Here is a 56,952-nt window from a genome sequence, read left to right as displayed (position 1 = left end):
TGATCTTCGACACGCCCGGCGGTGGCGGGTTTGGCGATCCGGCAGATCGGGACCCGGATGCGCTGGCGCTGGATCTGAGGCGCGGGTTGGTAACGCCCGAAGGGGCCAAGTCCTATGGGGGCAAACCATGATCCGGGCGGTCGATCACATCCGTTCCATGGCCGCCTATGCGCTGGCCGATCTTGGGGATGCGGGCACCGTTTCGCTGGCTCAGAACGAAAGTGCCTTTCCAGCCAGCCCAAAGACCATTGCGGCGGGGCAGGCGGTGATGGGTCAGATGCCGCTTTATCCTGACCCCGATTGGCCCGAGTTGCGCGCGGCGATTGCCGAGGTCCACAAGCTTGACCCCAACACGGTCCTGTGCGGGGCAGGGTCGATGGAACTGATCGGCTGTCTGATCCGCACCTTTGCAGGGCCAGGGGACCGGGTGCTGGGTACGGATTACGGCTATGCCTATGTGGCGTCGGCCACAGCGCAGGTGCAGGCGGATTACGTGCAGGCGCGTGAGGTCGATCTGACCGTTTCGGTCGATGATATTCTGGCCGCCGTCACGCCCCAAACGAGGATCGTCTTTGTCTGCAATCCGGGAAATCCGACGGGGACGCTGATCCCTAATGCCGAGATCATCCGTCTTCGTGACGACTTGCCCAAGGATGTGCTGCTGGTTGTCGATCAGGCCTATGCGGAATTTGCGGATGAGGACCAGAACCCGGCCGAGGTTTTTGATTTGATCGAACGTGGAGATACGGTTGTGATGCGCACCTTCTCCAAGGCCTACGGGCTGGCGGGTGCGCGCGTGGGGTGGGGTGTGTTCCCGCCCGCGATTGCGGCTGAGATGCGGAAAGTGCTGAACCCGAACAACGTGTCGATCCCCTCGCAAGCCATGGCAACGGCGGCGATGCGGGATCAGGCGCATATGCGGGAAACGGTGAACCAAACGGCTGCGATCCGGGATCGCTTTGCCGAAGGGTGCCGGGCGCTGGGTCTGTCGGCTCCGCCCAGCCATACCAACTTTGTGCTGATCCGGTTTGCGAATGTTGAAACCGCCCAAAAAGCCGATCAGGCCCTGCGGGCCGAGGGCTTGCTGATGCGCGGTATGGGCGGCTATGGGCTGGCCGATTGCCTACGGGCCACGATCTGCCGGGAAGCGATCATGGATCGCTGTCTGGCCGTGCTGAGAAAGGTGACGTCATGACCCATGAAACCCGAACACGGGCAAAAATCGGCGTTTTGGTCCCCTTCACCAACACCAACCTCGAAGCCGACATGATGCTGATGCGCTGTCCGGATACGACAGTGCATTTCCAGCGCATGGGTGGCTATGACGTGGATGAGATTCCGGGCTCGGACCAGATGGCCGGGCTGGGGGCCTCGGATATCAGCCACGATCTGCGGATGATCGCGGGCGTCCGGCCCGATGTGGTTCTGTACGGTTGCACCTCGGCCACGCTGACCCATGGCCCCGGCTTTGACGCGCAATTGGCGCAGGATATCAAGGCCGCCTCGGGTGCCATCACCTTCACCGCCGCTGGAGCACTGGTGCAGGCGATCAAAGCGCTAGATGTGTCGAGTGTCGGCTTTTCGTCACCCTATCTCGGGGAAATCAACACGCAGGCCATGGGTTTTCTGGCCCATAACGGGATCGAGACGGTGCTCTGCGCAGATATAGGGCGCGAACTGGGCAATTACGGTCAGGGAGAGCTGACGCCAGAGGAGGTTTTTGACCTTGCCTGCCGGGCCGACGATCCCAAGGCCGAAGCAATTGTCCTGAGTTGCACCGATATGCGCGCGGTCGAGGCGGTTGAGCGGATCGAGGATGCGCTTGGCAAACCGGTCGTGACCTCGAACCAGGCGATGATGTTTGCGTTGGTCCAGCAGCTTGGGCTACCACCACATGCCGGGCTTCCGGGTCGGCTGTTCGACCGATTGTAAGGAAGGTTCTGATTTGTCGACATTCGGATGCCAGCTAAACCCTTTGTGCAGAAGGATTGCCGTGAGATGACCCTATGGATCAACCCCTTGCCGCCATCGCTGACATTGACGATGGTTTCCTTTGAGATACGGATCCCACACGGGCGCAGGCCATCGCGGCCCCGACACTTGGACGCAGTGACAGGAAGTACAACATGATCAAAGACAACCCCGGTCTGATCGCGGCGATCCGCGATCGTTTTGCCCATGTGGATAGCTGCCCGTTTCAGGGCGAGCGTGTTTTCTTTGAAAACGCAGGCGGCGCGCTGACGCTGAAGAAGGTGGCCGAGACCTCGGCTTTCTATGCCGCGATTCCGGACAATCCGGGGCGGATCAATCCGGCGGGGCAGGGCACCCAAAATGTGATCAACAAGGCCAAGGCCGATCTGGGCGTGTTCATGAACGCCTCATCGGGCCAGTTCTTTGCCGGGGAAAGCGGGACTGAGTTGCTGTTCCGGCTGATCCGCACGGCCTGTCTGGTTGCGCCGAAAGGGGCGAAGGTGATCGGGTCCTCAATCGAACACCCGGCGACCCGCAGTGCTGCGCGTCGCTGGGCTGGGATTGCCGGGCTGGACTACGTGAACGTACAGCATGACGACGAAACCGGGCTGGTCACGGCTGAGGATTATACCGCGCGGATGACTCCGGACGTGGCGGTGGCGACAATCCTGCATGCCTCACCCGTGACGGGGATGGGTATGGATGTGGCCGCGATCTCAGCCGCGATCCGGGCCGTTTCGCCCGACTGTCTGATCATCGTTGACGGTATTCAGCACGCAGCACACGGGCAGTTGGATCTGGATGCCTACAACGTCGATGGCTATGCGATCTCACCTTACAAAGTGTTCTCGCGCCATGGCTATGGCATCGCATGGATTTCCGACAAGCTGAGCGCGCTGCCCCATGACATGCTGATCGACGCGCCTGCAACAGGGTGGGAGTTCGGAACCCGCGACACCGGGTCCTACGCCACCATGTCGGACGTGATCGACTATTTCATCTGGCTGGGCGGCGAGGTGTCCGACGAAACCGAGCCGCGTAATCGGATCGAGGCTGCGGGTCGCGCCATTCACGGCTACGAGACGCACCTGACGAATGCGATGATCAACGGGGTCGGCAACCTGCCGGGGCTGCGGGATATGGACCACATCCGCATTCTGGCCGGGGCGGACAACGCCGCGCGTGAGGGGTTGGTGTCGATAGTGGTCGAGGGCATCCCGTCGGAACAGGTGGTCGAAACGCTTAATCAGCAGGGTATCCGCACCCATACTCGCAAGGCAGATCATTACTCGGGCAATGTGCTGACGCCGCTGGGGCTGTCGGATTGCATCCGCATTTCGCTGTGCCACTACAATACCGAGCAGGAGGTGGCGCAGTTGCTGACTGCCGTGAAGGACATGACCGCCTGAACAAAAAAGCCCGGCCAGAAGGCCGGGCTTTTGGTTTGATCGGATCGCGGCTTTAGAAGTGAGCCGATTTCGTTCCGGCGGGCGCTTGTACCGGCGGGGCGAATTTGGTCAGGTCGATGCCTTCGACAGCCGCCTTGTATTCGTCCAGCGTCGGGGTCCGGCCAAGGATGGCGGACAGAACAACGACCGGGGTCGAGCCCAACAGCGACTCTCCCTTCTTGTCGGGCGCATCCGCCACGACGCGGCCCTGGAACAGGCGGGTCGAGGTGGCCAGAACCGTGTCACCCTTGGCCGCTTTCTCCTGGTTGCCCATGCAGAGGTTACAGCCGGGGCGTTCGAGGTACAGGATATTCTCGTACTCGGTGCGCGCCTGCGTTTTGGGGAACAGATCGTCGAATTCAAACCCGGAATAGCGCTGCAGGATTTCCCAATCGCCTTCCTCTTTCAACTCGTCGATGATGTTGTAGGTCGGTGCGGCCACAACCAGCGGCGCGTTGAATTCAACTTTCCCCGAGACTTTTTCGAGGTTGCGCAGCATCTGCGCCACGATCTTCATGTCGCCCTTGTGCACCATGCACGAGCCGACAAAACCCAGATCCACATGCTTTTCAGCATTGTAATACGAGATTGGGCGGATCGTGTCGTGGGTGTAGCGCTTGGAAACATCAGCGTTGTTGACATCCGGGTCGGCGATCATCGGCTCGACGATCTGATCCAGATCGACGACAACTTCGGCGAAGTATTTCGCATTGTCATCGGGGCGCAGGGCAGGCTTTTCACCCGACCTGATCTGAGCAATGCGCGCATCGGCGATGTTGACCAGCTTTTGCAGCATGCCGTTTTCATGCTCCATGCCTTTTTCGATCATGATCTGAATGCGCGATTTAGCCAGTTCCAGCGAGCCGATCAGCGTCTCATCATCCGAGATACAGACCGAGGCTTTGGCCTTCATCTCGGCGGTCCAGTCGGTGAAGGTAAAGGCCTGATCCGCCAGCAGCGTGCCGATATGCACTTCGATCACACGGCCTTGGAAGACGTTGTCGCCATGCTGTTCCAGCATCTGCGCTTGGGTTGCGTGAACCACGTCGCGGAAATCCATGTGCTCGGCCATTTGGCCCTTGAAGGTCACTTTGACCGATTCCGGGATCGGCATTGAGGCTTCACCGGTGGCCAGCGCCAGCGCCACTGTGCCCGAGTCCGCGCCGAAGGCGACGCCTTTGGACATACGGGTGTGGCTGTCGCCGCCGATAATGACCGACCAGTCATCCACGGTGATGTCGTTCAGCACCTTGTGGATCACGTCGGTCATCGAATGATAGACGCCTTTCGGGTCACGCCCGGTGACGAGGCCGAAATCATTCATGAACTTCATCAGACGTGGCGTGTTGGCCTGTGCCTTGGCGTCCCAGACCGATGCGGTGTGACAGCCCGACTGATAGGCACCATCGACGCTGGGGGCCACGACGGTTGCGGCCATCGCCTCAAGTTCCTGCATGGTCATCAGACCGGTGGTGTCCTGAGAACCCACGATGTTGACCTTGACCCGCACATCCGATCCGGCATGCAGGGTCTTGCCCGGCGTGGCGCCCACGGCGTTTTTGTTGAAGATCTTCTCAACCGCGGTCAGGCCCTGACCCTCGTGGCTGATTTCCTTGGACAGGGCGAAGACCAAGGGTGCTTCGACGCCCAGTGTCTCGGCTGCAAATGTCTGCAGTTTCTTGCCGAAGACAATGGCGTATGAACCGCCCGCCTTCATGAATTCCATCTTTTGTGGTGTGAAGGACGACGAGACGTCGACCAGTTCGTCACCATCCTCACTCAGCAGCTTGTGGCTTTTGGTGTCGATTTTCAGAACCGTACCGGTCGCAACCGAATATTTCTGTTCCAGAACCGGGTTGCCGTCGTTGTTGAGGATGGCGTTGCCGTCCTCGTCCACCTTCTTGACCCAGTTTTTCAGGTCGATCCCGATGCCGCCGGTGACGCCAACGGTGGTCAAAAAGATCGGCGAGATGCCATTGGTGCCCGCCACGATCGGGGCGAAGTTGACGAAGGGCACGTAGGGGCTGGCCTGCTTGCCAGTCCACAGCGCCACGTTGTTGACGCCAGACATGCGGGACGAGCCCACGCCCATGGTGCCTTTCTCGGCAATCAGCATCACGCGCGCGTCGGGGTGCTGGAGTTTCAGCGCCTCGATCTCTTGCTGCGCCTTCTCGGAAATCAGGCATTTGCCGTGCAATTCCCGGTCAGCTCGCGAATGCGCCTGATTGCCCGGCGACAGCAGGTCGGTCGAGATATCGCCTTCGGCAGCGACATAGGTGACGACCTTGATCTCTTCGTCGATGTCGGGAAGCTTGGTGAAGAACTCGGCCTTGGCATAGCTTTCCAGGATGTCCTTCGCGACCGGGTTGCCAGCCTCGAACGCGGCTTTCAGACGGTCGGTGTCGGCATCATACAGGAAGACTTGTGTTTTCAGCACCTCAGCCGCTTTGCCAGCGATCGAGGCGTCCTGACCCAGGGCCAGATCCAGCAGAACCTTGACCGAGGGGCCGCCTTTCATGTGCGACAACAGCTCGAACGCAAAATCCTGCGAAATCTCCTCGACGGCGGCTTCGCCCAAAATGATCTCTTTCAGAAAGCCTGCCTTTTCACCGGCGGCGCTGGTTGTGCCCGGCAGGGTATTGTAGATGAAATAGTGCAGCGAATCCGCGCGATATTCGTTCTGCGGATCGCGGATCTGATCAATGATTTCTTTCGTCAAAGCCCCATCATCGATGGGTTTGGGGCTGAGGCCCTGTTCTTTGCGGGTTTCGATTTCGGCAAGATAATCTGTATAAAGGCTCATGGCGTGTTCCGACGGTTTGGGCGAGAGCGCGAGGTGCGTTTGGCACCTGGCCATTTAGTTTGTATGCCGCGGTATACGAAATGCCAGCCGGTTGCAAGCACAACTCCTGTGGCGCGTTGTCTCTGCCCTGAAATCAGCGGATGATCGAAATCCAGACATCGCCAACGCGGAACCGGCTGTTCATGCCCAGACGCGTCGGTTTTTCCGGCCTGATCTGCCGTCCACCGATGAATGTTCCGTTCGACGAGCCCAGATCGCGCAGGTAGAGCTGATTGCCCTTGGCGATCTGGATCACGCAATGCTGCCCGGACGCCTTCTTGCTACGCTCCAGCGAAAGATCGGCCCAACCGGAATCGCGCCCGATCTTGATCTGATGGGTGGATGCGATTCCCGGCACATCGCGGAAGACGATGGATTTGCCCTGATCCGGGCCGGACGAAACCGCCAGACGCCACATCTTGATCGGGCGCGGCGCCATCGGGCTGAACCAGCGCACCTCGGCGGCCCGGTCATAGCGCGCGGCCGAGTTCGGGTTCAGGCCGGTCAGGCCAAGGGTCATGATCTTTTTCATCGCCCGCGACGACCGGCGCATTGCCGAAACCGGCTTGCCGCTTTTGTCACGCATGTTCAGGCGCATGACAAACCGACCGATGGTTGCGCCGCTCAGGATGCCTTCGCAGATCAGCCAGTAGATCAGCACCAGCACCAGAAACAGGCCAATCGGCAGGGCAAGGCCCGCCTGATGCAATCGAAGCTCTTGCCGCAGTACGGGTTCAAGCGTGGCAACGACAAAGCCCAGAAACATGAAATCCAGCAGGGCCGCCGCGCTAAGCAGGCGCGCGGCGTTCTTGTCGTCCAAAGGTCCGCCGATCATCATTATCGTGTCCCCAGCAATGTCAGAACCAGAAACAGGGCCGCGCCGATTGAAAACAACAGCAGCGCGTCACAACGCAACCTCAGCGTATGTCTGCCCCCGGCGTTGGAACTGCGAAAATGGAAACCCGCCACCCAAAGCGCCAGACCCATGCCCGCGACGGTGAACAGCAGGGTTTCGGACAGGATCTGCTGTCTGAGCGATACCGCCAGCCACTCGGCCGCGCCGACGATCATTCCGCCCCACAGAATGGCCACGACATAGGCCGCGAAGCTGAGGGATTCATTGTTGGACCGGCTTAGCCACGCGACCAGAGCGCCCAGCCCCCAGCCCAGTGCCGCCGCAATCAGAATCAGCAGCGTCATGCGAACTGGCAACGAGAGGCTGGCGACTTCAACATTAAAGACCACACTGGTGGTATTGTTCGCGAAATTCGAGCTAATGCCCAAAAGCGCAAACAGCGCGCCAATTCCTGCGGCAATGTGTCCGGCAAATGCAAAAATCTCGTTTGCCAGATTCATCTTGTCCCGAATACCAAGGGGTATTTTCATCTTTAAACTCTACCTATGAACGAATCTTCGAAAGTGTTTGGTCGAAAGTGTCCCGAATCAGTATCCTGTAATCACAAGACATTCGCGAATCGTTGATTGAAAATAAAAAACATGTGAGTTCATAATCAACTACGAAGAAAAATTTGTATTACGGAGTAACGAGATGCGTACAGCCGCAGTGTCCCTTTTTGCTGCTATTTCCCTTTTCATTTCAGCCTGTACCGAAGAGACGATCCAATCCGCGTCATCATCGTCGGTGGCTGGCAAGACCCAGCAGGAAAAGCAACTTGAAAAGCAAGTTCGCAGCCTGGATCAGGTCTCGAAGGACATCATCGTGAACAACACGGTTCAGGGTGCCGTTGCGGGTGCTATTGTCGGCTGCGGACTTGGACTGCTGCTGGGTGGTGACGCCGGTGATTGCGCTGCGGGTGCCGCTGCCGGTGGCCTGATCGGCGGTGTTGGCGGCAATCAGGTCGGCAAGCAGGCCGCAGCCAAAAACGTCGAGATTGTAAACAGTAAGGCGGTTCTGGCCAATCTGTCGAATGTCAGCAAACAGCTGAACTCGGTCGAAGCGAACTTGCGTTCGGTTCTGGCCTCGCAGAACGCAGAACTGAAGTCGCTGCGTCGTCAGCTGGATGGCGGGCAATTGTCGCAATCCGCGTATAACCAGCGGGTCAAGGCGATCAAATCCAACCGTCAGGTGGTCTCGACCGAGCTCAAGCGCAGCGAACAGAATATGGACAACACCATTTCCGAACTTCGGACGGCCTCAAGCAAAGGTCAGCCCGGTTTGGGCGGTGCGACCAATGCGGCGGTCAGCAATAAAAACCGTCTGGCCCGGACCCGCGCATCCATTAATCTGCTTTAATTTCCTTTGACCCGCGTCTGTCTTTCAGGCGCGGGTTTTCCAATAGTAAGTGTGGTAAAATGACGTGTGATCTTTTCCGTTTCTCAAAACCAGTAGCTTTTGTTTCCTTGATTGCGATTGCCGGTTGTACCGGATCGACCGATCCGACAACGGCCACATTGTTCGACAATATCGCAAACCTGAATTCGGGCGAATATGACCGCCAGATCGCCAATAACAAGGCGCAGGCGGATGCCATTATTGCGCAAAACCGGGCAGCCGAGCAGCGCAACGCGCAATTGGCCGCACAACGGGATGCCAACAGTTCCGAAATCGCGTCGCTGCGCCAGCAGATTGCCGAAGTGAAAGCGCAAGGTGCGCAGGCGCGCGCGGCCTCGGCCTCGGACCCGGTGAAGCTGCAGCAGGTGCAGGCGCTGGATAACCAGCTGAGCGCGGTCGAGCGTGACGTGAACAGTGGCGCAAGTGCGTCGGTCGTGTCGTCCGAACTGAACCGGATCAAAGCAGCCTATCGCGCGTTGTCGATTTAATACCAATCACGTCAGGTCGGCGCTTGTCGACGCATGCGACGACCGGGACGTCTTGCCTGAGGGGGGTCTTGGGATCGTGACCTACGGATTTTCACGCAGATTTCTGGCGCTTGCCGCCGCTTTGGTCATTTCGGGCGCTGCCCACGCGCAAGAGGGGAAGACCCGCGCACCAGCCACCGGGCTGGCCATTTTGGATTGCGCCCCGGAAGCCCCCGCGCCCGAGGACAGTTGTCTTGTGCGCGTCCCGTCCGGCAATGAACGCGGCGGGATGAGCTTTCGGTCACTGGGCGATGCACAGGCCGATTTCGAGTTCGTCAAATCTGTGGACGATCTGCCCGGCAATTTGACCCTTTCGGCCACGATGGTTCTGATCGACCTGTCGGTGGGCGACGGCAGTGGCCGCCTGCGCAGCTGGAACCGCGAACGCGAGTTGATCTCGCGCGTTGTCAGCAACCTGCCGACGGATGAGAAAGTGGCGATCTATGGGTTTGGCAACGACATTGTCGAACTGTCGCCTTTTTCGACCAGCCGCGCCCGCGCCGAGGATGTGATCGAAGACCTTGAGATTAAGGAGCAGAACACCCGCCTTGTCGCCAACGCCACCCGCGCCATCGAATTGCTGAGCCAGCAGGACGATGTGCTGCTGAAAAACCTGATCCTGATCACCGACGGCGATGAGGAAGGTCTGGCCACGGTCGAAGAGATTTCGGAAGCGGCTGAGCGCGAGGGTGTTTCGGTCTCGGCCCTTGGCATGTTCTGGCGGGCGCAGGGCAACGCGCGCACAACGCGTGGCATCGATGTTCTGAAACGCCTGACCGACCCGCAAAACGGGTTGATGGAGGAGGTATTCCTGCAGAACCAATCCGATGCGACCTCGGTCGTGGCGGATTTCATCCGATCTTATGGGAACGCGGTCAAAGGCTCGGGCCTGATCGTTCCGGTCGGCGATCCCGCGCCTGCGCGGATCACCATCGACATGATCCAACCGGTCGTGGGCCAGCCTGGACAGACCGAAACCAAAAGCTATTCGGCCGAATTCCAGCCCGTGGTCGATCCCACGCCGACGCCGGAGCCAGAGGTGGAGCCGGTTGAAGAAGATCTGATTTTCGGCCTGCCAGCGCTGTATGTCTATATCGGGGCCGGGGTTCTGTTGCTGCTGCTGATCCTGTTGATCGTGCTGCTGACCCGGCGCGGATCGGGCGATGACGGCGATGATCTGGAAGCGGGAGAGTTCGACGATGGCGACATCACCGGCATGCGCCCGCCGCAGGATGACGCGCGTACCGTCGCCACTGCTCCGCCGCCGATTGCCTATCTGGTGCGGGTCGATAACGGGCATCGGTTTCCGGTGCCGTCTGGCCGCTCGACCCTGGGGCGCAGCAGTACGAACGGCGTGGTGATCCCGGATGGCGGTATCTCGCGGGTACATGCAGAGCTTAGCGGCTCGCCCGACGGGCGGTTCACGCTCAGCGATCTGGACAGCCTGAACGGGACGCTGGTCAACGAGCGCAAGATCAAGGGCGCACAAAGAGTGAATGTGGGTGACACGTTGGGCCTTGGGTCCGTTCGCCTGAAACTGGTCCGGGCATAACCCAGCGGCCAAACACACAGGAAAGGTGAAGAACATGGGCAACGACAACAAGACAAGCTGGCTGTTCGACAAGGACGAAGAAGACCTGAACGACGATATGGACTTCGGTTCGGATGACGGGTTTACCGAAAGCATTTCTCCGTCGGATGACGAGGCGACGCATGCGATGCCAAGCGGGTCGTCCTTCAGCGAAGCGCCGACGGAATATGTCGAGGATGACAAGACGCAGATCTATCACGGTGGCATGTCCAAGAATTTCTCGGACAAGGCCGAGTTCGACCCGATGGTGGATCCGATCACCGGCTGGCTGGTCGTGGTCAAGGGGCCGGGGCTGGGGCAATCGGTCAATCTGGGCTCGGGCATGAACACGCTGGGCCGCGACGGTGCTGAGCGTGTGTCGTTGGATTTCGGCGACAAGATGATTTCCGGCAATGATCACCTTCGGATCATTTTCGACGATGCCAACCGGGTGTTCTTTGCCGCCCCCGGCACGGGCCGCAATATCAGCCGGATCAATGGTCAGATCGTGGCGACGACCATGCCACTGGAAAACTACGCGTTGATCGAACTGTCCAAGCAGACGCATGTGCGGTTCGTCGCCTTCTGTAACGAGGATTTTGACTGGTCGGAACTGGCCGAAAGCTCTGACGACTGATCCAGATGACAATCATCAGCGGCAAACAGAGCCTGGGCCAGCGCGACAATCAGGAGGATGCGTTCGATCTTGTCTATCAGAACGAGCGTGATCCCAAGTCCGACATCCTGATGCTGGTCGCCGATGGGATGGGCGGCCATGCCGGGGGTGAGGTTGCATCCAACCTGGCCCTGTCGGCGTTCAAAAAGCACTTTGTCGGGGGCTCGGACGCGCCGCGCCCGCGCGACCGGCTGCAAGAGTCGCTGACGGCGGCAAACGAGGCCCTGCGCCAGCGCATCGCCACGCAGCCTGACCTTAAGGGGATGGGCTGTACCTTGGTGGCGGCGCTCAAGCTGGGGGACCGGCTGATCTGGGTGTCGGTGGGCGACAGCAGCCTGTTTCTGCTGCGGGACGGGCGGCTGAAAAAGCTGAATGCGGATCATTCGCTTTATGGTGAATTGCTGCAGATGGTGGCGGCCGGAAAACTGTCTCAGGAAGAGGCCGACAGCCATCCGCGCCGCAACGCGCTGCGCTCGGCCCTGATGGGCGACCGGATTTCGCTGACGGATGTCAACGCGATCAGCCTGAAACCGGGGGATGTGGTTCTGTCCTGCTCGGACGGGCTGGATACCCTGTCACAGGCCGAGATTCGCGAAATCCTTCAGAATGGCAAAAGCCGCGATATGCGCGGTGTTGCATCCGATCTGCTGAACGCGGTCGAGGCGAAGGGAAAGCCGAAGCAGGACAACACCACGGTTGTCGTCTACGCCCATGTTCAGGACGGCATGAGCAGCCTTTTGCGAGGTAGCCAATGGGCGTTCCACAATTCGGACAGGAATAACAGATCCCTGAAATACGCGGCGATTGGACTGGGGGCGCTGGCCGTTGTCGCAACGGCAGGGGCGTTGATTTTCAGCCAGGGCGGCGAACCCGAGGTCACGCAGGAGGAAGAGCCCGCGCCAACCCCGCCCGTGCAGCAGGAAGAACGGCGAATCGGTGACAGTTCGGTCGACGAAGATCCGGCAGTGTCAGACCCGGACGGCGATGGTCAGCCGCTGACGGAACCCGAGCCGGAGGGTCAGGAGGACCCGGATACAGGGCCCGCGACACGCTCGCCGGATGAAGCCGAGCCCGAAGCACCGGCCCCGGAAGCGCCGCAAGAGTCGGAAACCCCGCAAGTGGAAGAGGAACCAGCATCCGAACCCGTCCCGAACGAGGACGCGGCAGAGGATGGTGAACCCCTTGGTGAAGGAAGGTAGACCCAACAGTGTCCGTGCATCTGCCAAAGGGAGAAACCTTTGCCGGTTACGTTCTTGGCGACGTGCTGGGGCAGGGGGGGTTTGGCATCACCTACCGCTCGCGCAATCGCGAAACCGGCGAGCGGTTCGCGATCAAAGAGTACTTTCCGGCGGATTATGCGGATCGCGGCCCCAACAATGCGGTGTCGCCCACATCCGAGGGGCGGCAGCTGTTTCACATGGGGCTGGAAGCCTTCCTGCAAGAGGCCAACCTGCTGCGCGATCTGCCCCAGCAGCAGGGCCTGATGCGGGTACGCGCGGCGTTTCGCAAGCACGGCACGGCCTATTGCGTGATGGAATATATCCACGGCGATCCGCTGGACCGAATGATGGCGCGCATGATCGACGCGCGGGGGTCGGTGCCGCAGGACCTGGTGATGACCTTCCTGAGATCGATGCTGGGCGCGTTGGACGCGGTGCATGAGGTTGGCGTGGTGCACCGGGATATGAAGCCCGCGAATGTCATGATCCGCAAAGACGGTCAGCCGATCCTGATCGACTTTGGCGCGGCGCGGTTGATGGGGAAATCCAGCGGGCTGGCCTCGATGTTCACCCGGAAATATGCGGCGATTGAGCAATTCCCCGCGGAAAAGACCGGTCTGGCCGGAGGCGTTCATGAAGGCCCGTGGAGCGACCTGTTCGCCTTGTCCGTGATCCTGTACGAGATGGTCTCGCAAAGCCTGCCGCCCAATGCCGAAGAGCGTTGGAAAGAAATGCGGGCCAGCGGGCGGGACCCTTATGTCCCGGTGCGTCAGAACCTGAAACGCAACCGCGTTCAGGCGCAATATGACGACGCGCTGCTGAATGCCATCGACATGGGCTGTAAGCTGCTGCCACGGGATCGCATCCGCACAGCCCGCGACTATGCGCGCGTTGTTGGTATCGACCTGCACGCGCCCCAAGCAGCCCCGCGCAATTCCGCGCCCGAACCGCGCAAAAAAGGGACCAACCGCCCAACGCCGAAACCCCGAAAACGGGGTGGATCGCGGGCGGCGTCGGTACTGGTCTTGCTGTTGATCCTGGTCGTGGCTGCGGCCGTCATTGCATATGGAATCCTGATGTGAGTGTCGTGAAAGTTATCCGTTCCCTTGGCTTCGCCGCCGCCTGTTTGATCGCCATGGCTTGCGCGGCCCCGGCCCAGATCGTGCCGGAAATTGTCGCCGAGGCAGATAAGGCGATGGGGCGGACCCTGGTGGATCGGGGCGGTGGCCGGGGTGGTACCGGATCGGGCTTTGTTCTGTCGGAACTGCCCGAAGGCAATGGGTATTACTATATCACCAACCATCACGTCATTGATGGCGGCCAGTATATTCAGGTCGGGTTCAAACAGGGTGATCGGGTATTCTTTTACGATGCGCAGGTGCTGCACGCCTCGCGCGAGTTGGATTTGGCGGTTCTGCGGATCGTCCCGCAGGAAAACGGCGGGCATCGGCCCGGCATCCTGTCGCTGCGCGAAGGCAAGGCGCTGAAGGGCGAACAGGTTGCCGCCATCGGCTATCCGGGATCGTCGGATCAGATCAACGCGGGTGGCGATATGCTGCCTTTTCTGGAACCCACGCTGACTCAGGGCGCGATCAGCAAGGTGGCACCGGGGTCGTTTAACGAGACCGGTCGAACGCTGGAGATTGTGCAGCACACCGCATCGGTCAATCCGGGCAATTCGGGCGGGCCGCTGATCGACTATTGCGGCTCGGTTCTTGGGATCAATACGGTGATCTCGGTCTGGAGCTCGGATGGCGTTACACCCACAAACAACACGTTCTGGGCCTCGTCCGCAAATCCCATTGCCGGGTTTTTGCGGGATACGGGAATCCCGTTCACGTCCCATCAACAGGAATGCGATCCGGAAAACCCGGAAATGGTGAACCCCGCCGGGGGCGACAACAGCCTGCTGATCATTCTGGCGGTTCTTTGCGGGGCCGGGGCGTTGGTGATCGGCGGGATCTACTATGTTGCGTCGCAAAACAAGGGCGATGACGGGTCAAAATCCCTGCGTGGCGGGGGCGTGAAATCCTCGGGCCGTGCGATTCTGGCTGTCAGCATGGATGGCCAATCGGCCAAATTCAGCGCGTCGCAGTTGCAATCCGGCGTCACCATCGGGCGGGCCAGTGAAAACACGCTGACCATCACCGATCGCAACCTTAGCCGACGTCATGCCAGCCTGTCCTTGCAGGGCCGCAAGATGATGCTGACCGATCTGGGCTCGTCCAACGGAACCAAGGTCGATGGCCGGCGTCTGAAGCCGAATGACCCGGTGCAGATCAACACGAAATCCAAGGTTGAACTCGGGGGGGTGGCGCTTGTCCTCAGACGTCCCTGATACGGTTCTGTCGATCCGCAACCTTGGGATCGAACGCGCCCCCGGTTTCTTCGTGGTGATCGAAGAGTTGGAGCTGAACGCGGGCGAAACCATCGTTCTGGATGCGGTTAGCGGTGCAGGCAAAAGCACCGCGCTTGGGCTGATTGCCGGGGCGTTGCCTCTGACCGACCTGCCGGACAGGCGGCATGTGATTGACGGGGTTCAGGTCACGCCCGACACCCCAAGGGCCGCGTTTGCCGGGCCGGACAAGCTGGGTTTTGTGCTGCAAACCAACACGCTGGTGCCCTATCTGAGCTTGCAGGAGAACATCGAACTGCCGGTGCGTGTTGCCGGGCAGGTGCCGGATGCCGAATGGCAGGATCACCTGATCCGCGCCATGGGGCTGCGGGATCTGACGGCCCGCAAACCGGGTCAGTTGTCCGTGGGCCAACGCCAGCGTGCCTCGGTCGCGCGGGCGTTGCTGGGGCAACCTGCGCTGCTGTTGCTGGACGAGCCTGTCTCGGCCCTTGATCCCGCCAATGTGGCCGAGGTCGAAGGGTTGATTGTGCATCTGGCGGCCGAGGCCGGATCGGCGGTGGTTCTGGCCAGCCATCAGGCGCAAACAGGTGAGTTTGCGGACACCCCGCGCGCCGATCACCGCATATTGGATCATCAGGGGCAGTCCTACTCGATCTTCTCAACCGCAGGCCGCGCGGCGGCGAGGGTGGCGTGATGGTGCGGATACCGACCCTATTGGCCTTGCGAGAATTGCGCCATGACTGGCAATCGGCTTTGTGTTTCGTGGCCGCTTTGGCAGGTGTTTTAGGTCCGCTGCTGATCATTCTGGCGCTGAAAAACGGGATCATCGGCACCATGGTGGGCCGGTTGATCGAGGACCCGTCGAACCGCGAGATTTTGGCCATCGGGGCTGAACAGCATGACGCGGCGTTCTTCGCAGCCTTGGGCGCGCGGCAGGATGTGGGGTTCATCGTGCCTGCCACCCGCTCGATCAACACATCAGCCAATGCGGTGCGGCACGAGGCACAGCGCAAGTTGGAGCGCGCGGTGCCGCTGATACCCTCAGCCGCTGGCGATCCGCTGATCGACGGCGAAGCGGTTGCGCCGGGTCGTGTATGGATCTCCGACAAGCTGGCGCAGGATCTGTCGGTATCGGCGGGCGATACGCTGGACATGATCATCGGGCGCGAGGTGGACGGCCAGCGCGAAAACGCGCGCCGCGATCTGCAGGTCATCGGCGTGCTGCCGCCCGAGATCTGGCCCCGCCCGGCCATCTTTCTGTCGCTGCCCGATCTTCTGGTGGTCGAGCGGTTCCGGGACGATCTGACCTCGACCCCCGGGAACTGGACCGATCCGGTGGCCGAGCCCGAGACCTATGCCAGTTTCCGCCTTTACGCGCGCTCGCTTGAGGATATCGGAACCCTGTCCGCGCATCTGTCCGAGATGGGGCTGCAATCGCGCCCTCGGGCCGAAAACGCGGCCCTGTTGCTGTCCTTCCGGCGCAACCTGAACATTTTGTTCACCGCGATTGCGGCGCTGGCGATGTTTGGCTTCTGGGCGGCGATGTCGGCCAACCTGCGCGGCATGGTCGAGCGGCAGCGGGTGATCTTCAGCCTGTTTTCCATGCTGACCATGCCCGACCGGCAACGCTGTGTGATCCCGGTGGTGCAAAGCCTGACGCTGGTGCTGGGCGGTGTGATTGCCACGCTGATCATCATCCTGCCCTTCCTGCTGGCCATCAACGCAACGTTTGAAACCGCCCCCGGTGAATCCGTGGCGCGCCTTTATGTGGGAAACATTCTGGCGACGCTGGTCCTGGGGGCCGTGACAGCGGTGACCGCAGCGGTCTGGGCGGTGTTTGCCGTGCGCAATGTCGAACCTCAGGAGGTGTTGACCCATGCCTAAACTGACCCGCCTTGCCCTGGCCCCGCTGATCAGTCTGCTGACCTTGTCCGCAACCGCGCAGGCGCAGGACATCACATGGCGCGAGAAATACTATAACCCGCAGCCTGCGGATGGAGACTTGTCCCTGCCCATGCCCTGCGGCGGGGCCATGACCTTTCGAAAGGTGGCGACGCCCAATACCGATGGTGTGATCGGCGATGTTTCGGTCGTGCTGGGACAGGAAGGCAGCGATCAGCCCTATCTGAACGGTCTGCGCCGGGCCTTCGTTTCGGGCGCGTTTGCAGACCCGGAGGGCGCGGCCAAGGGCTATTTCTACATGGCCAAGTATGAGTTGGCGCAGGCCCAATGGGATGTGGTCATGAAAGGCTGCCCCGACAAGGAACCCCGCCGCCGAGGCTTTGTTCCGGCGGTTGGGCAGACCAAGCTGGACTATCAGCGCTTTGCCGAAGCCTACACCCTGTGGCTGATGGAGAACGCGCCGGACTCGCTGCCCAGAGTGGGTGATACCCGCGCCTATCTGCGTCTGCCGACCGAAGAGGAATGGGAATATTCCGCCCGTGGCGGTCTGGAAGTCGATCAGGCCCTGTTTCGGGCCCCTTTGCCACCTGTGCCCGAAGGCACGCCGCAGGATGAATACATTGCCCATGGCGGCACAGCTTCAGCCGGGGGGAAATTGCAGGTCGTGGGATCTCTGCGCCCCAATCCGCTGGGTCTGCACGACATGTTGGGCAACGCGTCCGAGATTGTGGGCGATCCCTTTGCGCTGGTGCGTCACGGGCGTTTGCATGGTCAGGCGGGCGGCTTCGTGAAGCGCGGTGGCGACGCGCGGACGCCTTTGGCTGACATCACATCCTCGACCCGGTTCGAGGTGCCGCCCTTTGACATCCTGTCCAACACAGCCTCGGCGGACCGGTTCACCGGCACGCGGCTGGTGTTGCAGGGTCTGGCGATTACCTCAGCCGATCAGGATCAGGCGCTGAAGGACGGGCTGGACCAGTTGGCGCGCCCCGATCAAGGGCTGGCGGTGGCAGCCAGCGAGCAAGAGGCGATGGACCTCTTGGACGAAATCTCGGCAGAGACCCTGTCGGATCGCACCAAAACGCAGCTTGCGGTGATCAAGGACACGCTGAACCGGGGCCGGGTCGAACGAAACGCGCAGCGGGACCAGTCGATCCGCCTGATCCTGACCTCGGGCGTGCTGGTCTGTGGTCAGGGCATCCGGCGCTACTTGAACGCGCTGATCTCATCCCTGACCATCGCGCCGGAACTGGACGCGCTTGAGGCGGAGGCGCGGCAAAGCGGGGATCAGGCTTTCCTTGATGAAGTGCTGGCCGCCAAGGAAGACGCCGCCGCCAAACTGGCCGAGCTGGAGGCCAAGGCCAAGGCGGATATCGTCGAATACGCCAACCTGATCGAGGGTCTTGTCGATCAGTACTCGCCCGTCCTGCTCCGCAAACAGATCGATTTCATCTACCCCACCGAGGCCGAGCGTGGCCGCGAACGGGCGACCTGTCTGGCGATGGTGCAGGATCACATCGGTGCCCGCACTGTGGCGGGTTATTCGGATTTGGATCAGATCGCAGATGACTTTCAGGCCGTTGCTCTGGGCTTTGTCGAAGAATGAATTGGAAAGGTTGAAGAATGCGGGATGTATTGAACAAATCGCTTGAAGTGCTGGTCTGGATCACCACCGGCATATCCATCGTTTTTTTCTGTTTTATCGCGGTGAACATGCTGCGCCTGTCGCCTTTGGGACCGGATACAACGACCATTATCGCGGCGTTTCTGACGGTGGTGTTCGGGATCACATCCTCGCTGGTGTTTGCGGGCATCTGCTTTCAGATCATGGATATCCGCACCTTTAGCAAACACAGCGCCATCAGCCTGAAAAACCGGAGGTAAGGACGACCATGGAACATACGGTACTTGGCCTGAAACCCGGCAGCGTTCTGCAGGACACCTACGAGATCAAGTCCCTGCTGGGCGAAGGCGGCATGGGGGCCACCTTTCGCGGGTTGAACAGGGCCAGCGGGCATGAGGTGGCGATCAAGGTCATGACGCCCAGCTTTGCCAAAAACAAAAAAGCGGTCGACCTGTTCCGGCGTGAGGCGAACCTGCTGCGCACCGTGCGCAGCGATGCGGTTGTGCGGTTCGAAACCTCGATGCTGGACAAGGATGGCCGTCTGTTTCTGGTGATGGAGTTTGTGCCGGGTCACCCCCTTGCACACTACCTGAAGAAGGGCGCGCGGCTGTCCTCGGACGATGTTCTGAAACTGGGTTTGCGCCTGTCGCAGGGGCTTGAGGCCATTCACAAGCTGGGCATCGTGCATCGTGACGTGGCCCCGGACAACGTCATGATCTCGCACGAGGATATCAATCAGGCCAAGTTCATCGATTTCGGTCTCGCCTCGGACAGTGTGGGTACGGACAAGTCGATTATCGGCGACAGTTTTGCCGGCAAGCTGCGCTATTGCGCGCCCGAGCAATTGGGCCTGTTTGGCAATGAGGTCTCAGCCGCCACCGACGCCTATGCGCTGGGGCTGGTCCTGATGCGGACATCGGGGCTGAAACTGCCGGGTGAAGGTAAGGGGTTTGCCGCCGTCGAAGATCGCAAGACGGACGTAAAGATCACCGATCCCAAGGTCGAGCCGGGCCTGAAATGGGCGTTGGAGCAGTTGTTGAAAGCCAACCCCAAGGACCGCTCCACCGATTTGCCCGGCCTGTTCCGCAAGGCGCTGAGTGGCGGGGCCAAGAAATCCGCCTCGGCTGGTGCGGCACCTGAAAAACAACCCGCCGCGACCCCCGAGGCGTCGGGTAGCAGCAAACTGCCCCTTGTTGCGGCTGCTGTTGTTGGATTGGCCGTGATTGTAGGCGGCGCGTGGTATGTTCTGAACGGCGCAGGTGGCCCCTCGGCTGAAGTCAACGAATCTGTGGGCATCGCTCAGGATGCAGTCGCTGCCGACAACCCTCTGACTGCGGCTCGTGACCTATTGGCCGCGGGCGGGTCACAGAATCTGGATGCCGCGCTTGGGGCGTTGATCGCGATCAGCAATGATCAGGAACTGCCGCAGCAGGACAGGGCTGACGCCAATATCCTGATCGCCGAGATGTACGATCCCAAGACCCATAGCACAGTAACTTCACCCTTCCCGCGCCCCGACCCTTCTGCGGCGCGGCGCTATTATCAGCGTGCGGCTGATCTGGGCTCGGACCCTGCACGCGACGCCCTGAACCGCTTGGGCGAGTGAGGAGACGGATATGATGTTGAAACGGATAGCCCTTCTTGCAACTGCCTTGATGCTGACCGGGCCGGTGCTGGCGCAATCGAAATCGCCGCTGCCGATCGAGGGCAAAACCAGCCTGTTCCAACGGGTGCTGATCCGCGAACGCATCGACGCGCGGGTTGAGCCCGATAGTGAAGAAACCGCCACCGCCCTGTCGCCTTTGCAGGTGTTCTTTGTTTACGAACGGGACGGCGATTGGATGCAGATTGGCGCGACCGATCAGGGTGACGATCTGATGTGGGTGCCGCAGACGGCGACAGTTGACTGGAACCAGAACATCGTCGCGACGCTGGAAGGCAGCGACAATGTGGGGCGGGTTCTGTTCTTCAACGACATCGATCCGATCTACGACATCATCGAAAGCGAAAATCCAGCCGGGTTGGCCAAGGATGCCCGGGATGAGGCACTGGCGGCGGAACAGGGCGGCACGCCGTCGGAAACCGTGATCGCCCTTGGCCCGCGTGAGACGATTGACCAGCGGCAGAACCTCTATGTCATGCCGATCTTGTCCACCGAAGAGGCGGTGTTCGATATCGGCCCCTTCGTCAATCTGTTGCAGGTTGCCGTGGCCAGCGCCAACGCGCCGAACCTGCCGGACGTGACCAGCCCCGACGCGACGGGTGATCTGAAAACAGCGGTGGTGTTTGTCGTCGATACAACAATTTCGATGGAGCCCTATATCCGCGCCACACGGGATGCGCTGCAAGTGGTGTATCGTCAGGCGGCATCCTCGGACGCGGCTAATGCGCTTAGCTTTGGGCTTGTGGGCTATCGCGACAGCCTGCAGGCGGCTCCGGGGCTGGGGTATGACGTCAAAACCTTTGTCGATCTGGAACAGGGCCTGAATGTCGAGAATTTTCTGGCCGGTATCGACCAGATGCAGGAGGCCGAATCCAGCAGCAAGAACTTCCGCGAAGACAGCTATCGTGGCATCGAACATGCGTTGCAGGATATGGACTGGGGTGAGTTCGGCAGCCGGTTTATCGTGCTGGTCACCGATGCCGGGCCTCGTGAGTTCGATGACGAATACTCGTCCACCGGCCTCAGCGCGGAAAGCCTGAACCGGCTGATCCGTGAACGCATTGGCGGGGCCATGGCGGTCATGCACTTGCGGACCGAGCGCGGGGCAAAAGATCACCCCTCGGCCGAGGCAGCCTATAAGCAACTGACCGCTTTCCCGAACTCCGCGCCGTTGTATTTCCCGATCGAAAACGGCGATCCGGCCATCTACAAGGACACCGCCCGTCAGCTGGGACAGTTCGTGGCGCAGCAGGCGTCATCCTATCGGCGCAGCGGTGGCGATGAGTTGCTGAACGAGGACGCGATCATCGACGAAAGTGAAGGCGGGCTGTTCAGCGGTCTGAACACCGCCAGCCGCACCATGCAACTGGCTTATCTGGGCCGGACCGAGGGCGCGAAAGCGCCCGATCTGTTCGAGGCTTACGTGGCCGACCGTGATTTTGACCGCACGGGCCTGAAACCGCTGTCGATCCGGCTGCTGATCTCCAAGGCCGATCTGAGCAATCTGGAAGAGGCCCTGCGTATCATCGTGGATCAGGCCGAGCGCAACGTGGTGAACCCCGATCAGTTCTTTACGCAGGTTTTGGGTGTGGCCGCGGATATGAGCCGCCGACCCGATCAGGTGTCGCGCCAGTCCGATCCCAGCCTGGCCGAGGCGGTGGCGCTAGACGAATATCTGGCGGATCTGCCCTACAAATCGCAGATCATGGCGATTACCGAAGATGACTGGGTGCGCCTGCCGATCTCGGAACAGCAGACCATCGTTAACGGTCTATACGACAAGATCGAACGCTATCGCCGCTACAATGAGTCGACGGATCAATGGGTCGATTATCTGGGGGCCGGACCACAGGCGGGCAATCTGCTTTATCCGATGTTGCTGGACGATCTGCCCTAGGGTCCTGCGACCAGCGTTAGTGTTCCGGGCCTCGGGAACAGACCGAGGCCGGGATACTCACCCGGCAATCGCTGCTTTTTCGTTGCCCTTCTTGAACTGCTGGTCAAACAGCTTGCGGAAGCTGCCATCGCGGGCCATCAGCTCGTCCAGATTGCCCTGTTCGATAACCGAGCCATCCTGAACCACCATGATCTTGTCAGCCTCCAGAACCGTCGACAGACGGTGCGCAATGACGATCACGGTCATGTCTTTGGTCAGGGAATCCAACGCTTCGCGCACAAGGTTTTCGGATTCGGCATCAAGTGCGCTGGTCGCCTCGTCCAGAAGCAGAATTTCCGCCTTGCGCAGGATGGCGCGGGCAATTGCCAATCGCTGTTTCTGACCGCCAGACAGGAATGCACCGTTCTCACCCACCATCGTGTCGTAGCCATCCGGCAGTTCTGTGATGAAGTCATGCGCATAGGCGGCGCGGGCGGCGTCATAGATCTCCTCATCTGTCGCATCCGGCGCGGCGAAGCGCAGGTTTTGCATGACGGTGGTCGAGAACAGGAACGTGTCCTGGCCCACATAGGAGATCTTCTTGCGCAGAGAGTCGAAGCTTGCGAGGCGCACATCTTGGCCGTCGATCTCCACGGTACCCTCCTGCGGGTCGTAGAAGCGCATGATAAGACCGAAAATCGTGGATTTCCCGCCGCCGGACTGACCGACCAGAGCCGTGGTTTTACGGGCTTCGAAGGTCACATTCATGTCGTCGATCACCGAGATCGAGCCCTGGTAGCCAAACTTCACGTTCTTTAGCGCGATCTCACCCGGCCCTTCAGGCAGATCCTCGGCGTCGGGGCTTTCGATCATGGTATCCTTCTGGTCAAGCAGGCCGAACAGGAGGCCTACGCCGACCATGGCTGCCTCGATCTGGACGCGCATTTTCGACAGTCGCTTTGCGGGTTCATAGGCCATCAGCAAGGCGGTGATGAAGGACATCAACTGACCGGCCGTGGGCTGCTCGGTTCCGGCAATGCCAAGGGTGCTGACAATCAGGATGCCTGCAATCGCCAAGCCCGCGAGGAATTCCATCAGCGGGCTTGCAATGGCCTGCAGACGGGCAATGTCATTGGCGCGTTTTTCAACTTTCCGAACGGCGGTATCCATCCGCTCGGTCATACGATCTTCCAGTGAAAGCACCTTGATGACCCGGATCCCGGCAGAGGTTTCCTGCAGTACGCGGATGATTTCGGCCATCGATTTGAATTCGGCCTTCATAATCGTCCGGACACTTTTCAAAAGGTACCGGACACCCAGCAAGGCCACGGGGCCCACGATCAGGAACATGACGGACAACAGCGGTTGCTGATAGACCATTACGATAACCAGCCCCAACAACGTAAGGGCATCGCGAATGAAGCCGGTCACCAGAACGTCGATCAGTTTACGGGCGGCCTGCGCGCCATTTGTCGTTCGCATCAAAAGTCCGGAGGATTCATTCTTGCCAAAGAAACCAACGCCATGCCGGATCAATTTCCGGTACACTTTTTGCTGTTGCGACGCGACAATCCGGTTCCCCGCCCGCGCAAGGTAAACCGCCTGCACGAACGAAGCCACCGCCTTGGCCAGGAACAACCCGATGACGCCGAACGCAATCAATGGGGCCCATTCGCGCATCTCGGGGCTGGTCATGGCATCTACGATGTATTCCATCATATAGGCCGACCCGGCAGTGGTGGCTGCCACGATGATCATCGCAACAATTGCGACAGCGTACATCCAGCCCTGAGCACGTAAACTTTCGCCCATCAGGCGGCCCATATAGCCGGATCGCCATTCATTCCAGGCGCGCTTAATCATTGCATTCTCCAGATCATGAAACCATGCGCTCGCTCAGATAACCTATAATCATTTCTGCCTAAAGGGCAGATTGTATCACGTGACAGAGTGACCGTTTTCGATGGACGAGCGTATGACGGCAATATTCGCCGCGTAGGGATGCTCAGCTAGGAATGATCGAGCAGAGTTGCAAGAGGTCGGCACATTGCCGTTTACCCCGTATGCGCAGCATATGAATGCGCAAAGGATCAGTTGGTCATCCGGTATTATGTGTCATATCGGTCACGCCGATCACCCAATATTACAAGGGAAAGCCGTTGCCGGACGCTATGTGGGGCGGTTTGATTAAGCCTCCGTTCAGCGAAAGTATTTTTGCATCTCACCAAGCGTAATTCGAAATTTGAATAAGCAGTTTCAGTGTGATAGCCTGACATTGGCCTATCGTGGTACATCTTTGGGGGACGGGCTTCTGAATATTTACGCCGGGCTTGTTGTTCAGCGGAAAACCGCCATTGGGCTCAGCGCACCCAACGGCGCATGCAGGTGCCGTTTTAACGCTTGTGAATGTCATGTATGGCCCTTAGAACCCCGGCAAATTTGATTAGGTGAAAGCAAGTGTCGATCAAAGCCGTAATTCTTAGTCTGCCAAAAGACGTAGACCGGCGACGCTCCTGCGAAGACGAACTTGCGCGCCTGGGTTTGCAGTATGAATTTTCGGACGCCCTTGCCGGTGATCAGCTGAACGAAACCGACCTGGGTCGTTACTATGACGCGGACATGAACCGAAGCAAGTTCAAACGTCCCCTCAGCGCAAACGAAGTGGCCTGTGCGCTTGGGCATCGGCAAATCTGGCAAGCTGTAGCCGAGTCCGAGGATCACGTTGTTCTGGTGCTGGAGGACGATGCGACTTTTGTGCAGGACCCGACGGCCTTTCTGAGAGCATTGTCGAAATGTTCCGAATGCTTTGAAGATGTCATGATCAAACTGGATGGCGTTTCAGGCCGAAATAATCAGATACTGAAACCCTTTGCTGATCAGAACCTTGTCTTGTCGGATTGTCTGCCGCCCAGAACCACGGGTTATATTCTGGGTCGCCGTGCTGCGGCACAATTGCTTCGGGTACACGCGCCGTTTGCGCGGCCTGTGGACATCGATCTCAAGTTTTATTGGGAACACAAAGTCCCGATCCTGACCCTGGCAGAGCAGATGGTGGCCGAGCGTGGGGTGTTTGACAGCAACATAGAAGCCTGCCGCACCAGCAAGAAAAGCGAGTCGTCCATCGGCCGGTTCGTGCGGAACCTGTTGTACCAGATCAAGTACACCTACGGGCGGCTCAGCCATCCCCTGAAGCCAGAGATGATTGAAGGGCTGGGCCCCTTGCTGCGCACGGATAACACGCTTCGGAACCGTATATGAAAAAGAACCTTGTCGTCGTCCGTGCGGGCGGCAAATCCCTCCATACCCGTTGGACGGAGATTCCCTATGAAGACCGGAACTATGACCTTCTGATCAGTTTTTTTTCGGACGAGGCTTTTGCGGCGTTCCAGCCAGAGCCTGGGGTCGAGGCGGTTCTGATCAAGGGCGGGAAATGGGACGGGCTGTTCGCAACCCTGTCAGATCGGGATTTGGATGCGTATGACTTCTACTGGCTGCCCGATGACGATCTTGACATCAGCGCGCAGGATGTGAACGCGCTGTTTGATGCGATGAACACGCATGGTCTGAGGATCGCGCAGCCCTCGCTCAGCCCCGAAAGCTATTTCTCGCATTTTGTGTTCAGCCAATGCCCCGGATTTGTGCTGCGATACACCAACTACATCGAGATCATGGCCCCCTGCCTGCACCGGGATGTTCTCAGGAAGGCCCTGCCTTTGTTCCGCGGCACCATGAGCGGCTATGGTCTGGACTATATCTGGTGCCGCTGGGACGAGGCCGGAGCATATCGCACTGCCATTCTGGACGGGATTGCAATGCATCATACCCGACCCATCGGCAAGAACCTGAAGGCGGTGATGGCTGAGACGGGCAACCTGAGCTCGGAAGAGGAAGAGGCGGTCTTGAAAGAGATGTTCGATCTGTCTCGCCGCACGGTCCCGATTGTCTTTGCCGGGATATTGCAGGGCGGTCAGCCAATCTCGGGCCGGGTACAGGTGGGCTGGCGCATGTGCCGGGGCTGGATGTCGGTTCTGCCGCGTTTTCGCAGCGCCAGCGAGGCCCGCGCCGGGATATTCAAGATCGCGCGGCGACAGCTGAGCAAACCGTTGGATATGACGACAATTTCCAAAAAGACCTGAGCGGGAACAGCAATGCGAGGGCAGAGTGCATCGGTGGAAGGGGCCCAACAAGACTCTGGTTGCAAGATATTCTGCAATCAAATATCGACACATACCGCCAACAGAAACCGAGAAGGCCGGGAATGTCTGGAAAATATTTGATGGTTGGCGCGGGCTTGTCCGGCGCTGTAATCGGTCGGCACCTGGCAGAGGCGGGCCATGATGTCACCGTCGTCGACTCGCGGGATCACATTGGCGGAAATTGCCACACGGCCCGCGATGAAAAAACCGGTGTGCTGCTGCATGTCTACGGGCCCCATATCTTTCACACAGACGACGCCGAGGTGTGGGATTACGTAAACCGGTTCGAGACCTTCCTGCCTTACAAGAACCGCGTCAAAACCACGTCGCGCGACGCGGACGGCAAACGGGGCGTATTCTCGCTGCCGATCAACTTGCACACGATCAACCAGTTCTTCGGCAAAACCCTGCGCCCGGATGAGGCTGAAGCTTTCATCACGCAAGAGCAGGCAGACACCAGTATCGACGACCCCCAGACATTCGAGGAACAGGCGCTGCGCTTTGTCGGCAAGGATTTGTACGAAGCGTTTTTCAAGGGTTACACGAAAAAGCAATGGGGCCTTCATCCGTCGGAATTACCGGCATCCATCCTGAAAAGATTGCCGGTCCGGTTTAATTACGACGACAATTATTTCTTTCATCGCTTTCAGGGGATGCCGGAAAACGGTTACAGCGCGATGATCGGGGCCATTCTGGATCATCCCGGGATCACCGTGCATCTGAACACCCAGTTCACCAAGGATATGGGCGCAGACTACGATCATGTGTTCTATTCGGGGCCGCTTGACGGGTATTTCGACTACCAGTTGGGGCGCCTTGGCTATCGCACGCTTGATTTCGAACGGTTTGACTATGATGGGGATTACCAAGGCTGTGCGGTCATGAATTATGGTGACGAGGACGTGCCCTATACCCGTATCACCGAGCACAAGCATTTTGCCCCATGGGAACAGCACGAAAGCTCGGTCTGCTATCGCGAGTTCTCTCGATTGGCAGAACCCGGTGACACGCCTTACTATCCAATCCGTCAGGTGAAGGAAAAGGAGTTGCTCGGATCCTACGTTGATCTTGCTCGTTCAACGGACGGAGTGACGTTCGTAGGCCGGTTGGGAACCTATCGCTACCTCGATATGGACGTGACAATCCGCGAAGCCCTCGACACCGCCCGCGCATTTGAGGCGAGTCTTAGCAAAGGCGAGAAAGCCCCTGCGTTCTTTGTTGCGCCGCTCTAAACGTCCGTTTTACAAAGCACAAAAATAAGGCTTCGGCTGCGTCCGCAAAGCTGTCGAAACATCTTGCACTGCGCTCGAGCTACTGCGTCAAGGCAGTAGGCACCGAACTTTCTTATGGTTGCCGGTTCACGGCGGACCACTTGCGAAGGGGGCTGGTGGACAAGGAGCATAGGACTCAAGCACCACCGAAACACGCAACGGCAGCTCTGCAAGCAAAATGATTGCGTAATTACGGGACAACTTTGGTTTGGTCGGAGTGAGAGGATTCGAACCTCCGACCCCTGCCTCCCGAAGACAGTGCTCTACCAGGCTGAGCTACACTCCGACCGTGGCGGCGGGTCTATACCCGGTGTTTGGGATGTGCAAGAGGGATATTTCTATATCTCGCGGGCAACTGGAATAGGCAGGCGCGCGGGATGAACGCAGCTATGCGGGCCTTTAGGGCAGCGGGCCGGATTGGTAGAGTTTGATTTTCGTGCCGCCGTGATCGACCACTGGCCCGGCGGACAAATCAGGCAAGCGGGTGGATCGGGCGAGAGAAGGATTGCTGGTCACGATCCCAACGCGCCAGCCCGAGAAGCGCGACAGCAGCGTCTTGCCCAGGCTGCCGTAAAGCGACCTGAGGCGTTTTTCATCGCCGATGCGGGCTCCGTAAGGTGGGTTGACGATCACCAGCCCGGCGGGGCCTTCGGGTGGTTTTATGTCGCTGACCGCGCGTTGGGTGAATTGGGCCACGTCCGAAACACCGGCCTGATCTGCGTTCGCGGTGGCGGCTTCGATAGCGCCTGCATTCCGGTCCGAGCCGTAGAACCTGATGGACGTCTGTACCTCAGGCCCGGTTACGCGCAGCGCGTCAAACGCTTCTGCGTCAAAGCAGGCCAGGTCTTCAAACGCAAACCGGCGCGAGCGGCCGGGGGGCAGGCCAAGGGCGATCTCGGCGGCTTCGATCACGAAAGTGCCCGAGCCGCACATGGGGTCCAGCACGGGTTCGGACCCGTCATAGCCGCAATTGCGCAGGAACATGGCAGCCATGGTCTCGCGCATCGGCGCCTTGGCGATGGCGGGTTTGTGACCGCGTTTGTGCAAAGGCTCGCCCGAGGTATCCAGCGACAGGGTGCAGACGTCTTTTTCGATGCGCAGCATGACGCGCAGGTCTGCCTCGGATGAAATCGGTGCGCCCAGCGTTTCCGAGATGGCGCGTTCAATGCGCTGGCGCGCGGCCCCGGCATGATAGATGCGCGACTTGCGGCTAGTGGCCTCCACCTTCACGGGGATGTCGGGGCGCAGGAATGTGGCCCATGGAAATTTGCGGGCGCGTTTGTCCAGTTGTGCCAGATGAACAGCGGGGAAACTGCCGATCCGGACCAGAACCTTGTTTGCCCCGCGCAGGCACAGATTGGCGCGCCAGACCTCGGACCAGTCGCCCCGGCAACTGACGCCGCCGGCCACGCGATGGGCGTTTGCGAATCCGTTCTGAACGGCTTCGTCACAGAGCGGCGCCTCGAGGCCCGGGGTCGCCGCCAAAAAGATCTCGAACTGGTCAGATGTTGTCATTTCCGTTGCTTACACCGGATAGAAACCGGGCGCGACACGGTTTTTTTTATGCTAGATTGCTGCCATTGTGCCTGTTCACACAGAAAGTGATAGGGTTTCCGCATTTTCGGCGGTAACAGGTTTGCGTTTCGCGACAGGCGCGCGTAAAGGGTCCGTGATCGAAAGAACGCCAGCGGATTTTGGCAGGGAAATGGCGCTTTTGCCCTCCCTTGGATGAGACAATTCGCGCTATCTCGGGCCATGACCCGATGGCAGAGATGGTCGGCGCAGGTAAAGAGGCTTGGAAGACAGTAGCGACATGCAAACTTTCAAACTGAAGAAGGGGATGGAATTGCCGGTTCAGGGTGCGCCTGAACAGAAAATCCATCCGGGGCCGGAATTCAAAACCGTAGCGGCGTTGGGCGCAGATTATCTGGGGCTCAAACCACGCATGCTGGTGCAGGAAGGGGATGCTGTTCAACGCGGCACGCCCTTGTTCTGTCACAAGGATGCGCCCGATGCGATGATGGTGGCCCCGCTGACCGGCAAGGTCGTGGCAATCAATCGCGGTGCGCGCCGCGTGCTGCAAAGTGTGGTGATCGAGGTATCGGACCCCAATGATGCGGGCGTCGATTTCTCGGGGGTTGGCAATGTCGACAGTGCCGAAGGTGTGACCGAAAAGCTGTGCGCCGCCGGTTTGTGGACCGCGTTCCGCACGCGGCCCTATTCGAAAATGCCCGAACCCGGAACCAAACCCGCTGCAATCTTCGTGACGGCGATGGATTCCGAACCTCTGGCCGCAGATGCCGCTGTGATCATTGCGGATGCGGGGGATGCGTTTGCTGCGGGTCTTGGGGCCATTGCAAAACTGACCGAGGGCAAGACGTATCTCTGCCACAAGGACGGCGACAGCGTTCCCGGTGCGGATGCGCCCGGTGTTGAAGCCGCCGCCTTCGCGGGCCCGCACCCGGCAGGTCTGGCTGGTACGCATATCCACTTCCTTGAACCTCTGGCAGGCGACAAACAGGTCTGGACCATCGGCTATCAGGACGTGATCGCCATCGGTCGTCTGGTGCAGACCGGTCATCTGGACCCGAATATCGTCATCGCGATCAGCGGCCCCTGCGCGCGTCAGCCGCGCCTGATCCGTACCGTCATGGGTGCCTCAACCGACGATCTGACCCGGGACGAGGTCAATGTCGACGGCACGCCCCGGATCATCTCGGGCTCGATCCTGTCGGGAACGCAGGCCGATGGACCGACCGCTTATTTGGGGCGCTTTGCCCGCCAGATCTCGATCATTCGCGAAGATCACGACCAGCACACGCTGGGCTGGATCCTTCCGATGCCGTCGAAATTCGCGGTGCAGCCGGTTCTGGGCTCTGCCCTTGCCAAGAAGCTGTTTCCGCTGACCTCGAACCTGAATGGCGGACGCCGGGCTATGGTTCCGACCGGCACGTTTGAGCAGTTGATGCCGCAGGATTACCTGCCGACACAGCTGCTGCGTGCGTTGCTGGTGATGGACACCGACACGGCGCAGGCGCTGGGTGCTTTGGAGCTGGACGAAGAGGATCTGGGCCTTGTCGGCTTTGCCTGTCCGGCGAAATATGAATACGGGCTGGCGCTGCGCGACTGCCTGACCAAGATTGAAAAGGAGGGCTGAGCCAAATGGGTTTGCGCAGCTTCTTTGATCGGATCGAGCCGAACTTTACCAAGGGCGGCAAGTACGAGAAGTACTTCCCCATCTACGAGATGGTGGAAAGCTTTATCTACACTCCGAAAACCGTAACCACCGTCGCGCCGCATGCGCGGTCGTATATCGATATGAAGCGGATCATGACCTATGTCGTGTTCGCGACAATCCCCTGTATCCTGTGGGGGATGTATAACACCGGTTATCAGGCGAACTCGGCCATTGCTGCGCTGGGGCCTGACTCGGCGACCGGATGGCGGATTGCGCTGTTGCAGATGTTTGGGATTTCGCTGGACCCCTCCAGCGTCTTTGCCAATGTGATGCACGGGCTGATGTATTTCCTGCCGATCTACATCGTGACGCTGGTTGCAGGCGGTATCTTCGAGGTCATCTTTGCCACCGTGCGCGGGCACGAAGTAAACGAAGGTTTCCTCGTCACCTCAATGCTTTACACGCTGATCATGCCAGCTACTGCGCCCTTGTGGCAGGTGGCGCTGGGGATCATCTTTGGCGTTGTGATCGGGAAAGAGGTCTTTGGCGGCACCGGCAAGAATTTCCTGAACCCCGCTCTGGTGGGCCGGGCGTTCCTGTATTTCGCATATCCGGCCAGCATGTCCGGTGACACGGTCTGGACGCCGGTTGACGGGTTCTCGGGCGCGACTGCTCTGTCCGTCTCGGCGTCGCAGGGCTTTCAGTCACTGGCCGCTGATGGCATTACCTGGTGGAATGCGTTCTTTGGCTCGATTCAGGGCAGCTTTGGCGAAACCTCGACGCTGGCCTGTATGATCGGTCTGGCCTTCCTGCTGGCCACGCGGATAGCCAACTATCGCCTGATCATCGGCTGTCTGGCGGGCACCATTGGCTTTACCCTGCTGCTGAACCTGATCGGGTCCGACACCAACCCGATGTTTGCGATGCCATGGTACTGGCACATCGTCATCGGCGGCTACGCCTTCGGTCTGGCCTTCATGGTGACCGAGCCGGTCTCGGCCAGCCACACCAACATGGGCCGCTATATCTACGGTGCGCTGATCGGTGTCATGGTTGTGATGATCCGTGTCATCAACCCGGCTTTCCCCGAAGGCATGATGCTGGCCATTCTGTTCGGCAACGTCTTTGCACCGCTGATCGACTATTTCGTCGTTCAGGCCAACATCAAACGGAGGGCGCGTCGCCATGTCTGATACGCAATCCCCAGAACCCAAGGGCGCGATTGCCAAGTTTCTGGCGGCCTCGCCGGATTCGGTCGGCAAGACGATCTTCATCGCGGTCGCCGTCTGTCTTGTCGCCTCGATGGTTGTCTCGGCCGCGGCGGTCAGCCTGCGTCCGGTGCAAGAGGTCAACCGCCTGAAGGACAAGCAGATCAACGTGCTGCAGGTGGCAGGCGTTTATGAGCCGGGCACCGACGTGACCGAGGCTTTCGCCGCGTTCGAGCCGCATGTTGTGGAACTGTCCACCGGCGATTTCGTTGATGACCAGTTCGATCCGGCCACCTTCGACGACATTGCCGCCGCCAGCGATCCTGAGCTGAGCGTTGCGCTGGATGATGACCCGGCTGGCATTGGCCGCAAATCCAAGTACCGCGTAATCTATCTGCTGCGGGACGATGCGGGCGATCTGGACAAGGTGATCCTGCCGCTGCATGGCTATGGCCTGTGGTCCACGCTCTATGGCTTTATCGCGCTGGAAAATAACGGCAACGATATCTACGGCCTGCAATTCTATCAGCATGGTGAAACCCCGGGCCTTGGGGCCGAGGTGGACAACCCCCGCTGGAAAGCGCTTTGGAACGGTAAGAAGCTGCGCGATGACAATGGCGATCTTCAGATCACCGTGTCGAAATCCCAGCCTGCCGCCGGACCTGATTTCTATATTGACGCGCTGGCAGGGGCGACCCTGACCTCGGTCGGTGTCGATAACCTGGTGAAATTCTGGATGGGCGACGCGGGCTATGCTCCGTTCCTGGCCAAGCTGCAAGCAGGAGAGTTCTAATGTCTCAGACCAAGAAAGAGATGCTGGTCGACCCGCTTGTCGACAACAACCCGATCACCTTGCAGGTGCTGGGCATCTGTTCCGCGCTGGCGGTGACCTCGTCGCTGCAGGTGTCGATGGTGATGGCGCTGGCGGTGATCTTCGTGACCTCGTTCTCGTCCTTCTTCATCTCGTGCCTGCGCAACCAGATCCCGGGCTCGATCCGGATCATCGTGCAGATGGTGATCATTGCCTCGCTGGTGATCCTGGTGGACCAGATCCTCAAGGCTTATGCGTTTGAGATCTCAAAAACCCTGTCGGTCTTTGTTGGCCTGATCATCACCAACTGTATCGTGATGGGCCGCGCCGAGGCGTTTGCGATGAAGAACCCTCCGGTTGCGTCCTTCATCGACGGCATGGGCAACGGTATGGGCTATGGCCTGATCCTGTTACTGGTTGGTTTCATTCGTGAGCTGTTCGGTGCCGGATCGCTGTTTGGTGTGACCATCCTTGAAACCGTCAACAACGGTGGCTGGTACGTGCCCAACGGCATGCTGCTGCTGCCGCCGTCGGCGTTCTTCATCATCGGTCTGATCATCTGGGCCTTCCGCACATGGAAGCCGAACCAGGTGGAAGAGCGTGAATACAAAATTCAGCAGGTAGAGGCCCACTGATGGAAGGTCTGATCTCACTGGCCGTAAAGGCCATCTTTGTCGAAAACCTTGCGCTCAGCTTCTTCCTGGGGATGTGTACCTTCATCGCCGTTTCGAAGAAGATCTCGACGGCGCTGGGTCTGGGGATTTCGGTGATGCTGGTTCAGGCGATCACCGTGCCTGCCAACAACCTGCTGCTGAACTACCTGCTGAAACCGGGCGCGTTGGCCTGGGCCGGGTTCCCGGATGTGGACCTGACCTTCCTTGGCCTGATTTCGTATATCGGTGTGATCGCGGCGATGGTTCAGATCCTCGAGATGATCCTGGATAAGTATTTCCCGCCGCTTTACAACGCGCTGGGGATCTTCCTGCCGCTGATCACGGTGAACTGCGCCATTCTGGGTGGTTCGCTGTTCATGGTGGAACGCGACTATAACTTTGCCGAGGCGGCGACCTATGGTCTGTCTTCGGGCTTTGGCTGGGCGCTGGCAATCACCGCGATGGCGGGTGTGCGCGAAAAGCTGAAATATTCGGATATTCCGGACGGCTTGCAGGGTCTTGGCATCACCTTCATCACCGCGGGACTGATGGCTATGGCCTTCATGTCCTTCTCGGGCGTGAAACTGTAAGGAGGGCGCAATGGAAACCTTTAGCTTAGGCGTCATCCTATTCACTCTGATCGTTCTGGGTCTGGTTGCCATCATCATGGCCGCCCGCTCGCGTCTGGTATCGACGGGCAACGTCAACATCACGATCAACGGTGAGAAAACCGTATCCGTTCCGGCGGGCGGCAAGCTGCTGCAAACGCTGGCGGCCGAGAAACTGTTCGTTCCGTCGGCCTGTGGCGGCGGCGGTACTTGTGCGCAATGCCGGGTGCGTGTGCATTCGGGCGGCGGGTCGATCCTGCCGACCGAAGAAAGCCACATCACCAAGCGCGAAGCCGCCTGCGGCGACCGCCTGTCCTGTCAGGTCGCGGTCAAGCAGGACATGGATATCGAAGTTCCCGAAGAGGTCTTTGGCGTCAAGAAGTGGGAATGCACCGTTCGCTCGAACGAGAACGTGGCCACCTTCATCAAGGCCCTGACGCTGGACCTGCCAGAAGGTGAAGATGTGAACTTCCGCGCCGGTGGTTACATCCAGATCGAGGCCCCCGCGCACCAGTTGAAATACACCGATTTCGACGTTGAGGAAGAGTATCGCGAGGATTGGGACAAGTTCAATCTGTGGCAATACGAGTCCGTCGTGAATGAGCCGATCGAACGCGCCTATTCGATGGCCAACTATCCGGATGAAAAGGGCATGATCATGCTGAACGTCCGGGTTGCTTCGCCACCTCCGGGCTCCGAAGGGATCCCCGCCGGTCAAATGTCGTCGTATATCTTCAACCTGAAACCGGGTGATAAGGTGACGATCTCGGGTCCGTTTGGTGAGTTCTTCGCCCGCGAGACAGAGAAAGAGATGGTCTTCATCGGCGGTGGTGCCGGTATGGCGCCCATGCGCAGCCATATCTTCGACCAGCTCAAGCGTCTTGAGAACCGCAACCGCAAGATCACCTTCTGGTACGGTGCGCGTTCGAAGAAAGAGATGTTCTTTGTCGAGGATTTCGATCAGCTGGCCGAGGAGTTCGACAATTTCGAATGGCACGTGGCGCTTTCGGATGCTCAGCCCGAGGACGATTGGAAAGGCTACACCGGCTTTATCCACAATGTTCTGTTCGACGAATACCTCAAGAACCATCCCGCGCCCGAGGATTGCGAGTTCTACATGTGTGGCCCGCCAATCATGAACCAGTCGGTCATCAACATGCTGCTGGATCTGGGCGTGGATCGCGAAGACATCATGCTCGACGATTTCGGCGGGTAAGTTTAACGCAGGACCAAGATAAAAAAGCCCCGCTCATTCGCAGCGGGGCTTTGCTTTTTGGTGGTCTTGAGCAATTGCCGAGACGGCTTAGGTCTGTGTCCAGCCAGCCTTCAGCCAGGCCGCAAATTCCGTCTCGTCAACCTGACCCGCTGCAAGGTCCTCCATCATCTGGACACCTTTGACCGGGTCGGGGAGGAAGGCATATCCATTGAGCCTCAGAAAGGTCAGGGCGGTGACGAAAGCCGTGCGTTTGTTGCCGTCGATGAACGCATGGGCCTTGGCGATGCCGAACGCATAGGCCGCTGCGATTGCCGCCAGATCGGCGTCCTCATAGGCCGCCAGATTCATCGCCCTTGCGCAGCCCATCTCCAACAGCGCCCGGTCGCGCATACCGGGCGCACCGCCATGGCGCGAGATTTGTCGGTCGTGAATGGCGATGACTGCGGCCAGCGGAACCCAGATCCGCGGCTTCAAGCCAAGGCCTGCAGAAGGTCGCGGTTTTCATCCATGACGACCTCAGCCGCGGCCAGCGCCTCGGCCACCGAAGGGTCATGCGCCATGACTTTCAACGTGCCATCATCCCCGCGCAGCACAAAAAGGGTGTCCCCTTCCTTGGCATCAAGGATAGTCAGCATTTCGGTCGACAATGTCATAACGGCCGAGTTTCCGACCTTGCGGATCTTGGTTTCGATCATTTGGACCTCCGGTATATATGGATGTATATACTGAAAGCGGCCCCATTTTGCAAGCTTGGGGGCTTGAGGCCCCCAAGGCTTGTCGGGTTTAGGCCTATAGCCTCAGATCGCTGGCCTCACGCGGCAGGCAGGATTTGATGTCATAGACGATGCTTTGCGCTTTGCCATAGGCGCGGAATTGGCCCGGATCGAGCGTTTTGTATTCTTCATGCGCGACGGCCAGAATGACGCCATCATAGGCCCCGTCCTGTGGCGTATCGATCAGGGACAGACCATATTCCGCCTGCGCGGCTGCCGGGTCGGCATGCGGGTCGTGCACATCGACGCTGACGCCATAGCTTTGCAGTTCCTCAATAATATCAACCACGCGTGTATTGCGCAGGTCCGGGCAGTTTTCCTTGAAGGTCAGCCCCAGCACCAGAACCCGCGCTGCGCCGACATTGATACCGTCGCGCGTCATCCGCTTGATCAGTTGCGACACCACATAACCGCCCATCCCGTCATTCAGGCGCCGCCCGGCGAGGATGATCTGAGGGTGGTGCCCCACCGCCTCGGCCTTGTGGGTCAAGTAATAGGGGTCGATGCCGATACAATGCCCACCGACCAGACCGGGGCGGAAGGGCAGAAAGTTCCACTTGGTGCCTGCGGCACGCAGAACGGCCTCGGTATCGATTTCCATCCGGCCGAAGATCATCGCAAGTTCGTTCACCAAGGCAATGTTCAGATCACGTTGCGTGTTCTCGATGACCTTTGCGGCCTCGGCCACGCGGATGCTCTCGGCCTTGTGGGTTCCGGCGGTGATGATCCGCGCGTAAAGCGCATCGACCAGATCTGCCACGTCGGGGGTCGAGCCCGAGGTGACTTTGCAGATATCCGCAATCCGATGGGTCTTGTCGCCGGGATTGATCCGTTCAGGGCTGTAGCCTGCATAGAAATCGGCGTTGAACCGCAGGCCCGAGGCGCGTTCCAGCACCGGCACACAGTCTTCCTCGGTCGCGCCGGGATAGACAGTGGATTCGTAGATCACCAGATCGCCGGGTTTCAGAACCCCGCCCACCGTTTCGGACGCTGCCAGCAAAGGCGACAGGTCCGGCCGTTTGCCCGGTGTAATCGGGGTGGGCACGGTGACGATATAGGTGTCACAGTCGGCCAGATCCGAGACGTTGGTGGTAAAGCTCAGCCCTGAGGCGGCGGCAAGATCTTCGGGCTCGACCTCTTGCGTGGCATCATTGCCGCCGCGCAAAGCGTCGATGCGCGGCTGGTTGATGTCAAAGCCGACGACCGGACCGATCTTGCCAAAGGCCACGGCCAGCGGCAGGCCGACATAGCCCAGCCCAATAACAGCGATCTTGCGGGCATCCGGGTTTGTGTCCAGCATCAAGCTTTGTCCCTTATTTGCCGTGATATTCTCGGAACCACTCGACAAAGCGGGCGATTCCATCCTTGAAATCGGTTTGCGGGCGGTAACCGGTCAGGCGTTGCAGCAGGTCCGTATTGGCCCAAGTGGCGGGAACATCGCCCATCTGCATCGGCATGTAATTGCGGATCGCCTCTTTGCCCACCGCCTCTTCGATGGCTTCCACGAAGTCCATCAGGCGCACCTTGTCGCCATTGCCGATATTGACGACCCGATAGGGCGCAACCGGGGACAGGCTGTCGCCGTCCTCGATCTCATCCGCGCTGGCGGGCCGGACCGGAGGCACATCGATCAACAATCGGATGCCACGGACAAGATCGTTCACATTTGTGAAGTCGCGATACATGTCACCATGGTTGTAGATGTCGATCGGACGATCATCCAGAATCGCATCAACAAATTTATAAAGCGCCAGATCGGGCCGTCCCCAGGTGCCATAGACGGTGAAAAAGCGGAACATGGTGGTCGGCAGGTCCCACAGATGCGCGTAGGAATGGCCCATCGCCTCATTCGCCTTTTTGGTGGCCGAGTAGATGGTCAGCTGCGTGTCGGCCTTTTCGACCTCGGTAAAGGGCATATCCTCATTCGCGCCATAGACCGACGAGGTCGAGGCCATCAGCAGGTGATCGACCTTATGCACACGCGCGACCTCCATCACGTTGAAGGTGCCGACAACATTGGAGTTTATGTAGCTGCGCGGCTCTTCCAGGCTGTAGCGGACACCGGCCTGGGCGGCGAGGTGCACGATGACTTCGGGCTGAAACTCATCGGCGATTTTCATCAGTTGGTCGTGGTCTTCCAGCATGGCCTCGGTCGCAGTGAAGCCCGGCGTCTGCATCAGCATCTGATGGCGGCGCTGTTTCAGGGTGACGTCGTAATAGTCGGTCATCCCGTCATAACCATGCACGCGGAACCCTTCTGACAGCAGCAGCTTGGCCAGATGGAACCCGATGAAACCCGCTGTACCGGTAATCAAAACTCGCTTCATAAAACCCTCGAACACAATAAAACCCTAGGCATCAGGGATACTCTCCTTGCTGCAAGGTCAAGTAGAATCTCCCTTTTATCCGTCATAGCAAATCTGCAACCGGATTGGTCAACATCGTGCCATGGCCCGGAATTGCCGATTGTCCGAACGCATCAGGCCGGGTAGTGAAAGACTGTGATGGTTAGGAACTGGATCAAAGGGTTGTTCGGGCAGGGTGACGCGCAGACCGCAGAGGTTGACGCGCCGGAAATCGCGCCCGAGGAGCGGTTCATCGCGATCGGGGACATTCACGGGCGGCTGGACCTGTTACAGGATCTACTGCCTCGTCTGGATGATACGTGTCCATGGGTGTTTGTCGGCGACTACGTGGATCGCGGCGACAGCAGCGCACAGGTTCTGCATCACCTGCACCACCTCAGCGAATCCTCGGGCGGGCGGATCATCTGTTTGCTGGGCAATCACGAAGAGATGCTGTTGCGCTTTGTCGAAGACCCAAAGCGTGTGGGTCACCTTTGGCAGCAAAACGGCGGCGTTGAGACGCTGAACTCGTTCGGAGTGTCAGGCGGTGCCGAGGTGACAGAAGGAGAACAGGCCGTTGCTGTGGCCGAAGAACTGCGGCAAGCCATGGGGAATGAGTTGCTGAGCTGGCTGTCAAACCGCCCGCTCAGCTGGACCAGCGGGAATGTCACGGTTGTCCACGCCGCTTTGGACCCGCGCAAGGCGCTGGACGCGCAATTGCGCCAGATTTGCCTGTGGGGGCATCCGATGTTCCGGGTTCAGGCCAGACAGGACGGGCAATGGGTTGTGCACGGGCACACGATTGTCGCCCACGCGCGGGCGCAGAACGGGGTTGTCTCAATCGATACCGGGGCCTATTCAAGCAGCCGCCTGACGGCGGCTGAGATATTCAGGGGCGGGGTGCGGTTTACCTCGACCTAGCCCACAATCATCTGCTTCATGCGCAGCGCTTCGTATTCCAGTTCTTTCAGGCGGAAATGCACCACGTCGCCGATGGTGATCACGCCGCACAGGTTGCCGTCGCGCAGGACCGGCATGTGACGGAACCGGCCTTCGGTCATGGTTTTCAGAACTTCGTTCAACGGATCATCGGGCGAGCAGGTCTTGACCTCGCGCGTCATCAGATCCTCGACCGATTGCGGCAGGGTCTGGCCGGGCGTGTCTGCCATCCGGCGCACGATGTCGCGTTCCGACAGGATCCCCTGTAGCGCGCCGTTCTGATCGGTTACCAGAACAGCCCCGATCCGCTTTTCTTTCAGGGTGTTGACCACGGAATGGATCGTCTCGTTCGGGCGCACTGAAAACACCGAGTCGCCCTTGCCCTCAAGCAGTTTGGCCACGGTCGTCTGTGACTGCGCCAGATTGGACCCCGTCGTTTGGCTGTGCGTCGTCTTTTTGTCTTTATCGCCGCGCATCGGTGCCTGGTAAGAGGTTGGGGCCATAGGCAATCTCCTTCTTGGTTCTTGCAGTGTCTTTCCCTTTTACCTTAGCGCAGCTAAATGGCCTGTATAGGGTGCAAATGCCCTGATCGGCGAAAACCCGGAGTCTGACCTTGTGAGCGATCTGTACCTGACACCCCCCATCGCGGCGCTGATCTTCTTTGCGGTGGTCGTCTGCGGCCACAATTTCCGAATGGCGTGGAAACAACAGCCCGAGGGTTGGCAGAAACGCGCGTGGCTGTTCGGGCTTCCGGCGGGGATCGGCCTTTTGGTGCTGGGCTTTTTGCCGCTGAAGCTGTGAAGCCGGTTTGACTCTGACAGGGGGCGCTGGCATATGCCGGGCACTGATTTTCCCCGGAGACCGATCCATGCGTCTGTTGTCTGCACTGGCCCTTGCAACCTTTCTGACCGGCTGCCTGTTCGACAAGGAACCCGACGTGGTGCGCCTGTCGGGCGAGACGATGGGTACGACCTTCAACATCACCGCAATTGGCGAGGATCTGGACGAGGCCGCGCTGGCCGCATCGGTCGAACAGGCACTGGCCGAGGTCAACGCCAAGATGTCGAACTGGGACCCGAATTCCGAGGTTTCGACCTTCTCGGCCTCAACCAGCACCGACCCGGTGGCGATCTCTGACGAATTCGCGTTGGTCTTGGCGGCGGCAAATGATGTGCATGAGAAAACCGGCGGTACTTTCGACGTCACACTGGGCCCGCTGATCGAGCTTTGGGGCTTTGGCCCGCGCAAGCCCGAGGATCCGGTGCCATCGGATGCCGATATTCAGGCCGCCCTGAATGGTGTGGGGCAGGCGCGACTTTTGACGCTGGATGCCTCGGCTGGCACGTTGGCGAAATCTGATCCGTCTGTCGGGATCAACCTGTCAGCGATTGCCAAGGGCTATGGCATCGATGCGGTGGCCGAAACCCTGCAGGATGCGGGGATCGAGGACTATCTGGTCGAAATCGGCGGCGATCTGGTGACCAAAGGCCAGAACGATCAGGGCGAGGCCTGGCGGATCGGTATCGAAAAGCCCGAGGCCGGATCGCAGAGCGTGCAGTTGATTGTGTCGCTGGATGATCGCGGCATGGCCAGCTCGGGCGATTACAAGAACTTCTTCGAGCAGGATGGCGTGCGCTATTCGCATATCATCGACCCGACCACAGGGCGTCCGATCACGCATCGCACGACCTCGGTCACGGTTCTGGCCGAAAACGCGATGATGGCCGATGCCTGGGCGACTGCCATGCTGGCGCTGGGGCAGGAAAAGGGTCTGGAACTGGCCGAACAGCATAAACTTGCCGTGTATTTCATCTCGCGCGATGTGACAGGCGGCGACGATGCCTATATAACCGTCCACAGCAGCGCGTTCAAAGACGCCTTGGGAACCAACTGACCGGTAGGAACCGACATGAGCACCTTCATTCTGGCCTTTATTCTTCTGTCTCTGGTCATGGTCGGCATGTCGCTGGGTGTGATGCTGATGGGTAAGACCATCAAGGGCAGCTGCGGTGGTCTGAACGCGATCTCGGGCGCGGATAAATGCGTGGTCTGCCAAAAGGATGTAGACCCGAACAGCCCCCTGCGCGATCAGCTTCAGTGCAAGCGCGCCAAGAAGATGCTGGAACAGATGGAACGTCAGTCCTGATCTGCATTTGCGCAGCGCCGTTGGAACTGGCTAGATAGCCCCCGAACCAGTCGGGAGGCGCGCGTGGCCAAAGCCAGAAACATCCTGTTCATCATGTTCGACCAGCTGCGCTGGGATTATCTGAGCTGTTACGGGCATCCGCATCTGCACACTCCGAACATTGATCGATTGGCCGCCCGTGGTGTGCGTTTTGACCGGGCCTATATCCAGTCGCCAATCTGCGGCAGTTCCCGCATGTCTACCTATACCGGGCGCTACGTGCATTCCCACGGCGCGTCGTGGAACGGCATTCCGCTGAAAGTGGGCGAGATCACGATGGGCGACCATCTGCGCAAGGCCGGTATGGATTGTTACCTTGTCGGCAAGACCCATATGCGCGCCGACGCCGAAGGCATGGCTCGGCTGGGGCTGGAACCTGACAGCCTGATCGGGGCCCGCGTGGCCGAATGCGGCTTTGATGTTTTCGAGCGAGACGACGGAATGTTGCCCGAGGGGCCAGATGGCTATTACGACCCGGACGGCGCGAAGGAATACAACAAGTATCTGACTGCCAAAGGGTACGAGAGCGATAACCCATGGCACGACTTCGCCAATTCCGGGTTGGATGCTGAGGGCAACGTTCTGTCCGGCTGGTTCCTCAAGAACGCAACTGAGCCCGCGAATATCGCCGAAGAGGATAGCGAAACGCCTTATCTGACCGGGCGCGGCATGGAGTTCATGGAAACCCATGACGGCCCGTGGTGTTGCCATCTGAGCTTTATCAAACCCCATTGGCCCTACATCGTGGCGGAACCCTATGCCTCGATGTACGGCCCCGAACATGTGCTGCCCGTTGTGCGATCCGAGGTAGAACGCCAGAACGCGCATCCGGTGCTCAAGGCATTCATGGACACCAAGATCGGCCAGACCTTTTCTCGTCAGGAGGTCCGCGAGGCCGTGATCCCCGCCTATATGGGCCTGATCAAGCAGGCCGACGACCAGATGGGCCGCCTGTTCGACTGGATGGAACAGACCGGGCGGATGGACGATACGATGATCGTTCTCACCTCGGATCACGGGGATTTTCTGGGCGATCACTGGATGGGTGAGAAAACCTTCTTCCACGATGCCTCGACCAAGATGCCGTTGATCATCTACGACCCCTCGCCCGAGGCCGACGCCACGCGCGGTACGGTCTGTGACGCGCTGGTCGAGTCCATCGACCTAGCGCCTACTTTCGTCGATGTGGCCGGAGGGGAAGTGGCCAACCATATCCTCGAAGGTCATTCCCTGCTGCCAATCCTGCATGGGCAGGTGCAAGAGGTGCCACGGGATGTGGTGATCTGCGAATACGATTATTCCGCCTCACCCATTGCCGAGCGTCTGAATGCTTCGGTCCGGGATGCAGTGATGTTCATGGTCGCCAACAAGCGCTGGAAACTGATCCATTGCGAGGGCGGCCATCGCCCCATCCTGTTCGATCTGGAAAACGACCCGCAGGAACTGATCGATCTGGGCGACAGTACCGATCATGCCGAGGTGATCGCCGAGATGTACGAGCATCTGTTCGCCTGGTCCCGCCGCCCGTCGCAGCGCACCACCCGGTCGGAACAGCAACTGATCGAGATGCGGAGCAAAAGCCGGGGCAGGGGGATTGTCTTGGGGGTTTACGACGAAAACGAGATGCCTCTGGACCTGACGATCAAGTACCGCAACCGCAAGGCAAAACCCTACAAAACCTACCTGAAAGACTAGCTGCGCCGCGCTTTCCATTGCACATAGCGCGCCATGCTGCGTTCCAGCAGGTTCGGTGCTTTGCCATCGTCCAGATGCAACCCGCCGCCGCCCGCGCGATACATCTCGGCAAACACATCCAGCACTTTGGATTTGACCATTCCGCGCAGGGGGACATGGGCCATCATGCCATAGGTTGCCGCCCCGCCGGTCTTGGCAAGTTCGGGATTGGCGCGCACGGTGGCGACGGCCTGCGCCAGATCAGCCAGGTATTCATCCGTTACATGCAGGTGTTTGGCGGTGACCATGCAGTGGATGCCATCGGGGTTTTGCACCCGGTTGATGTTCCAACCCGCCCGCTCCAACTGATCCGCAACGGCGTAGATGTTCAGCTTTGGGTCGCTTGACCCATAAGCCAGCAACGGCCCCTGCGGGTTGCCAAGAATGCGCAGCCCGTCGATCGCTGTGATGCCTGCTTTCAGCTTTTCGACCGCCTCGGTCGTGTCTTTGGCCAGCCGACAATAGCCCTCGACCCCCAGCTTTTGCATCACCGCCCATGCGGCAGCATAGGCTCCGCCCGGTCGGGTGCCCAGCAGAGCGGGAGAGGCGAAGACTCCGCCGGGCCAGTCCTGACAGATGAACATCTGGTGTTTCAGCAGGTCCAGATCGCGATAGAGGATGGTCGAGGCCCCCTTGGCCGCATAGCCATATTTGTGCAGGTCGGCCGAGATCGAGGTGACGCCCGGAACCCGGAAATCCCAGTCGGGCAGGTCAACCCCGTTCCGCTCCATGAACGGCAGGATCAGCCCGCCGACGCAGGCGTCGATATGCAGCGGGATGCCTTTGGACTGCGCAATCGCCCCCATTTCGGCAATCGGGTCGATGGTGCCATGCGGGTATTCCGGGGCTGAACCCAGGATCATGACCGTGCCCGCGTTGATCATTCGCTTCAGCCGGGAAATGTCGGTCGCATAATCCGGTGCCATTGGCAGCAGGCGCGCCTTGACCCCGAAATATTCCGCTGCCTTGAACCATGCCACATGCGCCGTCTTGGGCAGGATCATGTTGGGCCGTGTCACCTTGCGCCGTTTGCGCGCCATATCGCGATAGGTTTTGACCGCCATCAGGCAGCTTTCCGTCCCACCCGCCGTCACAACGCCGCACGTGTCCGGCCCGCCATGCAGCAGACCGGCCATGGTCGAGATGATCTGGGTCTCCATCCGTTTCAGGCTTTGAAACGCGGCAGGGTTCAGGCCGTTGGCCGAAGAAAACGCGCTGTAGGCCTTGGCGGTGAAGGCGTCGTGGTCGTTATCCAGATGGTAAACCAGGCTCCAGGTCCGGCCATCGCGATAATTCGGGTCATCCTCGGCAAAGGACTTGAGCTGGTCCAGTATCTCACCCTCGGGGCGGCCGGTTTCCGGTAGTTTCTGATGGTCCATATCCTATCCCCCTTGGGCCAGCAGCAGCGCCAGAGAAATGCCCAGATAGTTCCCGATGGCAAAACCCAGAATGCCGGTTGCCATTCCCGACATCAAGATCGCCGGGTTGCGCAGGCTGCGCGAGATCATGGGCACGAAGGCAGGAGACATGACAGCAGCGACCGAGGTGATCAGAAACGTGTCCCGATCCACCCCCGCCAATCGCGCCAGCAGCGCATGCAGGGCAAAACTGCCAAAGGTCGCGATCAGGACGAACCCCAGAACGGCCAGATCCAAGTCGCGCAGCTTTGCCAGATCCATCGAGGCCGCAACGCTGAACGAAAATACATAAAGCAGATACATCCCCATATGCGGCGCGGCCCGGTTTTGGCGTAAGGACGGGGTCAGGGACCCCAGAATGCCCAGCGTCGTCAGCAGAACGACGATCATCACCTGCGGCGCGGCGAAGGTGACGAAAGGGGCCAAGGTCAATGCCGCACCGACACACATCGAGGCCCCAAGCAACGCAATCAGCCCGTGTGCGATCCAGTTGGGCCGGGTGGCCTCGGCCGGTTCCGGCGAATTGGTTTCAACGCCTCCGGCAAAGGGCTTCAGGAATCGCCCAAAGACCACAGGGGCCAGCGTCAGCACAAACAGCAGGTAGGCTGCGCCAACAACGGTGTCGACGGTGGCAAACAGCAGATAGCGACCCTCGGGGATATCCAGCGCGAGCTTGATCGCGCCCATATTGGCCAGCCCGCCAGTATACATGCCGACGGCCATGCCCGACAGCTGCTCGGCCTGTTCGGTGCCGCCTGCGTTGAACGCGTAGAACAGACCGGTAGCAACAAGACTTACCGACAACACGGCCAACACCATGGACAAAAGGGCTGATCCGGCGATCCGACCCCAGGCGCGCAGATTGACGCCAAACAGCAGCAGCGGAAGGGCAAGCCCCAGGCTGGCCTCGATCACGCTGTTGCGGATGTGCTGGGCCGGTTCGGGTTGCAGGCCCGACAAACCCAGCGCCAGACCACCCATATAGCACAGCACAATCGGCCCCAGCCGCCCGGCCAGCGCCCAATGCCGCGCCAACAGCATCAGCGCGGCAGGCGCGAATACGTAGATCAGTGCAAACACCGCAATCTCTGGCTGCATGACTGTCCTCTCCCCTGTGGTCGAGACTAGGCAGCCCGACCTCAATGGCGCAAGGTGGCGTGACGTAAGGTTCGCTGCGTGTTGGGGTATGGAAATCCGGGCCTCTGTGCCCGATGAGCGGTTGATTAAATCTGCGCCAATTGCCTCAAAGGCGGTTCACCCCCCGGCGGTCACCGGGTAGAAGGTTCGCCAAGAGCAGTTACCGGAGAGTAAAATGGCCACGCCCAAACCCGTAGTCCTGTGCATTCTCGATGGTTGGGGATTGTCCGAGGACACGCAGGCCAACGCGCCTTATCTGGCGAAAACGCCCACCTTCGACGCGATCATTCAGGGCCCGCATGCCACGCTGATCACCCACGGCCCGGATGTGGGTCTGCCCAGCGGGCAGATGGGCAATTCCGAGGTTGGCCATACCAATATCGGCGCGGGCCGGGTTGTGGCGATGGATCTTGGACAGATCGATCTTGCCATCGAGGATGGATCCTTCTTCGACAATGAAACGTTGCAGGATTTTATCGCCAAGGTGAAGGCGGCGGGTGGTACGGCGCATCTGATGGGTCTGGCCTCGGACGGCGGCGTACATGGCCATGTGAATCACATCGTCGCTGTGGCCAAGGCAATCACCGATGCCGGGGTGCCGGTCGCGTTGCACGCGGTGACAGACGGTCGCGACGTGGCCCCGAAATCGGCTTTTGGGTACATCGCCGAGCTTGAGGATCGCCTGCCCGAAGGCGCGCGCATCGTCACCGTCAGCGGGCGCTACTTTGCCATGGATCGCGACAACCGGTGGGAGCGCGTGTCAGAGGCGTATAACGCCATGATCAAAGGACAGGGACGCGCGGCCAGTTCCGCGCATGGGGCGGTCGATCACGCCTATAACCAATCCGAGACGGATGAATTCATCACCCCGACGGTGCTGGAGGGCTATAAGGGTGTCAAAGACGGCGACGGTTTCTTTTGCCTGAACTTCCGCGCCGACCGCGCGCGGGAAATCCTGCGCGCCATTGGCGAGCCGGGCTTTGCCGATTTCGATACCGGCCCACGCCCGGCGCTGTCGGCCTTGCTGGGAATGGTCGAGTATTCCGACGGCCACAACGATTATATGACAACGGTGTTCCCGAAACGCGCCATCGTGAACACGCTGGGCGAATGGGTGGCCAAGCAGGGTCTGCGCCAGTTCCGACTGGCCGAGACCGAGAAATACCCCCATGTGACCTTCTTCCTGAATGGCGGCAAAGAGGTGCCCGAGGAAGGCGAAGACCGCTTCATGCCCAAATCGCCCAAAGTGGCGACCTATGATTTGCAGCCCGAGATGTCCTCGGCCGAGGTGACCGCCAAATTCGTCGAGGCGATAAAGGCGGGCTATGACCTGATCGTCACCAATTACGCCAACCCGGATATGGTTGGGCATACAGGCGATTTGCAGGCTGCGATCAAGGCTTGCGAGGCGGTGGATCAGGGTCTGGCACAGGTTGTCGAGGCGTTGAACAGCGCCGGTGGCGCGATGATCGTCACCGCCGATCACGGCAATTGCGAAATGATGGTCGATCCGGAAACCGGCGGGCCGCACACGGCGCATACGCTGAACCCGGTGCCGGTTGCTCTGGTCGGTGGCCCCGCAGATGCCGCGTTGCGCAGCGGGCGATTGTCGGACCTTGCGCCAACGCTTCTGGACCTGATGGACCTGCCCAAACCCCCTGAAATGACCGGGGAAAGCCTGCTGTCATGAGAGGTCTGGCCGTCGCAGTCGCGCTGTGTCTCGCCGGTTCGGCGACGGCCCAAAGCAATCCGTCTGAGGCGGCGCTGGCAGCGGCGGAGATGCTGGAACAGGCCTCGGTTTCCCTGACCGAAGCCGACAGCGCGCGGGATAGGGTACGCGCCCTGACCCAGACGATTCAGGCCTACGAGGCCGGACTGTCCGCCATGCGCGACGGTTTGCGCATGGCCGCCACGCGTGAGGCGCAGCTGTCTGCCGAATTGCGCGCCCGCGAAAAGGATGTGGCGCAGCTGCTGGGTGTGTTGCAGACGATCGAGACCACCGCACCGCCGGTTCTGATGCTGCATCCCTCCGGCCCTTTGGGCGCGGCCCGCACCGGCATGATGCTGTCCGAGGTCACACCGGGCCTGAACGCCAAGGCCGAAGCGCTGGCGCGAGACCTGCAAGAGGTTCAGACCCTGCGCCTGTTGCAACAGGACGCCGCCGAAACCCTGACCGAAGGCCTGACCGGTGTGCAATCGGCCCGCACCCGTCTGAGCGAGGCGATTGCCGACCGCACCGACCTGCCGCAGCGCTTTGTCGAGGATCCGATCAAGACGGCGATCCTGATCTCGTCGACCGAAACGCTGGACGGGTTTGCCAGCGGATTGTCCGAAATCTCGGAAGGGGAGATTGCGGCCACCAATGCCAGCGTCTCGGGTCGCAAGGGTGATATATTGCTGCCGGTTCAGGGCATTCTTCTGCACAGGGCAGGCGAAACAGACGCGGCGGGCGTGACGCGCCCCGGTCTGGTCCTGGGCACACGGCCCCGCGCGCTGGTGACTGCGCCCACTGCGGCAACCATTCGCTATCGCGGCCCGCTGCTGGACCTTGGAAACCTGATTATTCTGGAACCGCAACCGGGGCTTCTGTTTGTTTTTTCCGGCTTGCAAGAGGTCTATGGCGACATCGGACAAGTGATCCCCGAAGGCACACCGGTTGGGCTGATGCCCGGTGAAACCCCGGAAATCGGCGCTATTTTGTCAACAACTGGTGATGGCACTGGAACTGACCGGTCAGAAACGCTCTATATAGAGGTAAGAGAAGACAACAGCCCCGTGGACCCGGAATCGTGGTTTCGGACCAGCAAGGATGGATAAACGAGTATGAAGAAATTTGTGATGGCCGGACTGGCCGGAACCGTGGCAGGCATCATTGCAACCACTCAGATTGCAGGCCCGCTGCTGGCGCAAGAGGCCGAAAAGAAGGCCGATGTGTATCAGCAACTGGACCTGTTCGGTGACATCTTCGAACGCATCCGCGCGCAATATGTCGAGGAAGTCGAACCCGAGGAACTGATCGAAGCGGCAATTGACGGCATGCTGACCTCGCTGGATCCGCATTCCAGCTACCTGTCCCCCGATGATGCCGAACAGATGCGCGTGCAGACACGGGGCGAATTCGGGGGCCTTGGCATCGAAGTCACGCAGGAAGAAGGCTTTGTCAAAGTTGTCTCACCCATTGATGACACGCCAGCGGATGAGGCCGGGATCGAAGCCGGGGATTTCATCACCCATGTGGATGGCGAAAGCATTCTGGGCCTGACATTGGACAAGGCCGTTGAGCTGATGCGCGGGCCGGTGGGCTCCGAGATCATCATCACCGTTGTCCGCGAAGGCGAGCCCGAACCCTTCGATGTCACCATCATCCGCGACACGATCAAACTGACCGCCGTGCGCGCCCGCACCGAGGGCACCAGCGTGGTGCTGCGTGTGACCACCTTTAACGATCAGACCTTCCCCAACCTGCAGGCCGGGCTAGAAGAACAGATCGCCGAAGCCGGTGGCATCGAAAAGGTCAATGGCGTGGTTCTGGATTTGCGCAACAACCCCGGAGGTTTGCTGACGCAAGCGATCCGGGTCTCGGACGCGTTCCTGAACGAAGGTGAGATCGTCTCGACTCGCGGCCGCAACCCGGAAGAGGGCGAGCGGTTCAACGCAACCCCCGGTGATCTGGCCGAAGGCAAGCCGATCGTTGTTCTGATCAACGGCGGCTCGGCCTCGGCCTCGGAAATCGTGGCCGGTGCCCTGCAGGATCACCGCCGCGCCATCGTGGTCGGCACCAAGAGCTTTGGCAAAGGCTCGGTCCAGACGGTGATGCCGCTGCGGGGTGACGGGGCGATGCGCCTGACCACCTCGCGCTATTACACGCCGTCGGGACGCTCGATCCAGGCGCTTGGCGTCAGCCCCGACATCATCGTCGAACAACCGCGCCCGCAGCCCGAAACCGAGGAGGAAGAGGAAAACCGCTTCACCCGTTCCGAGGCCGAACTGCGCGGCAGCCTGGACAATGACAGCCTGAGCGAGGACGAAATCCGCCAGATCGAAGAAGACCGCGCCAAGGCCGAAGCCACCGCTGAACTGCGGGAAGAGGATTACCAGCTGGCCTATGCCATCGACATCCTCAAGGGCCTGTCGGCCTTCAATCCAAACGGGCCTTCGCAGTAGGGCGCTTGGTCATTAGGGACGCGGGGCGGCGTAGGGCCGAACCTCTGACCAAAAGTGTCGTTGATCGTGTTCAATTGGGTGTGCGATCAGCGACATTTGAATGGCGACTGTGAGCCTTTTCGAGCGGTTTTGGGCTTTTCTCTAAGGCATAGTTTTCCTCTACTGGAGGCAGGCCCGCTCATCTCAATATCGTTCATTGTTCCCAAGGCAGAATGCAAGAAGGTTTCAGACCATCTAGCGGAATGAGTGCAAATGCGCGCAGCCATCGGCAATCAACCTGGGATCAAATGCAAAATTCCTAGCTGGACCAGCTTTAAAGATCGCTTGGATCGTTTCAGGGAAACAAAGAGCAAGTTTGCCCATGCCAAACGGTAGCGCATTGCGCCACTTCAGCCAAAAAGGCGGTAAACTCAGGCACGCCCCACAACGCAGCGACACCAAGCAATGTGAGAATGATCGTTGCTAGCACTCCCCAGACTACCAACCTCCAGCTATAAGCGCGAATGGCGGATATGGCACGGTCTTCCAGATCGGGGAGCACATCACTTCCTTCTTCTATAGCCTCCAGCGCAGTTCCAACCTCGTTCATGCCTGCCAACGGTGCTGCGAACAGTCCTCGCAATCCGTCCCAAAGATGGATGCAGGTGGGAACAAAGGTGGTCAGTAGCATTCCAGTGATAATTAGCCCTTCGCCCAAAGGGTCTTTGACTGTGTTCTCAAAAAGAGCGCTGAAAGTGAACGCTAGTGTGTCCCCAAACATAACTTCGCCAACGGCAACTACATTGGCGATTAGCGCAACAAGAACGATGAGGCAAAACAAAGCAAAGGCCAAGTCGGAGACCGCCTCAATAAAGACCAGCCATGTGATGCCTCGTTTCGCCGCACTGTCAACAAAGGCCCGAGTAACTGACCAGCTGATCGCGTCCATGATCGCGTTGGCTACCGGCAAAAGGACAAAAAAGAGAAGCATTGGCGGAGATATCCAGCCTAGCATATAAGCAATGGAGAGCTGTAATGTGATAGAAATTCCCAACATAAAGGGAACCATATTATCCGTTATGTCTCCTCGGTACGGCTTAAAGTAAGGTAGGTGTTGTAGAAAACCCCACATCGCAGCAGAGATAACCGTGAACAATACAAACCAGAAGTAAACCAGTGTAACAGCCGCAATTGGAGCGCCGTAATTCAAGGACATCACTGCAGGCGTTCCAAAATATATCACCGGCATGGGTGTTAGAAGCAGGAGTATCCTCAGCGCGCCAAGCCTGCCACTCTGTTCAGAACACCAATTGTCCATGGCATCAAAAGCAAAAAAGCCTGCAGTCGCGATGAAAAATGGGAGAGCCAACCACCAAACACGTTCTGGAAATGTAGTGGCTTCGGGCATTAGAGGTAAGCCTCCAAAATCCGAATGTCCTGAGACTAAATAGCATACCATCGCCAGAACAACTGGGTAGACTGTAGCGACTAAGAGATAGAAGCCAAAAGATGGCAAGCTTAAGGTCGGGCCTCCAAAAAACGAGTCCCACCCATTTTTTCGAGCCTCTAGCGCAGCCTTATAGCGCTGACGCCAACCTCCTTGCGCCTTTAAGCGCCTGGCCCAATAGTTTCGCCGCTCAAAGCTTTCAAAATCACGACGTAAGCGATCTGCGCGACTCACGAAGTGGCCATAGATTGTCAAACCCAAAGCTGCTATGCCCGCAATGGCGCCGACCATTCCCCAATCAACGCTCACCATGCGATCAATTTCCTTGTAATGTTGACCGGATCAAAACGTGACCTTGCGCAGTTATTCTTCTCAAAATTTGACGTCGTATTCATTGTTCTACGGACTTTGATAAAATTATAGTTTTGCGGCTTGTAGGCATCGAAAAACGTGTCTTTCACCCTTAAAAAAGCGTCCACCAAATCAAAAACACTCCATTCTCGCGCAAGCAGTCATTTCCAAAGGAATAACAACTCTTCTTTACGTTTCGCACTGCTGGTCTTCTGGATTTCAACACTTTACCAGAAATGTGCTAGGTTAAATATTTTCAAAATCTGTTGCACTGCGTTTTGTGTCTGGCGTTACAACACTTCTGCTAAGAGGCTTGTCGCAAGGCGCAGCCGTCAGTTACCCCTCGATCTTATGCAGTTTTCTTTCGTCCAGCCTCAGCGCCAGAAGAATACCGACCGAGACCGAGATGGTGGAAAAGACAAAGGCCATGCTCATGCCGCTGTTGAAGGCCGCTGAAAGGGCGGATTTGACCGCTTCGAGCTGATCCGCATCAAGCTTGGCCAAAACCGCGCGGGCCGAGTTTGTATCGAGTGTGCCGCCGTTGATGGCGCGCAGATCGGTATCGGACAGGGTGATCTTGGCGGCGGCCAGTTTGTCGCGCAGGCTGGACAGGGACACCACATACATGATCGCGGTGGCGCAGGCGACGGAGATCGCTCCGTAGACAAGGTGGGTCATGAAACTCAGCCCGCCGACCAGACCGGCGCGTTCGGGCTTGACCGCACAGACTGCCGCGGTGCCCGACGGGCCAACCGTCAGCGTTGCCCCTAGCCCGATCATCGCCATGCCGGGCAGGATCTGGAAATACCCCAACCCGCCGGGCAGAAGCACGATGCTGGCCGAGCCTATGGTGGCCAGCATGTACCCCCAGAACAATAGCCGCTTGGGCCCGAAATCATTGTAAAGCGTCCCCGACACGATCGAGCCAACGGCCAGCAGAACGGTCAGCGGTGCCAGCCCCAAAGCCGAGGCGAAGGTCGACCAGCCCAGCACCTTTTGCATGTATTGCGGGAAATACAGCAGGGCGACAAAAGCAGCGGAGACGTTGAACATGTTCAGCCCCAGTGTGATCCGGAACTGTTTGTTCTGCATCATCTGCGGCAGCAGCAGCGGTTCCTTCACGCGTTTCTCGACCTTTGGGAACAGGAAAAACAGAACCGCACTGACAAAGAACAAAAGCAGCAGCGGGACCGAAGTCCAGCCCCAATCCGCGCCGACATCAAGCCCGTACAGCAGCAGCAGCACGGCCAGGGACAACAGGCCCATACCGGCGAAATCGATATGCTCGCCCTGCTTGTGCTGGGTCTCGCGTTCCATCAGGATCAGCGCGGTGGCCATCGAGATGCAGGAAAAGATCACATTCGCCAGGAAGAAATAGCGCCACTCGCCCAGGTTTACGGCAAGCCCGCTGATCATCGGACCAAAGACGTTGCCCGAGGTGACACCCGCCAGGATCAGGCCCATCACCAGCGCGCGGTGTTTTTCGCGCGAGACTTTGGTGGCCCCGAAAGCCAGCGTGCAGGGCCAGACGCAGCCCGCGCCGATCCCTTGCAGCGCCCGCGCGCCGATCAGGAAATCGAGGCTGGGGGCCACAAAACACATCACCGACGAAAACAGAAAGATCGTCAGGCCGATGATCATGATCTTGCGGTGGCCGTACATATCGCCAAGGCGGCCCCCGGCCACCATGGTCATGGCAAAGAACAGCGCATAGATATTCAGGACCCATTGGGTGCTGGTGATATCGGTGTCAAAGCTGTTCTCGATTGCCGGGACCAGCATCAGGGCGCCGGTAAAGTCGATCCCGATGCCGAAGGCGGTCACCATCAAAGCGATGACTTTTATGATGCTGCTCCGCTCCATATCCGCACCTTTTTCGACCCCGATGGGTCAATGATGCATGAAAAGGGCTGAAAAGATAGGGAAACCGGCCCGAGGCGCTCAGGCGTCGTCCCGGCAAATCCGGCGGAAGGCGCGTTTGAGCATCTCCAGTTCGGCGCGCAACAGCTCGACCTCGGCGCGCAGATCATCGGCGGCGGGCTCGCCCGCGATTATGGTGAAACCGCCCAGCTTTTGCGTGTTGGCCGTGTCGATGATGACAAAGCTATGAACGCCTTCGGACAGGGCGGCAACGGGAACGGGTACTGTGACGGTCCAACCGCCATCGGCGGATGAGACCTCGACCTCAGACAGGGTTTCGCCCAGATAGCGGGCCTCGATCTGAGGCTGCGTGTCTGCTTCAAGATGGCCTTGCCAGATGCCGTTTTCAAAGCTGGATGGGGTCAAGCTGGGCTGTGTCATGTCCTGGCGTCTCACAAATCGGCGCGGTGGCGGCGGCAGAAGGTCAGATCGCGCAGAACGATGCGGTTCATGCGCGGGTTTTCAAAGATCAGGTCCAGCCAGATCTTTTCGATCCGCCGCTCGTTCAGCGGCAGATGCGCCAGATCGAAATCCACCGCAACGGGGGATACGGATAAATCCATCTGCCGCAGCACCTGTTCGGTGTTTGGCCCGTGCTGGATGTTGAGGCGTGCAAAAACGCCCGAGTTCTGTTCGCTGTCAATCAACGTATCGACACGCATCAGATGTTGTTTGGTCAGATCCCGCGCAGCCTCGGGCGGCAGTTCGACGGACAGTGACAGGAATGAGCCCTCGAAGCTGAACGCCTCAACCGCCAGGCTAAACGGGGCCAGATCATCCTCGCCCCGGTTTCGGACCTGCCGCACCGCGATCTCGGATTGTGGACAGTCGTGGAACAGGGTGACCTGACCGTCAATCCCGGCCTTGCGCGGGGCCGAGGCCACACCCGGTCGGGGCAGAGGTCCGCGCCACAGGTCTGGCCGCCAGGACCAGTCGGTGCCGACGGGTTTGGGAAACTGAACCGAGCCAATCTGGGGACGGATAAGACGCCCATCGGCAATATGGATCAGCCTGTTCAGATGGGCCCGCAGCCCGCGGGCCTGATCGCGCTGAAGCCGCAGCTTGGACTGCGGCACATCCTGCGCCTGCTGCGCGGCGGTGCGCCAACGCTGCATGGCCCGTCGATGAATATAGCGATCCAGAATCCTGCCCATGGTCCCATCGTCCGAAGTTGTACCTCTTTAGTCAAAGACGCGGTGCGGGACAAACCCGGAATGGCACAGTAGGGGGCGAATATTCACCAATTCTGAAGACGTACCCCCGCAGGCCCCGATTTCGTGCCAAGAAACACCCCAAGCGTTCTTGTATTACGCGGGGCCAGTGCTTACCGTCTGCCACCTGACTTAAAGTGGGTCTTTCTTAGGAACCTCGGCGCAACAATTTCATTACAGACAAGGCCAGTGCATGGAACCCACTCTGTTTTCGTTTATTTGGAAATACTCGAAGAAACAGCAACTTGTGCTGCTGGTTCTGACCGTTCTGTCATTTCCGTTCCTGTATGCCTCGCTGGAATTGCCCAAGCAGATCATCAACGACGCCATTGGGGCGCCGGGGGATACGGTGACCCTGTTGGGGATCACCTTCACACAGGTCCATTACCTGCTGATCCTGTGTTGCGCCTTTCTGGCCACCGTGATCGCCAGCGGGCTGATGAAAATGCGCATCAACACGATGAAGGGCGTTCTGGCCGAGCGGATGCTGCGCCGGTTGCGGTTCACGCTGATCAACCGATCCATGCGTTTTCCAAAATCCTACTTTGCGACGACAAGCCAGGGTGAGCTGGTCTCGATGATCACGTCCGAGGCCGAGCCGATGGGCGGGTTGATGGGCGACGCCATTGCGCAGCCGGTATTCCAGTTCGGGCAGATGATGACCATCGTCACCTTCCTGTTCATGCAAAGCGTCTGGTTCGGGCTGGCCAGTATCGCCCTGATCCCGTTGCAGGCCTGGCTGATCCCCAAGCTGCAGCGCCAGATCAACCTGCTGAACAAGGACCGCATTCAGGAGGTCCGGCATCTGAGTTCCGAGATCGGAGAAAGTGCGGCAGGGATCAGCGATCTGCGCACCAATGGCGGTTGGCGCTATCGTCTGGCGCAATTCAGCCATCGGCTGGGGAACCTGTTCGAGATCCGGTTCAAGATCTACAACAAAAAGTTCTTCATGAAGTTCCTCAACAATCTGATCACTCAGATGACGCCGTTTCTGTTTTATTCCGTCGGCGGCTATCTGGCGATCAAGGGCGAGATCACGGTGGGCGCTCTGGTCGCGGCCCTTGGGGCGTACAAGGATCTGAGCGGCCCGTGGAAGGATCTTCTGACCTATTACAATCAGGTGCAGGACATGTCGCTGCGCTGGGAAATCGTGACCGAGCGATTTGCGCCGGACAACATGATCCCCGAGCATTTGTTTGACGGCGAACCCGAGACGATCCCGCATCTGAATGGCGATATCGAGTTGCGGAACGTAACGGTGCGGGATGGTGATGGTAAAACCATCCTTGAGGACCTTGATCTTGTCATCCCCAACGGCGCGCGCGTGGCAATCCAGTCCACCCACGCGTCCGAGCGCAGCGCTTTGGGTCAGCTGCTGACGCGCGAGATTCTGCCGGTTCAGGGTGACGTGATCATGGCCGGGTACGATTTGCGCGAATTGCATCAGTCGGTTATCGCGGCGCGCATCGGATATGCCTATTCGCGCCCTTATCTGTTTGACGGAACGCTGGGCGACAACCTTATGATGCCCCTGCGAACGCATCCCCAGCCTGAAAGCGACGACAAGAAGGCCCCGACGCGGCGACAGATCGAATCCGCGCGCTCGGGCAACCCTACGGATTCGCTCAGCGATGAATGGATCGATCCGGGTCTCGCGGGGTTGGAGAATATCGACGATATCCGCAATTGGTGGTTCGAGCTGGTCGAGGCGATGGGCATTGACGAATTCATGTTCCGCCGGACGCTGGGGTCGCGCTTTGATCCTAAGCTGCATCCCGTTCTGGCGCAGGAAATCGTCAATTTGCGGGACACCATTGCCGAACGTCTGCGCGAAAAGGGGTTGGACAAATATGTCTATCGGTTCGATCCCAACCGCTTTAACCCGGCTGTCCCGCTGGGCGGCAACCTGCTGTATGCCACCCCCACACGTCATATCTCGCCCGAAAGTCTGGCCAGTGACGGGCATTTCCTGTCCATGCTCAGGGCGCATGATCTGGCCGACGACGCGATGAGCATCTCGAAGGCGGTTCTGGATACACTAAGTCGTACCTTTGGCCGGGACGGCACCGATCACCCGCTGTTCCTGCGACTGGGGATGAGTAAAGAGATGTACCACCGCTGGCTGGACATCGAAGATCGCCGCAAGGGCAAAGGCGACGGTGAACTGAGCGATGAAGAAAGCGCCTTGCTGCTGACCGTGCCTTTCCTTCTGACCGCAGAGCAGATCGGCGCGGATTTCC

At 59.3% G+C, this 56,952-nt stretch carries 51 protein-coding genes and 1 tRNA gene (2 of these 52 only partly in view); 35 read left to right on the top strand and 17 right to left on the bottom strand.

Annotated elements, in window-relative coordinates; translation table 11 throughout:
• The 4 genes from ACR0E6_RS15420 to ACR0E6_RS15405 form a co-directional block, all read left to right on the top strand.
• On the top strand, positions 1 to 131 hold the final stretch of the coding sequence (locus ACR0E6_RS15420; protein WP_480584925.1) for a hydantoinase B/oxoprolinase family protein. Its footprint begins 1,522 nt before the window's first position; 131 of the gene's 1,653 nt are visible here — the last part of the coding sequence; the start codon falls outside the window, past its left edge; its stop codon occupies positions 129 to 131.
• Complete coding sequence (locus tag ACR0E6_RS15415; RefSeq protein WP_480584922.1) at positions 128 to 1,195, top strand: pyridoxal phosphate-dependent aminotransferase; 1,068 nt, start codon at positions 128 to 130, stop codon at positions 1,193 to 1,195. The genes ACR0E6_RS15420 and ACR0E6_RS15415 overlap by 4 nt, the downstream gene beginning before the upstream one ends.
• The gene (locus ACR0E6_RS15410; RefSeq protein ID WP_480584919.1) at positions 1,192 to 1,932 is read left to right on the top strand and encodes a maleate cis-trans isomerase family protein; all 741 of its coding nucleotides are present in this window, start codon (positions 1,192 to 1,194) and stop codon (positions 1,930 to 1,932) included. The genes ACR0E6_RS15415 and ACR0E6_RS15410 overlap by 4 nt, the downstream gene beginning before the upstream one ends.
• 194 nt (positions 1,933 to 2,126) lie before the next feature.
• Positions 2,127 to 3,380 (top strand): aminotransferase class V-fold PLP-dependent enzyme, encoded by a 1,254-nt coding sequence (locus ACR0E6_RS15405; protein ID WP_480584916.1) that lies wholly within the window; start codon positions 2,127 to 2,129, stop codon positions 3,378 to 3,380.
• A gap of 52 nt (positions 3,381 to 3,432) precedes the next feature.
• On the opposite strand, the gene ACR0E6_RS15400 is transcribed toward ACR0E6_RS15405, so the two are convergent.
• From ACR0E6_RS15400 to ACR0E6_RS15390, 3 genes are all read right to left on the bottom strand, one after another.
• Positions 3,433 to 6,222, bottom strand: coding sequence for a bifunctional aconitate hydratase 2/2-methylisocitrate dehydratase (locus ACR0E6_RS15400; RefSeq protein ID WP_480584914.1), 2,790 nt, complete (start codon positions 6,220 to 6,222; stop codon positions 3,433 to 3,435).
• Positions 6,223 to 6,355: 133 nt separating this feature from the next.
• A complete protein-coding gene (locus ACR0E6_RS15395) occupies positions 6,356 to 7,099 on the bottom strand; it encodes an FHA domain-containing protein (RefSeq protein WP_170524684.1) in 744 nt (247 codons plus the stop codon).
• On the bottom strand, positions 7,099 to 7,647 hold the full coding sequence (locus ACR0E6_RS15390) for a sensor histidine kinase family protein (RefSeq protein ID WP_170453951.1): 549 nt from the start codon (positions 7,645 to 7,647) through the stop codon (positions 7,099 to 7,101). The genes ACR0E6_RS15395 and ACR0E6_RS15390 overlap by 1 nt, the downstream gene beginning before the upstream one ends.
• A 163-nt stretch (positions 7,648 to 7,810) precedes the next feature.
• On the opposite strand from ACR0E6_RS15390, the gene ACR0E6_RS15385 reads away from it, so the two are divergent.
• The 13 genes from ACR0E6_RS15385 to ACR0E6_RS15325 all read left to right on the top strand — a co-directional run bounded on the left by ACR0E6_RS15385 (position 7,811) and on the right by ACR0E6_RS15325 (position 21,989).
• Positions 7,811 to 8,515 carry a hypothetical protein gene (locus ACR0E6_RS15385; protein ID WP_170453949.1) on the top strand — a complete coding sequence of 235 codons (705 nt, stop codon included), beginning with the start codon at positions 7,811 to 7,813 and terminating at the stop codon, positions 8,513 to 8,515.
• Between the two features lie 59 nt (positions 8,516 to 8,574).
• Complete coding sequence (locus tag ACR0E6_RS15380) at positions 8,575 to 9,042, top strand: hypothetical protein (RefSeq protein ID WP_170622254.1); 468 nt, start codon at positions 8,575 to 8,577, stop codon at positions 9,040 to 9,042.
• Positions 9,043 to 9,118: 76 nt separating this feature from the next.
• On the top strand, positions 9,119 to 10,633 hold the full coding sequence (locus ACR0E6_RS15375; protein ID WP_480584911.1) for an FHA domain-containing protein: 1,515 nt from the start codon (positions 9,119 to 9,121) through the stop codon (positions 10,631 to 10,633).
• 34 nt (positions 10,634 to 10,667) lie between these two features.
• Positions 10,668 to 11,288 carry an FHA domain-containing protein gene (locus tag ACR0E6_RS15370; protein ID WP_480584907.1) on the top strand — a complete coding sequence of 207 codons (621 nt, stop codon included), beginning with the start codon at positions 10,668 to 10,670 and terminating at the stop codon, positions 11,286 to 11,288.
• A gap of 5 nt (positions 11,289 to 11,293) precedes the next feature.
• Complete coding sequence (locus ACR0E6_RS15365; RefSeq protein WP_480584904.1) at positions 11,294 to 12,526, top strand: PP2C family protein-serine/threonine phosphatase; 1,233 nt, start codon at positions 11,294 to 11,296, stop codon at positions 12,524 to 12,526.
• Positions 12,527 to 12,534: 8 nt separating this feature from the next.
• Positions 12,535 to 13,629, top strand: a complete 1,095-nt coding sequence (locus ACR0E6_RS15360; RefSeq protein ID WP_170524696.1) for a serine/threonine-protein kinase — start codon at positions 12,535 to 12,537, stop codon at positions 13,627 to 13,629.
• Positions 13,630 to 13,634: 5 nt separating this feature from the next.
• On the top strand, positions 13,635 to 14,885 hold the full coding sequence (locus ACR0E6_RS15355; RefSeq protein WP_480584901.1) for a trypsin-like peptidase domain-containing protein: 1,251 nt from the start codon (positions 13,635 to 13,637) through the stop codon (positions 14,883 to 14,885).
• Positions 14,866 to 15,597: an ATP-binding cassette domain-containing protein gene (locus ACR0E6_RS15350; RefSeq protein WP_170453934.1), complete on the top strand. Its 732-nt coding sequence runs from the start codon at positions 14,866 to 14,868 to the stop codon at positions 15,595 to 15,597. The genes ACR0E6_RS15355 and ACR0E6_RS15350 overlap by 20 nt, the downstream gene beginning before the upstream one ends.
• On the top strand, positions 15,597 to 16,787 hold the full coding sequence (locus tag ACR0E6_RS15345) for an ABC transporter permease family protein (protein WP_480584898.1): 1,191 nt from the start codon (positions 15,597 to 15,599) through the stop codon (positions 16,785 to 16,787). The genes ACR0E6_RS15350 and ACR0E6_RS15345 overlap by 1 nt, the downstream gene beginning before the upstream one ends.
• Positions 16,780 to 18,411 (top strand): formylglycine-generating enzyme family protein, encoded by a 1,632-nt coding sequence (locus ACR0E6_RS15340; protein ID WP_480584895.1) that lies wholly within the window; start codon positions 16,780 to 16,782, stop codon positions 18,409 to 18,411. The genes ACR0E6_RS15345 and ACR0E6_RS15340 overlap by 8 nt, the downstream gene beginning before the upstream one ends.
• A gap of 17 nt (positions 18,412 to 18,428) precedes the next feature.
• The gene (locus ACR0E6_RS15335) at positions 18,429 to 18,689 is read left to right on the top strand and encodes a hypothetical protein (RefSeq protein ID WP_170453926.1); all 261 of its coding nucleotides are present in this window, start codon (positions 18,429 to 18,431) and stop codon (positions 18,687 to 18,689) included.
• Positions 18,690 to 18,697: 8 nt separating this feature from the next.
• Positions 18,698 to 20,035, top strand: coding sequence for a serine/threonine-protein kinase (locus tag ACR0E6_RS15330; protein ID WP_480584892.1), 1,338 nt, complete (start codon positions 18,698 to 18,700; stop codon positions 20,033 to 20,035).
• A 10-nt stretch (positions 20,036 to 20,045) separates the two neighbouring features.
• On the top strand, positions 20,046 to 21,989 hold the full coding sequence (locus ACR0E6_RS15325; protein WP_480584888.1) for a vWA domain-containing protein: 1,944 nt from the start codon (positions 20,046 to 20,048) through the stop codon (positions 21,987 to 21,989).
• A gap of 57 nt (positions 21,990 to 22,046) precedes the next feature.
• Here the strand turns inward: ACR0E6_RS15325 and ACR0E6_RS15320 are convergent, their stop codons facing one another.
• Positions 22,047 to 23,831 carry an ABC transporter ATP-binding protein gene (locus tag ACR0E6_RS15320; RefSeq protein WP_480584884.1) on the bottom strand — a complete coding sequence of 595 codons (1,785 nt, stop codon included), beginning with the start codon at positions 23,829 to 23,831 and terminating at the stop codon, positions 22,047 to 22,049.
• Between the two features lie 594 nt (positions 23,832 to 24,425).
• Between ACR0E6_RS15320 and ACR0E6_RS15315 the strand changes: the two genes are divergently transcribed.
• The 3 genes from ACR0E6_RS15315 (at position 24,426) to glf (ending at position 27,396) form a co-directional block, all read left to right on the top strand.
• Positions 24,426 to 25,226 (top strand): glycosyltransferase family 25 protein, encoded by an 801-nt coding sequence (locus ACR0E6_RS15315; RefSeq protein WP_480584881.1) that lies wholly within the window; start codon positions 24,426 to 24,428, stop codon positions 25,224 to 25,226.
• On the top strand, positions 25,223 to 26,104 hold the full coding sequence (locus ACR0E6_RS15310) for a hypothetical protein (protein WP_480584879.1): 882 nt from the start codon (positions 25,223 to 25,225) through the stop codon (positions 26,102 to 26,104). Before ACR0E6_RS15315 ends, ACR0E6_RS15310 begins: the two co-directional genes overlap by 4 nt.
• A gap of 122 nt (positions 26,105 to 26,226) precedes the next feature.
• The gene (glf, locus tag ACR0E6_RS15305; RefSeq protein ID WP_480584876.1) at positions 26,227 to 27,396 is read left to right on the top strand and encodes a UDP-galactopyranose mutase; all 1,170 of its coding nucleotides are present in this window, start codon (positions 26,227 to 26,229) and stop codon (positions 27,394 to 27,396) included.
• A 248-nt stretch (positions 27,397 to 27,644) separates the two neighbouring features.
• On the opposite strand, the gene ACR0E6_RS15300 is transcribed toward glf, so the two are convergent.
• Positions 27,645 to 27,721, bottom strand: a tRNA-Pro gene (locus tag ACR0E6_RS15300).
• A gap of 113 nt (positions 27,722 to 27,834) precedes the next feature.
• A complete protein-coding gene (locus ACR0E6_RS15295) occupies positions 27,835 to 28,950 on the bottom strand; it encodes a THUMP domain-containing protein (protein WP_170453920.1) in 1,116 nt (371 codons plus the stop codon).
• Between the two features lie 298 nt (positions 28,951 to 29,248).
• Here ACR0E6_RS15295 and ACR0E6_RS15290 point away from each other — a divergent pair, with 298 nt between their 5' ends.
• The 6 genes from ACR0E6_RS15290 to nqrF are packed head-to-tail and all read left to right on the top strand — an operon-like array spanning position 29,249 to position 35,109.
• Complete coding sequence (locus ACR0E6_RS15290) at positions 29,249 to 30,592, top strand: Na(+)-translocating NADH-quinone reductase subunit A (protein ID WP_480584872.1); 1,344 nt, start codon at positions 29,249 to 29,251, stop codon at positions 30,590 to 30,592.
• A gap of 5 nt (positions 30,593 to 30,597) precedes the next feature.
• A complete protein-coding gene (locus tag ACR0E6_RS15285) occupies positions 30,598 to 31,806 on the top strand; it encodes an NADH:ubiquinone reductase (Na(+)-transporting) subunit B (RefSeq protein WP_170632544.1) in 1,209 nt (402 codons plus the stop codon).
• Positions 31,799 to 32,614, top strand: a complete 816-nt coding sequence (locus ACR0E6_RS15280; RefSeq protein WP_170522537.1) for a Na(+)-translocating NADH-quinone reductase subunit C — start codon at positions 31,799 to 31,801, stop codon at positions 32,612 to 32,614. Before ACR0E6_RS15285 ends, ACR0E6_RS15280 begins: the two co-directional genes overlap by 8 nt.
• Entirely contained in the window at positions 32,614 to 33,267 is a 654-nt protein-coding gene (locus ACR0E6_RS15275; protein ID WP_152460184.1) for an NADH:ubiquinone reductase (Na(+)-transporting) subunit D, read from the top strand. The genes ACR0E6_RS15280 and ACR0E6_RS15275 overlap by 1 nt, the downstream gene beginning before the upstream one ends.
• The gene (gene nqrE / locus ACR0E6_RS15270) at positions 33,267 to 33,875 is read left to right on the top strand and encodes an NADH:ubiquinone reductase (Na(+)-transporting) subunit E (RefSeq protein ID WP_170453916.1); all 609 of its coding nucleotides are present in this window, start codon (positions 33,267 to 33,269) and stop codon (positions 33,873 to 33,875) included. Before ACR0E6_RS15275 ends, nqrE begins: the two co-directional genes overlap by 1 nt.
• Positions 33,876 to 33,885: 10 nt before the next feature.
• On the top strand, positions 33,886 to 35,109 hold the full coding sequence (gene nqrF / locus ACR0E6_RS15265) for an NADH:ubiquinone reductase (Na(+)-transporting) subunit F (protein ID WP_480584868.1): 1,224 nt from the start codon (positions 33,886 to 33,888) through the stop codon (positions 35,107 to 35,109).
• 87 nt (positions 35,110 to 35,196) lie between these two features.
• On the opposite strand, the gene ACR0E6_RS15260 is transcribed toward nqrF, so the two are convergent.
• From ACR0E6_RS15260 to ACR0E6_RS15245, 4 genes are all read right to left on the bottom strand, one after another.
• Positions 35,197 to 35,583, bottom strand: coding sequence for a type II toxin-antitoxin system death-on-curing family toxin (locus ACR0E6_RS15260; RefSeq protein ID WP_480584865.1), 387 nt, complete (start codon positions 35,581 to 35,583; stop codon positions 35,197 to 35,199).
• Entirely contained in the window at positions 35,580 to 35,804 is a 225-nt protein-coding gene (locus ACR0E6_RS15255; protein ID WP_170622240.1) for an AbrB/MazE/SpoVT family DNA-binding domain-containing protein, read from the bottom strand. The genes ACR0E6_RS15260 and ACR0E6_RS15255 overlap by 4 nt, the downstream gene beginning before the upstream one ends.
• A gap of 94 nt (positions 35,805 to 35,898) precedes the next feature.
• On the bottom strand, positions 35,899 to 37,182 hold the full coding sequence (tviB, locus tag ACR0E6_RS15250) for a Vi polysaccharide biosynthesis UDP-N-acetylglucosamine C-6 dehydrogenase TviB (protein WP_480584862.1): 1,284 nt from the start codon (positions 37,180 to 37,182) through the stop codon (positions 35,899 to 35,901).
• 13 nt (positions 37,183 to 37,195) lie between these two features.
• Positions 37,196 to 38,209 (bottom strand): GDP-mannose 4,6-dehydratase, encoded by a 1,014-nt coding sequence (locus ACR0E6_RS15245; protein ID WP_170453911.1) that lies wholly within the window; start codon positions 38,207 to 38,209, stop codon positions 37,196 to 37,198.
• A gap of 177 nt (positions 38,210 to 38,386) precedes the next feature.
• Here ACR0E6_RS15245 and ACR0E6_RS15240 point away from each other — a divergent pair, with 177 nt between their 5' ends.
• The gene (locus ACR0E6_RS15240) at positions 38,387 to 39,148 is read left to right on the top strand and encodes a metallophosphoesterase (RefSeq protein WP_170632533.1); all 762 of its coding nucleotides are present in this window, start codon (positions 38,387 to 38,389) and stop codon (positions 39,146 to 39,148) included.
• On the opposite strand, the gene ACR0E6_RS15235 is transcribed toward ACR0E6_RS15240, so the two are convergent.
• A complete protein-coding gene (locus ACR0E6_RS15235) occupies positions 39,145 to 39,669 on the bottom strand; it encodes a CBS domain-containing protein (RefSeq protein ID WP_170453910.1) in 525 nt (174 codons plus the stop codon). The genes ACR0E6_RS15240 and ACR0E6_RS15235 overlap by 4 nt on opposite strands.
• 112 nt (positions 39,670 to 39,781) lie before the next feature.
• Here ACR0E6_RS15235 and ACR0E6_RS15230 point away from each other — a divergent pair, with 112 nt between their 5' ends.
• The 4 genes from ACR0E6_RS15230 to ACR0E6_RS15215 all read left to right on the top strand — a co-directional run bounded on the left by ACR0E6_RS15230 (position 39,782) and on the right by ACR0E6_RS15215 (position 43,046).
• A complete protein-coding gene (locus ACR0E6_RS15230) occupies positions 39,782 to 39,967 on the top strand; it encodes a hypothetical protein (protein ID WP_170453909.1) in 186 nt (61 codons plus the stop codon).
• A gap of 67 nt (positions 39,968 to 40,034) precedes the next feature.
• Entirely contained in the window at positions 40,035 to 41,060 is a 1,026-nt protein-coding gene (locus ACR0E6_RS15225) for an FAD:protein FMN transferase (RefSeq protein ID WP_170522556.1), read from the top strand.
• A gap of 15 nt (positions 41,061 to 41,075) precedes the next feature.
• Complete coding sequence (gene nqrM, locus ACR0E6_RS15220) at positions 41,076 to 41,312, top strand: (Na+)-NQR maturation NqrM (protein ID WP_170453907.1); 237 nt, start codon at positions 41,076 to 41,078, stop codon at positions 41,310 to 41,312.
• Between the two features lie 93 nt (positions 41,313 to 41,405).
• Positions 41,406 to 43,046 carry a sulfatase-like hydrolase/transferase gene (locus ACR0E6_RS15215; protein ID WP_480584983.1) on the top strand — a complete coding sequence of 547 codons (1,641 nt, stop codon included), beginning with the start codon at positions 41,406 to 41,408 and terminating at the stop codon, positions 43,044 to 43,046.
• Here ACR0E6_RS15215 and ACR0E6_RS15210 read toward each other — a convergent pair.
• Positions 43,043 to 44,464 (bottom strand): pyridoxal phosphate-dependent decarboxylase family protein, encoded by a 1,422-nt coding sequence (locus ACR0E6_RS15210; RefSeq protein WP_480584856.1) that lies wholly within the window; start codon positions 44,462 to 44,464, stop codon positions 43,043 to 43,045. The two genes, ACR0E6_RS15215 and ACR0E6_RS15210, sit on opposite strands and share 4 nt — an antisense overlap.
• A 3-nt stretch (positions 44,465 to 44,467) precedes the next feature.
• Entirely contained in the window at positions 44,468 to 45,601 is a 1,134-nt protein-coding gene (locus ACR0E6_RS15205) for a DUF819 family protein (protein WP_480584854.1), read from the bottom strand.
• A 214-nt stretch (positions 45,602 to 45,815) separates the two neighbouring features.
• Between ACR0E6_RS15205 and gpmI the strand changes: the two genes are divergently transcribed.
• The 3 genes from gpmI to ACR0E6_RS15190 are packed head-to-tail and all read left to right on the top strand — an operon-like array spanning position 45,816 to position 49,804.
• Positions 45,816 to 47,330 carry a 2,3-bisphosphoglycerate-independent phosphoglycerate mutase gene (gene gpmI / locus ACR0E6_RS15200; protein WP_480584851.1) on the top strand — a complete coding sequence of 505 codons (1,515 nt, stop codon included), beginning with the start codon at positions 45,816 to 45,818 and terminating at the stop codon, positions 47,328 to 47,330.
• Positions 47,327 to 48,457 (top strand): peptidase M23, encoded by a 1,131-nt coding sequence (locus ACR0E6_RS15195; protein ID WP_170453902.1) that lies wholly within the window; start codon positions 47,327 to 47,329, stop codon positions 48,455 to 48,457. The genes gpmI and ACR0E6_RS15195 overlap by 4 nt, the downstream gene beginning before the upstream one ends.
• A gap of 6 nt (positions 48,458 to 48,463) precedes the next feature.
• A complete protein-coding gene (locus tag ACR0E6_RS15190) occupies positions 48,464 to 49,804 on the top strand; it encodes a S41 family peptidase (protein WP_170522571.1) in 1,341 nt (446 codons plus the stop codon).
• Between the two features lie 334 nt (positions 49,805 to 50,138).
• Here ACR0E6_RS15190 and ACR0E6_RS15185 read toward each other — a convergent pair whose 3' ends face one another.
• The 4 genes from ACR0E6_RS15185 to ACR0E6_RS15170 form a co-directional block, all read right to left on the bottom strand.
• A complete protein-coding gene (locus tag ACR0E6_RS15185) occupies positions 50,139 to 51,542 on the bottom strand; it encodes a hypothetical protein (RefSeq protein WP_480584847.1) in 1,404 nt (467 codons plus the stop codon).
• 375 nt (positions 51,543 to 51,917) lie between these two features.
• The gene (locus ACR0E6_RS15180) at positions 51,918 to 53,444 is read right to left on the bottom strand and encodes an MFS transporter (RefSeq protein ID WP_480584845.1); all 1,527 of its coding nucleotides are present in this window, start codon (positions 53,442 to 53,444) and stop codon (positions 51,918 to 51,920) included.
• A gap of 78 nt (positions 53,445 to 53,522) precedes the next feature.
• A complete protein-coding gene (locus tag ACR0E6_RS15175) occupies positions 53,523 to 53,882 on the bottom strand; it encodes an Ig-like domain-containing protein (RefSeq protein ID WP_480584842.1) in 360 nt (119 codons plus the stop codon).
• Positions 53,883 to 53,893: 11 nt separating this feature from the next.
• Positions 53,894 to 54,655, bottom strand: a complete 762-nt coding sequence (locus tag ACR0E6_RS15170) for a DUF6478 family protein (RefSeq protein WP_480584839.1) — start codon at positions 54,653 to 54,655, stop codon at positions 53,894 to 53,896.
• 250 nt (positions 54,656 to 54,905) lie between these two features.
• Between ACR0E6_RS15170 and ACR0E6_RS15165 the strand changes: the two genes are divergently transcribed.
• On the top strand, positions 54,906 to 56,952 hold the 5' portion of the coding sequence (locus ACR0E6_RS15165; RefSeq protein ID WP_480584837.1) for an ABC transporter transmembrane domain-containing protein. 1,061 nt of this gene lie beyond the right edge of the window; only the first 2,047 of its 3,108 coding nucleotides appear in the window; it begins with the start codon at positions 54,906 to 54,908; its stop codon lies beyond the right edge, outside the window.

It is taken from the genome of Ruegeria sp. AP12, from assembly GCF_056540025.1.
Note: the sequence above shows the minus strand (reverse complement) of the source record. Positions and strands in the feature narration are given on the sequence as shown.

What these genes read in the sequence shown, in the direction of transcription:
- ACR0E6_RS15410 (WP_480584919.1), top strand. Translation starts at nt 1,192, where the DNA reads ATGACCCATGAAACCCGAACACGGGCAAAAATCGGCGTTTTGGTCCCC.
- ACR0E6_RS15180 (WP_480584845.1), bottom strand. Translation starts at nt 53,444, where the DNA reads ATGGAGCGGAGCAGCATCATAAAAGTCATCGCTTTGATGGTGACCGCC.
- ACR0E6_RS15385 (WP_170453949.1), top strand. Translation starts at nt 7,811, where the DNA reads ATGCGTACAGCCGCAGTGTCCCTTTTTGCTGCTATTTCCCTTTTCATT.
- ACR0E6_RS15215 (WP_480584983.1), top strand. Translation starts at nt 41,406, where the DNA reads ATGTTCGACCAGCTGCGCTGGGATTATCTGAGCTGTTACGGGCATCCG.
- ACR0E6_RS15370 (WP_480584907.1), top strand. Translation starts at nt 10,668, where the DNA reads ATGGGCAACGACAACAAGACAAGCTGGCTGTTCGACAAGGACGAAGAA.
- ACR0E6_RS15245 (WP_170453911.1), bottom strand. Translation starts at nt 38,209, where the DNA reads ATGAAGCGAGTTTTGATTACCGGTACAGCGGGTTTCATCGGGTTCCAT.
- ACR0E6_RS15240 (WP_170632533.1), top strand. Translation starts at nt 38,387, where the DNA reads ATGGTTAGGAACTGGATCAAAGGGTTGTTCGGGCAGGGTGACGCGCAG.
- ACR0E6_RS15335 (WP_170453926.1), top strand. Translation starts at nt 18,429, where the DNA reads ATGCGGGATGTATTGAACAAATCGCTTGAAGTGCTGGTCTGGATCACC.
- ACR0E6_RS15340 (WP_480584895.1), top strand. Translation starts at nt 16,780, where the DNA reads ATGCCTAAACTGACCCGCCTTGCCCTGGCCCCGCTGATCAGTCTGCTG.
- ACR0E6_RS15325 (WP_480584888.1), top strand. Translation starts at nt 20,046, where the DNA reads ATGATGTTGAAACGGATAGCCCTTCTTGCAACTGCCTTGATGCTGACC.
- ACR0E6_RS15320 (WP_480584884.1), bottom strand. Translation starts at nt 23,831, where the DNA reads ATGATTAAGCGCGCCTGGAATGAATGGCGATCCGGCTATATGGGCCGC.
- ACR0E6_RS15210 (WP_480584856.1), bottom strand. Translation starts at nt 44,464, where the DNA reads ATGGACCATCAGAAACTACCGGAAACCGGCCGCCCCGAGGGTGAGATA.
- ACR0E6_RS15205 (WP_480584854.1), bottom strand. Translation starts at nt 45,601, where the DNA reads ATGCAGCCAGAGATTGCGGTGTTTGCACTGATCTACGTATTCGCGCCT.
- tviB (WP_480584862.1), bottom strand. Translation starts at nt 37,182, where the DNA reads ATGCTGGACACAAACCCGGATGCCCGCAAGATCGCTGTTATTGGGCTG.
- glf (WP_480584876.1), top strand. Translation starts at nt 26,227, where the DNA reads ATGTCTGGAAAATATTTGATGGTTGGCGCGGGCTTGTCCGGCGCTGTA.
- gpmI (WP_480584851.1), top strand. Translation starts at nt 45,816, where the DNA reads ATGGCCACGCCCAAACCCGTAGTCCTGTGCATTCTCGATGGTTGGGGA.
- ACR0E6_RS15255 (WP_170622240.1), bottom strand. Translation starts at nt 35,804, where the DNA reads ATGATCGAAACCAAGATCCGCAAGGTCGGAAACTCGGCCGTTATGACA.
- nqrE (WP_170453916.1), top strand. Translation starts at nt 33,267, where the DNA reads ATGGAAGGTCTGATCTCACTGGCCGTAAAGGCCATCTTTGTCGAAAAC.
- ACR0E6_RS15390 (WP_170453951.1), bottom strand. Translation starts at nt 7,647, where the DNA reads ATGAAAATACCCCTTGGTATTCGGGACAAGATGAATCTGGCAAACGAG.
- ACR0E6_RS15290 (WP_480584872.1), top strand. Translation starts at nt 29,249, where the DNA reads ATGCAAACTTTCAAACTGAAGAAGGGGATGGAATTGCCGGTTCAGGGT.
- ACR0E6_RS15405 (WP_480584916.1), top strand. Translation starts at nt 2,127, where the DNA reads ATGATCAAAGACAACCCCGGTCTGATCGCGGCGATCCGCGATCGTTTT.
- ACR0E6_RS15280 (WP_170522537.1), top strand. Translation starts at nt 31,799, where the DNA reads ATGTCTGATACGCAATCCCCAGAACCCAAGGGCGCGATTGCCAAGTTT.
- ACR0E6_RS15275 (WP_152460184.1), top strand. Translation starts at nt 32,614, where the DNA reads ATGTCTCAGACCAAGAAAGAGATGCTGGTCGACCCGCTTGTCGACAAC.
- ACR0E6_RS15395 (WP_170524684.1), bottom strand. Translation starts at nt 7,099, where the DNA reads ATGATGATCGGCGGACCTTTGGACGACAAGAACGCCGCGCGCCTGCTT.
- ACR0E6_RS15285 (WP_170632544.1), top strand. Translation starts at nt 30,598, where the DNA reads ATGGGTTTGCGCAGCTTCTTTGATCGGATCGAGCCGAACTTTACCAAG.
- ACR0E6_RS15235 (WP_170453910.1), bottom strand. Translation starts at nt 39,669, where the DNA reads ATGGCCCCAACCTCTTACCAGGCACCGATGCGCGGCGATAAAGACAAA.
- nqrM (WP_170453907.1), top strand. Translation starts at nt 41,076, where the DNA reads ATGAGCACCTTCATTCTGGCCTTTATTCTTCTGTCTCTGGTCATGGTC.
- ACR0E6_RS15175 (WP_480584842.1), bottom strand. Translation starts at nt 53,882, where the DNA reads ATGACACAGCCCAGCTTGACCCCATCCAGCTTTGAAAACGGCATCTGG.
- ACR0E6_RS15365 (WP_480584904.1), top strand. Translation starts at nt 11,294, where the DNA reads ATGACAATCATCAGCGGCAAACAGAGCCTGGGCCAGCGCGACAATCAG.
- ACR0E6_RS15400 (WP_480584914.1), bottom strand. Translation starts at nt 6,222, where the DNA reads ATGAGCCTTTATACAGATTATCTTGCCGAAATCGAAACCCGCAAAGAA.
- ACR0E6_RS15190 (WP_170522571.1), top strand. Translation starts at nt 48,464, where the DNA reads ATGAAGAAATTTGTGATGGCCGGACTGGCCGGAACCGTGGCAGGCATC.
- ACR0E6_RS15195 (WP_170453902.1), top strand. Translation starts at nt 47,327, where the DNA reads ATGAGAGGTCTGGCCGTCGCAGTCGCGCTGTGTCTCGCCGGTTCGGCG.
- ACR0E6_RS15330 (WP_480584892.1), top strand. Translation starts at nt 18,698, where the DNA reads ATGGAACATACGGTACTTGGCCTGAAACCCGGCAGCGTTCTGCAGGAC.
- ACR0E6_RS15415 (WP_480584922.1), top strand. Translation starts at nt 128, where the DNA reads ATGATCCGGGCGGTCGATCACATCCGTTCCATGGCCGCCTATGCGCTG.
- ACR0E6_RS15225 (WP_170522556.1), top strand. Translation starts at nt 40,035, where the DNA reads ATGCGTCTGTTGTCTGCACTGGCCCTTGCAACCTTTCTGACCGGCTGC.
- ACR0E6_RS15170 (WP_480584839.1), bottom strand. Translation starts at nt 54,655, where the DNA reads ATGGGCAGGATTCTGGATCGCTATATTCATCGACGGGCCATGCAGCGT.
- ACR0E6_RS15310 (WP_480584879.1), top strand. Translation starts at nt 25,223, where the DNA reads ATGAAAAAGAACCTTGTCGTCGTCCGTGCGGGCGGCAAATCCCTCCAT.
- ACR0E6_RS15380 (WP_170622254.1), top strand. Translation starts at nt 8,575, where the DNA reads ATGACGTGTGATCTTTTCCGTTTCTCAAAACCAGTAGCTTTTGTTTCC.
- nqrF (WP_480584868.1), top strand. Translation starts at nt 33,886, where the DNA reads ATGGAAACCTTTAGCTTAGGCGTCATCCTATTCACTCTGATCGTTCTG.
- ACR0E6_RS15185 (WP_480584847.1), bottom strand. Translation starts at nt 51,542, where the DNA reads ATGGTGAGCGTTGATTGGGGAATGGTCGGCGCCATTGCGGGCATAGCA.
- ACR0E6_RS15345 (WP_480584898.1), top strand. Translation starts at nt 15,597, where the DNA reads ATGGTGCGGATACCGACCCTATTGGCCTTGCGAGAATTGCGCCATGAC.
- ACR0E6_RS15295 (WP_170453920.1), bottom strand. Translation starts at nt 28,950, where the DNA reads ATGACAACATCTGACCAGTTCGAGATCTTTTTGGCGGCGACCCCGGGC.